Origin of the sequence: Mesorhizobium montanum, assembly GCF_033977145.1 — a bacterium.
Classification (GTDB): domain Bacteria; phylum Pseudomonadota; class Alphaproteobacteria; order Rhizobiales; family Rhizobiaceae; genus Mesorhizobium; species Mesorhizobium montanum.
In genome coordinates this window covers 112051-152956 of the sequence record NZ_JAVIJF010000019.1, presented here as the reverse complement: position 1 = coordinate 152956, position 40906 = coordinate 112051, and the positions used below count along the sequence as shown (strand labels likewise).

At 63.3% G+C, this 40906-nt stretch carries 44 protein-coding genes and 1 pseudogene (1 of these 45 cut by a window edge); 21 read left to right on the top strand and 24 right to left on the bottom strand.

All coding sequences use genetic code 11. The features are described from left to right. Positions 1 to 168: 168 nt before the first annotated feature. Positions 169 to 942: an HpcH/HpaI aldolase family protein gene (locus RFM68_RS24700; RefSeq protein ID WP_320235642.1), complete on the bottom strand. Its 774-nt coding sequence runs from the start codon at positions 940 to 942 to the stop codon at positions 169 to 171. Between the two features lie 156 nt (positions 943 to 1098). Further along, positions 1099 to 1419 (bottom strand): DUF1476 domain-containing protein, encoded by a 321-nt coding sequence (locus RFM68_RS24695; RefSeq protein WP_320235641.1) that lies wholly within the window; start codon positions 1417 to 1419, stop codon positions 1099 to 1101. A gap of 274 nt (positions 1420 to 1693) precedes the next feature. Here RFM68_RS24695 and purC point away from each other — a divergent pair, with 274 nt between their 5' ends. From purC to RFM68_RS24665, 6 genes are all read left to right on the top strand, one after another. Next, positions 1694 to 2488, top strand: a complete 795-nt coding sequence (gene purC / locus RFM68_RS24690) for a phosphoribosylaminoimidazolesuccinocarboxamide synthase (protein WP_320235640.1) — start codon at positions 1694 to 1696, stop codon at positions 2486 to 2488. Positions 2489 to 2552: 64 nt separating this feature from the next. Continuing rightward, positions 2553 to 2792 carry a phosphoribosylformylglycinamidine synthase subunit PurS gene (gene purS, locus RFM68_RS24685; protein WP_320235638.1) on the top strand — a complete coding sequence of 80 codons (240 nt, stop codon included), beginning with the start codon at positions 2553 to 2555 and terminating at the stop codon, positions 2790 to 2792. Between the two features lie 18 nt (positions 2793 to 2810). Then, positions 2811 to 3065: a hypothetical protein gene (locus RFM68_RS24680; protein WP_320235637.1), complete on the top strand. Its 255-nt coding sequence runs from the start codon at positions 2811 to 2813 to the stop codon at positions 3063 to 3065. Continuing rightward, a complete protein-coding gene (purQ, locus tag RFM68_RS24675) occupies positions 3062 to 3730 on the top strand; it encodes a phosphoribosylformylglycinamidine synthase subunit PurQ (protein WP_320235635.1) in 669 nt (222 codons plus the stop codon). The genes RFM68_RS24680 and purQ overlap by 4 nt, the downstream gene beginning before the upstream one ends. Before the next feature lie 39 nt (positions 3731 to 3769). Next, positions 3770 to 4180 (top strand): hypothetical protein, encoded by a 411-nt coding sequence (locus RFM68_RS24670; protein WP_320235634.1) that lies wholly within the window; start codon positions 3770 to 3772, stop codon positions 4178 to 4180. A 7-nt stretch (positions 4181 to 4187) separates the two neighbouring features. Further along, positions 4188 to 4850: a Pr6Pr family membrane protein gene (locus RFM68_RS24665; RefSeq protein WP_320235633.1), complete on the top strand. Its 663-nt coding sequence runs from the start codon at positions 4188 to 4190 to the stop codon at positions 4848 to 4850. 3 nt (positions 4851 to 4853) lie between these two features. On the opposite strand, the gene RFM68_RS24660 is transcribed toward RFM68_RS24665, so the two are convergent. After that, positions 4854 to 5102, bottom strand: coding sequence for a DUF1127 domain-containing protein (locus tag RFM68_RS24660; protein WP_320235648.1), 249 nt, complete (start codon positions 5100 to 5102; stop codon positions 4854 to 4856). Positions 5103 to 5193: 91 nt separating this feature from the next. Between RFM68_RS24660 and RFM68_RS24655 the strand changes: the two genes are divergently transcribed. The 6 genes from RFM68_RS24655 to RFM68_RS24630 all read left to right on the top strand — a co-directional run bounded on the left by RFM68_RS24655 (position 5194) and on the right by RFM68_RS24630 (position 11798). Next, the gene (locus RFM68_RS24655; protein ID WP_320235632.1) at positions 5194 to 6603 is read left to right on the top strand and encodes an aminotransferase-like domain-containing protein; all 1410 of its coding nucleotides are present in this window, start codon (positions 5194 to 5196) and stop codon (positions 6601 to 6603) included. 133 nt (positions 6604 to 6736) lie between these two features. After that, on the top strand, positions 6737 to 8968 hold the full coding sequence (purL, locus tag RFM68_RS24650; RefSeq protein ID WP_320235647.1) for a phosphoribosylformylglycinamidine synthase subunit PurL: 2232 nt from the start codon (positions 6737 to 6739) through the stop codon (positions 8966 to 8968). A 98-nt stretch (positions 8969 to 9066) separates the two neighbouring features. Beyond that, on the top strand, positions 9067 to 9594 hold the full coding sequence (locus RFM68_RS24645; RefSeq protein ID WP_320235629.1) for a hypothetical protein: 528 nt from the start codon (positions 9067 to 9069) through the stop codon (positions 9592 to 9594). Positions 9595 to 9697: 103 nt separating this feature from the next. Further along, on the top strand, positions 9698 to 9931 hold the full coding sequence (locus RFM68_RS24640; protein WP_320235628.1) for a BolA/IbaG family iron-sulfur metabolism protein: 234 nt from the start codon (positions 9698 to 9700) through the stop codon (positions 9929 to 9931). A 145-nt stretch (positions 9932 to 10076) separates the two neighbouring features. After that, entirely contained in the window at positions 10077 to 10412 is a 336-nt protein-coding gene (gene grxD, locus RFM68_RS24635; RefSeq protein ID WP_320235626.1) for a Grx4 family monothiol glutaredoxin, read from the top strand. Between the two features lie 141 nt (positions 10413 to 10553). Beyond that, positions 10554 to 11798: a multidrug effflux MFS transporter gene (locus RFM68_RS24630; protein ID WP_320235625.1), complete on the top strand. Its 1245-nt coding sequence runs from the start codon at positions 10554 to 10556 to the stop codon at positions 11796 to 11798. Positions 11799 to 11820: 22 nt separating this feature from the next. On the opposite strand, the gene RFM68_RS24625 is transcribed toward RFM68_RS24630, so the two are convergent. The 4 genes from RFM68_RS24625 to rpsD all read right to left on the bottom strand — a co-directional run bounded on the left by RFM68_RS24625 (position 11821) and on the right by rpsD (position 14743). After that, complete coding sequence (locus RFM68_RS24625) at positions 11821 to 12234, bottom strand: UCP034077 family protein (RefSeq protein ID WP_320235624.1); 414 nt, start codon at positions 12232 to 12234, stop codon at positions 11821 to 11823. A gap of 61 nt (positions 12235 to 12295) precedes the next feature. After that, positions 12296 to 13123 (bottom strand): inositol monophosphatase family protein, encoded by an 828-nt coding sequence (locus RFM68_RS24620; RefSeq protein WP_320235623.1) that lies wholly within the window; start codon positions 13121 to 13123, stop codon positions 12296 to 12298. Next, a complete protein-coding gene (ttcA, locus tag RFM68_RS24615) occupies positions 13113 to 14018 on the bottom strand; it encodes a tRNA 2-thiocytidine(32) synthetase TtcA (RefSeq protein ID WP_320235622.1) in 906 nt (301 codons plus the stop codon). The genes RFM68_RS24620 and ttcA overlap by 11 nt, the downstream gene beginning before the upstream one ends. Positions 14019 to 14125: 107 nt before the next feature. Further along, a complete protein-coding gene (gene rpsD / locus RFM68_RS24610; protein ID WP_320235621.1) occupies positions 14126 to 14743 on the bottom strand; it encodes a 30S ribosomal protein S4 in 618 nt (205 codons plus the stop codon). A 366-nt stretch (positions 14744 to 15109) separates the two neighbouring features. Here rpsD and RFM68_RS24605 point away from each other — a divergent pair, with 366 nt between their 5' ends. Then, positions 15110 to 15313, top strand: coding sequence for a hypothetical protein (locus tag RFM68_RS24605; protein WP_320235620.1), 204 nt, complete (start codon positions 15110 to 15112; stop codon positions 15311 to 15313). Positions 15314 to 15384: 71 nt separating this feature from the next. Here the strand turns inward: RFM68_RS24605 and RFM68_RS24600 are convergent, their stop codons facing one another. Further along, positions 15385 to 15567 carry a DUF3008 family protein gene (locus RFM68_RS24600; RefSeq protein WP_320235619.1) on the bottom strand — a complete coding sequence of 61 codons (183 nt, stop codon included), beginning with the start codon at positions 15565 to 15567 and terminating at the stop codon, positions 15385 to 15387. A gap of 210 nt (positions 15568 to 15777) precedes the next feature. Here RFM68_RS24600 and RFM68_RS24595 point away from each other — a divergent pair, with 210 nt between their 5' ends. Beyond that, positions 15778 to 17169 (top strand): RNB domain-containing ribonuclease, encoded by a 1392-nt coding sequence (locus tag RFM68_RS24595; RefSeq protein ID WP_320235618.1) that lies wholly within the window; start codon positions 15778 to 15780, stop codon positions 17167 to 17169. Between the two features lie 192 nt (positions 17170 to 17361). Here the strand turns inward: RFM68_RS24595 and murI are convergent, their stop codons facing one another. From murI to RFM68_RS24580, 3 genes are all read right to left on the bottom strand, one after another. Beyond that, complete coding sequence (gene murI / locus RFM68_RS24590; RefSeq protein WP_320235616.1) at positions 17362 to 18162, bottom strand: glutamate racemase; 801 nt, start codon at positions 18160 to 18162, stop codon at positions 17362 to 17364. A 173-nt stretch (positions 18163 to 18335) separates the two neighbouring features. After that, complete coding sequence (locus RFM68_RS24585; RefSeq protein WP_320235615.1) at positions 18336 to 18935, bottom strand: hypothetical protein; 600 nt, start codon at positions 18933 to 18935, stop codon at positions 18336 to 18338. Between the two features lie 80 nt (positions 18936 to 19015). Then, on the bottom strand, positions 19016 to 19864 hold the full coding sequence (locus tag RFM68_RS24580) for an RNA methyltransferase (RefSeq protein ID WP_320235614.1): 849 nt from the start codon (positions 19862 to 19864) through the stop codon (positions 19016 to 19018). A gap of 208 nt (positions 19865 to 20072) precedes the next feature. Here RFM68_RS24580 and RFM68_RS24575 point away from each other — a divergent pair, with 208 nt between their 5' ends. From RFM68_RS24575 to RFM68_RS24565, 3 genes are read left to right on the top strand one after another with little or no spacing between them, the layout of a single operon-like run. Continuing rightward, positions 20073 to 21284, top strand: coding sequence for an NADP-dependent isocitrate dehydrogenase (locus RFM68_RS24575; RefSeq protein ID WP_320235613.1), 1212 nt, complete (start codon positions 20073 to 20075; stop codon positions 21282 to 21284). Between the two features lie 6 nt (positions 21285 to 21290). After that, complete coding sequence (locus RFM68_RS24570) at positions 21291 to 22025, top strand: hypothetical protein (protein ID WP_320235612.1); 735 nt, start codon at positions 21291 to 21293, stop codon at positions 22023 to 22025. A 34-nt stretch (positions 22026 to 22059) separates the two neighbouring features. Then, positions 22060 to 22686 (top strand): glutathione S-transferase family protein, encoded by a 627-nt coding sequence (locus tag RFM68_RS24565; protein ID WP_320235611.1) that lies wholly within the window; start codon positions 22060 to 22062, stop codon positions 22684 to 22686. 189 nt (positions 22687 to 22875) lie between these two features. On the opposite strand, the gene alaS is transcribed toward RFM68_RS24565, so the two are convergent. Next, positions 22876 to 25545, bottom strand: coding sequence for an alanine--tRNA ligase (gene alaS / locus RFM68_RS24560; protein ID WP_320235610.1), 2670 nt, complete (start codon positions 25543 to 25545; stop codon positions 22876 to 22878). Between the two features lie 326 nt (positions 25546 to 25871). Next, positions 25872 to 26969, bottom strand: a complete 1098-nt coding sequence (gene recA / locus RFM68_RS24555) for a recombinase RecA (RefSeq protein ID WP_320235609.1) — start codon at positions 26967 to 26969, stop codon at positions 25872 to 25874. Between the two features lie 380 nt (positions 26970 to 27349). Here recA and RFM68_RS24550 point away from each other — a divergent pair, with 380 nt between their 5' ends. Both RFM68_RS24550 and RFM68_RS24545 read left to right on the top strand, forming a co-directional pair. Next, entirely contained in the window at positions 27350 to 28288 is a 939-nt protein-coding gene (locus RFM68_RS24550) for a carbohydrate kinase family protein (RefSeq protein ID WP_320235608.1), read from the top strand. Between the two features lie 43 nt (positions 28289 to 28331). Then, positions 28332 to 29249 carry a pseudouridine-5'-phosphate glycosidase gene (locus tag RFM68_RS24545; protein ID WP_320235607.1) on the top strand — a complete coding sequence of 306 codons (918 nt, stop codon included), beginning with the start codon at positions 28332 to 28334 and terminating at the stop codon, positions 29247 to 29249. Positions 29250 to 29502: 253 nt separating this feature from the next. Here the strand turns inward: RFM68_RS24545 and RFM68_RS24540 are convergent. After that, positions 29503 to 29825 (bottom strand): annotated as a pseudogene (locus RFM68_RS24540) (TfoX/Sxy family protein). A gap of 89 nt (positions 29826 to 29914) precedes the next feature. Here RFM68_RS24540 and RFM68_RS24535 point away from each other — a divergent pair. Further along, positions 29915 to 30412 carry a GFA family protein gene (locus RFM68_RS24535; RefSeq protein WP_320235606.1) on the top strand — a complete coding sequence of 166 codons (498 nt, stop codon included), beginning with the start codon at positions 29915 to 29917 and terminating at the stop codon, positions 30410 to 30412. Between the two features lie 169 nt (positions 30413 to 30581). Here RFM68_RS24535 and sufA read toward each other — a convergent pair whose 3' ends face one another. The 8 genes from sufA to RFM68_RS24495 form a co-directional block, all read right to left on the bottom strand. Continuing rightward, positions 30582 to 30959 carry a Fe-S cluster assembly scaffold SufA gene (gene sufA, locus RFM68_RS24530; RefSeq protein ID WP_320235605.1) on the bottom strand — a complete coding sequence of 126 codons (378 nt, stop codon included), beginning with the start codon at positions 30957 to 30959 and terminating at the stop codon, positions 30582 to 30584. 107 nt (positions 30960 to 31066) lie between these two features. Then, on the bottom strand, positions 31067 to 31474 hold the full coding sequence (locus tag RFM68_RS24525; RefSeq protein ID WP_320235604.1) for an SUF system Fe-S cluster assembly protein: 408 nt from the start codon (positions 31472 to 31474) through the stop codon (positions 31067 to 31069). A gap of 5 nt (positions 31475 to 31479) precedes the next feature. Continuing rightward, a complete protein-coding gene (locus tag RFM68_RS24520) occupies positions 31480 to 32721 on the bottom strand; it encodes a cysteine desulfurase (protein WP_320235603.1) in 1242 nt (413 codons plus the stop codon). Between the two features lie 101 nt (positions 32722 to 32822). Beyond that, on the bottom strand, positions 32823 to 34094 hold the full coding sequence (sufD, locus tag RFM68_RS24515; protein ID WP_320235602.1) for a Fe-S cluster assembly protein SufD: 1272 nt from the start codon (positions 34092 to 34094) through the stop codon (positions 32823 to 32825). A gap of 25 nt (positions 34095 to 34119) precedes the next feature. Continuing rightward, positions 34120 to 34875, bottom strand: coding sequence for a Fe-S cluster assembly ATPase SufC (gene sufC, locus RFM68_RS24510; RefSeq protein WP_320235601.1), 756 nt, complete (start codon positions 34873 to 34875; stop codon positions 34120 to 34122). Between the two features lie 33 nt (positions 34876 to 34908). Next, entirely contained in the window at positions 34909 to 35148 is a 240-nt protein-coding gene (locus RFM68_RS24505) for a hypothetical protein (protein ID WP_320235600.1), read from the bottom strand. Between the two features lie 39 nt (positions 35149 to 35187). Further along, a complete protein-coding gene (gene sufB, locus RFM68_RS24500) occupies positions 35188 to 36705 on the bottom strand; it encodes a Fe-S cluster assembly protein SufB (RefSeq protein ID WP_320235598.1) in 1518 nt (505 codons plus the stop codon). Positions 36706 to 36888: 183 nt separating this feature from the next. Further along, the gene (locus RFM68_RS24495) at positions 36889 to 38049 is read right to left on the bottom strand and encodes a cysteine desulfurase family protein (protein ID WP_320235597.1); all 1161 of its coding nucleotides are present in this window, start codon (positions 38047 to 38049) and stop codon (positions 36889 to 36891) included. 250 nt (positions 38050 to 38299) lie between these two features. Here RFM68_RS24495 and RFM68_RS24490 point away from each other — a divergent pair, with 250 nt between their 5' ends. Then, positions 38300 to 38974, top strand: coding sequence for an alpha/beta hydrolase (locus RFM68_RS24490; RefSeq protein ID WP_320235596.1), 675 nt, complete (start codon positions 38300 to 38302; stop codon positions 38972 to 38974). A 78-nt stretch (positions 38975 to 39052) separates the two neighbouring features. On the opposite strand, the gene RFM68_RS24485 is transcribed toward RFM68_RS24490, so the two are convergent. Together RFM68_RS24485 and RFM68_RS24480 are read right to left on the bottom strand one after the other, a co-directional pair. Then, complete coding sequence (locus tag RFM68_RS24485; protein ID WP_320235595.1) at positions 39053 to 39910, bottom strand: phosphatase PAP2 family protein; 858 nt, start codon at positions 39908 to 39910, stop codon at positions 39053 to 39055. A gap of 47 nt (positions 39911 to 39957) precedes the next feature. After that, positions 39958 to 40906: the 3' portion of an ArnT family glycosyltransferase gene (locus tag RFM68_RS24480; RefSeq protein ID WP_320235594.1), read on the bottom strand. 695 nt of this gene lie beyond the right edge of the window; 949 of the gene's 1644 nt are visible here — the last part of the coding sequence; its start codon lies off the right edge, out of view — the gene reads right to left on this strand; the stop codon is at positions 39958 to 39960.

The following is a 40906-nucleotide window of genomic DNA, read 5'->3' as shown; positions in this document are numbered from 1 at the left end:
GCCAGCGCTCACATATCCGCGCGCAAAAGGCCGGACATATGAGCGCAAGCGATCCGATCAAATCATCTCCAGCCAAAGCCTTGCAAGCAGGGGGCCGTCCACATATGAGCACCGGAAGCGCAGGAAACCGGCATTTGCAGGCCGGCCTCACCTGAATATCAGCACGCCTCAGCCGCCGATCGAATCGCGCATGCTCTTCAAAAGCGTGTTTGCGCCGAGCAAGATCAGCGTGTGGTCCGAGCCCATGGCGAGCAGCCGGTAGCCCATCGACACGACGCGACCAGCAATTGCCGGCTCGATGACGTAGATCGCGGCATGCTTGCCGGCCTTGCGCGTCCGCTCGGCGATCGAAGCAACCGTCTCCATCATGCTTTCCAGCGTCGAATTGATGGTGGTGCCGTTCGACCAGGCGATCGAGAAATCCGAAGGACCGACGAAGATCCCGTCGATGCCGGGCGTGTCCAAAATGCCGTCCAGAACCTCGAATGCCGCCCGCGTCTCGACCATGGCGAACGCCATTGTGCGCTGGTTCGAATCGCGCAGCCATTCGGCATGGTTCCCCTTGCCGTGGCGCGGAAAGGCGTAGGTCGGGCCCCAGGAGCGCTCGCCCAGCGGCGGATATTTCATCGCGGCGGCGAACTGCCGGGCATCGGCCACGGAATTCACCATCGGCGCGATCACCGCCTCGGCGCCGAAATCGAGCGCACGGCTCGCCATGTCGAAGCGCCCGACTGGGATGCGCACCAGAGCCGGTTTGCTGGCGGCCAGCACCGGCACCAGGCCGCGCAGCACGCTGTCCTCGTGGTGGCCGCCATGCTGCATGTCGAGGGTGACTGCGTCAAAACCCTGCTTGGCGATGATCTCTACGGTCAGCGCGTCCGGCACCCCCGACCAGGCGGTGAACAGCGTTTCGTCGGCGGCCAGGCGGGATTTGAGCGACATCGGAACTTTCCTTGTTAACAATCCGCAGTTTCAGCCCGAAACCGCGGGAAGGCAAAGAAAAACCGCCCGGCTATGCCGGGCGGTCGATTGGTCCAGCTGCGGCATGACGCCGAAAAGTGTGAAGCGGTTTTCGGACGACATCATGTTCATCCAGCCTCAGCTGTTCTTGATCTCCTCGATCGCCTGCGCCATCAGCTCGTCCATGGTGCGGCGGATCTGGTGATCGGACTGATTGACGCCAGCGGCATCGAAATCCTTGCGGATCTTGCGGAAAACATCGTGGTCGCCCGCTTCCTCGATATCGGAGACCACCACTTCCTTGGCATAGACTTCGGCATCGGCGCCGGATTTGCCCAGTTTCTCGGCGGCCCAGAGGCCAAGCGCCTTGTTGCGGCGCGCCGAGGCCTTGAAGCGAAGTTCCTCGTCGAAGACGAATTTGCGCTCAAAGCCCTCTTCGCGGTCTTTCATGCTGCTCATGACGTCCCTCCGGTCAATCCGATTCGCTTGGCGGTGAATATGTGTGATGGGCAAGCACAAATCAAAAGGCCGCGAGCCGGTCAATATGCTTCGTCGCATGCTGCGCTGCGGCATTTGAGTCTCGAAAGCAGTTGATTCGCGGGATTTGGCGATTGAGCAAACAGGGCGATTGCGATAACACCGGCATTGAACACCGCCGTCGCCATACTAATTTAGGCAGACGGACAGGAACTGGTCACTTGCCGCCTGCCCGCAGATCCAGAGAAAAAATCAGATGAAAAATCGCCGCCGTATTTACGAAGGCAAGGCCAAGATCCTCTATGAGGGACCCGAGCCGGGGACGCTGATCCAGTTCTTCAAGGACGACGCCACCGCTTTCAACAAGAAGAAACACGAAGTGGTCGATGGCAAGGGCGTGCTCAACAACCGCATTTCCGAGCACATTTTCAACCATTTGAATCGCATGGGCATCCCGACCCACTTCATCCGCCGGCTCAACATGCGCGAGCAGTTGATCAAGGAAGTCGAGATCATCCCGCTCGAGGTCGTCGTGCGCAATGTCGCCGCCGGCTCCCTGTCCAAGCGCCTCGGCATCGAGGAAGGCACGGTGCTGCCGCGATCGATCATCGAATTCTATTACAAGGCCGACGCGCTCGACGATCCGATGGTGTCGGAAGAGCACATCACCGCCTTCGGCTGGGCAAGCCCGCAGGAAATCGACGATATCATGGCCTTGGCCATCCGCATCAACGACTTCCTCTCCGGCCTGTTCCTCGGCGTCGGCATCCAGCTCGTCGACTTCAAGATCGAGTGCGGCCGCCTGTTCGAGGGCGACATGATGCGCATCGTCGTCGCCGACGAGATTTCACCGGATTCCTGCCGGTTGTGGGACGTCGCCACCCAGGACAAGCTCGACAAAGACCGCTTCCGCCGCGACATGGGCGGCCTGGTCGAAGCCTATCAGGAAGTTGCCCGCCGTCTCGGCATCATAAACGAGAACGAGCCGCCGCGCCCGACCGGCCCGGTCCTCGTCGCCTCCACCGAGTCGCCCAAGGGCTTGAAGCACTGATTACCAGGCGGCCTGCCGGCAACGGCAGGTCAGCCGCCCGCACGACCATCGCTCAGGAGTATCGATGAAAGCCCGTATCACCGTGACCCTCAAGAACGGCGTTCTCGACCCGCAGGGCAAGGCGATCGAGCACGCGCTCTCCGGGCTGGGCTTCGACGGCGTCGGCCAGGTGCGCCAGGGCAAGGTCTTCGACATCGAGCTTACCGGCGCCGACAAGGCCAAGGCCGAGGCCGATCTCAAAGCCATGTGCGACAAGCTTCTGGCGAACACGGTGATTGAGAATTATAGTGTAGCCATAACCTGAGGTTGCACTGGAGGCATTATGGCTGAAGCCACAAGCGATTTGATGTACGAGCTTCTGAAGCGGGTGCACCACGAGCTTGCGGAACTTCGCCAGGACTTTTCCGAGCAGAAGCGAGAGATGAATGTGCTTCGGGGCCATATGGCGGCAACTCAAAGTGATATTCACAACATCTACGGAATTCTCGCCCGTCAAGACGATCGTCTCGAACGCATCGAGCGCCGCCTAGACCTGCGAGAACTCGCCGAGAACCAGAGGCCCTTCGAACCGAAATGAAATCAGCCGTCGTCCTCCTGCCTGGCCTCAACCGCGACCGCGACATGATCGCGGCGCTGACCAAGATTTCCGGCCAGGCGCCGGCGACCGTCTGGCAGACCGACACCGAAATTCCCGATGTCGACCTGATCGCCATCCCCGGCGGCTTCTCCTTCGGCGACTATCTGCGCTGCGGCGCGATCGCGGCGCGCATGCCGGTGATGCGGGCGGTCGCCGAAAAGGCCGCCAAGGGCGTCACCGTCATCGGCGTCTGCAACGGCTTCCAGATCCTGGTCGAAGCGGGGCTGCTTCCCGGCGCGCTGATGCGCAATGCCTCGCTGAAATTCGTCTGCCGGCAGGTGAAGCTCCAGATCGCCAACGCCAACACCATGTTCACCCGCGGCTACCAGCCGGGACAGATCATCCGCTCGCCGGTGGCGCATCACGACGGCAATTATTTCGCCGATGCCGAGACGCTTGCCCGGCTCGAAGGCGAAGGCCAGGTGGTCTTCCGCTATGCGGACGGCACCAACCCCAACGGCTCGATCAACGACATCGCCGGCATCGTCAACGACAAGGGCAATGTGCTGGGGCTGATGCCGCATCCGGAGAACCTGATCGAGGCGGCGCACGGTGGCAATGATGGGCGGGCGCTGTTTGAAAGCGCGCTCGGCATTGCGGCTTGATCCTTTGACATCCAATCGGAACGCGGGGGCGGACTGACCATGAGACCGACGATTGCTCGCCTTGCCCTCCTGGCCGCTGCCGGGCTTGCTTTGGCTTCCTGCCAGTCCAGCCCCAAGACCACGCCGGTGCCGTCAGGCAAAAGCGCCTCGCTTCTTGCCATGGAACAGGTTGCCATCTCGGCTCACAAATGCTGGATCGCCAGCAGGGACCCGGCCTTCAAGTCCTACCAGATAGCCAATGAGCTCAATTCCTACAGCGGCACGCCGCGCTTCCTGCTGGTGCCCGCCAAGCATTATGGCGGCAAGCCTCTGCTGGTCGTGCAGGCGCAAGGCAATTCCAGCCGCGTCGATGTGTTCGGTCCGCTGATGAATGAGCCGCTCGGCGCGCGCATCGGCTCCGATATTGCTCGCTGGCAGGCCGGCAATCCGTCGTGCGCGGCGGCGGCATAAGCCTGCCATGGGCCGGTTCCTGCAGATCGCGGGATTGGTTATCGGGGTGGCCGCGCTTGTCCTGCAATTTTCCATCACGATGCCGGCATCGATGGCGGCGGGACGCACTTTGCTCGGCTCGATCGTGTTCTATTTCAGCTTTTTCACCATCCTGACCAACATCGCCGCGGTGCTGGTGCATGCCGCGCTGGTCTCGCCGGCCGGCTATGCCTGGTTCCCGGCCTTCGCCGGGCAGCGCATGCGGGCTGGCGTCGCGGTCGCCGTCACGCTGGTCTTCATCGTCTACGCGACCGTGCTGGCAAGGCTTTGGCAACCGCAGGGCCTGTTCCTGCTTTGCGATATCCTGCTCCACTACATCACGCCGCTGATCTTCGTGCTTTGGTGGCTCATTGCCGGTGCCGACGGCACGACACGCTGGCGCGATATCTCCTGGTGGATGATCTATCCGATCGCCTATCTCGCCTATGCGCTGATACGGGCGCCATTCGCCGGCGAAGTACCCTACCCGTTCCTCGACGTGGCCAAGAACGGCGCGGCCCAGGTCGCCGTTTCGGCTTTAGCCGTTACCGCACTGTTCATCGGGTTGAGCGTGCTTGCCGTGCTGGTCGATCACGGCATCGGCCGGTTGCGGGGAAAGCCCGCGGCCCGGATTGCACCCGGCCGACGATAGACGTCACTCCCAGAACGCCCTGATGCCTTCGCGATGGGCATCGCAGCGCGAGACGCCGATATCCTTCAGCTGCTCGTCGGTCATCTCTATCAGCGCAAGGCGGCCGCGCCGACGCTCGAGCATGCGGTCGATTTGCCTCGCGAGGGAACGGAGCACAACCACCATGCGACCGGCGAAGCCGCGGTTAGCCAGAGGATCGGTCTGCGCGCGAAACGCCGGGCGAGCGTAGCGAATTGTCTCGATTGTATCCATTGTCGTTCTGCCTTGTCTCGATTGTACCTTTCCAATCGCGGATTCGATATGAATTGACTCATCGCGCGGTGCAATATAGAAAATTGTCACCATGACAAATTGGCTCCCCGATCTTTCCTCCGGCTCCGGCCCGCTGTATCAGCGTCTTGCTGACAGCATTGAGTCAGATATCGACAGAGGGGTCATCGACGCCGGTGCAAAACTGCCGCCGCAGCGCGACCTCGCCTATGACATCGGCACGACCGTCGGCACCATCGGCAGGGCCTATCAGCTGCTGCGCGAACGCGGTCTGGTGAGCGGCGAGGTCGGTCGCGGCACCTATGTGCTCGGCCAGCGCGCCGAGGCCGCGAAACCCGACGTCGAACCTGGCTTGCAAGGCACGCGCCCTATCGACGCGCCGAGCGGCAAGCTGCGCTTCGACAGCACCGCCGCGCCCGATGTCGGCCAGGGTGCCGTGATTGCCGACGTGTTGGCGCGCACGGCGCAGGAGCATCCGCACGACATTTCGAGCTATACGCGGGATTTCCCCGAACGCTGGTATGAAGCCGGAAGCCGCTGGCTGGCGCGCAATGCCTTCCGCCCCTCGCCCGATTCGATCGTGCCGACGCTGGGAACCCATGCCGCGGTCATGGCGGCGATCGCGGCGCTGACCATGCCCGGCGACTACGTGGTCTTTGAGCACCTCACCTATTCGCAGATCGCTCGCAGTGCCGGGCTGATCGGCCGTCGCACGGCGCTGGTTTCGACTGACGAGGATGGCATCGACCCTGATGATTTCGAGCGCGTCTGCGCGCAGAAACATCCAAAGGTGATGTTCCTGATGCCGACCGCGAAGAACCCGACCTTGGTGACATTATCGGCGGAGCGGCGGCAGGCGATCGCGCGGATCGCGCGCGAGTACAATGTCGCGCTGATCGAGGACGACCTTTACGGCGAGCTCACCGACGATCCGACGCCGCTGCTCGCCGAATATGCGCCCGAGCGCACGATCGTCGCCGGCGGCCTGTCGAAGTCGGTCGCGGCAGGCGTGCGCGGCGGCTGGCTCTCCTGCCCGCCGGCCTACCGCCACCGCATCCGTGTCGCCCACAAGATGATGACCGGCGGCCTGCCTTTCCTGCTGGCTGAGGTCGGCACAAGGCTCGTGATGTCGGGCCAGGCGGGCGAGATCCGCAAGCGCTGCATTGCCGAAATCCAGGCGCGCCTCGCCATCGTGCGCGACGTGCTGGCGGGGTTCGACTTCAAGGCGCGTGACAACGTGCCCTTCGTCTGGCTGACCTTGCCGGACCCGTGGCTGTCCGGCACCTTCAAGAACGCCTGCCTGGCGCAAGGCGTGCTCATCGACGACGAGGACGAGTTCAAGGCCGGCCGCTCCGAGCAGGTCTTTCACGGCGTGCGTTTTGGCGTATCGCAACCGCAGCAAAGCAAGGATGTCGCAGGCGGCGTCGCCGTCATCCGCCGCCTGCTCGATGAAGGCCGCGCCGGCTACGACAGTTTTTCCTGAAGCCGGTCTCATTGGCGGCAGCAGAGACAGCTTTGCGGCGTTTTTCGTCTTACGGTGGGGTGTATCGCGCTAAAGCTTACGATAAGAGGGGACTCGAAAAAACTCCCCTTTCCCACGGACAAAAATGCCGCTCATGACCATTTCCAATTCCGTGCCGATCACCCCTGGGCTCGTCGCCGCGCATGGGCTGAAGCCCGACGAATACCAGCGCATCCTCGATCTGATCGGCCGCGAGCCAAGCTTCACCGAGCTCGGCATCTTCTCGGCGATGTGGAACGAGCACTGCTCCTACAAGTCCTCCAAGAAATGGCTGCGCACGCTGCCCACCAGCGGCCCGCAGGTCATCCAGGGTCCAGGCGAGAACGCCGGCGTGGTCGATATCGGCGATGGCGACTGCGTGGTCTTCAAGATGGAGAGCCACAACCACCCCTCCTACATCGAACCCTATCAGGGCGCCGCGACCGGCGTCGGCGGCATCCTGCGCGACGTCTTCACCATGGGTGCCAGGCCGGTTGCGGCGATGAACGCGTTGCGCTTCGGTGCGCCAGACCATCCCAAGACACGGCATCTGGTGAGCGGCGTGGTTTCCGGTGTTGGAGGCTATGGCAACGCCTTCGGCGTACCGACGGTTGGCGGCGAGGTTAATTTCGATGCCCGCTACAACGGCAACATCCTGGTCAACGCCTTTGCCGCGGGCCTTGCCAAGACCGATGCGATCTTCCTGTCTGAAGCCAAGGGCGTCGGTTTGCCAGTTGTGTATCTCGGCGCCAAGACGGGGCGTGACGGCGTCGGCGGCGCCACCATGGCCTCGGCCGAGTTCGATGACAAGATCGAGGAAAAACGCCCCACCGTACAAGTCGGCGACCCCTTTACTGAAAAATGCCTGCTGGAGGCCTGCCTCGAGCTGATGGCGTCGGGTGCCGTCATCGCCATCCAGGACATGGGCGCCGCCGGCCTCACCTGCTCGGCGGTCGAGATGGGCGCCAAGGGCGATCTCGGCATAGAGCTCGACCTCGACAAGGTGCCGGTGCGCGAGGAGCGCATGAGCGCCTATGAGATGATGCTGTCGGAAAGCCAGGAGCGTATGCTGATGGTGCTGCGCCCCGAAAAGGAAGAGGAAGCCGAGGCGATCTTCCGCAAATGGGGGCTCGACTTCGCCATTGTCGGCAAGACCACCGATGACCTGCGTTTCCGCGTGCTGCACCAGGGCGACGAGGTCGCCAACCTGCCGATCAAGGATCTCGGCGACAAGGCGCCGGAATATGACCGCCCGTGGGTCGAGCCCAAGAAGCCTGCACCGCTTGCGGCGAACGATGCGCCGAAGGCCGATGTCGCGGACGCGCTGCTGAAAATGCTCGGCGGACCGGACCTCTCCTCGCGTCGCTGGGTGTGGGAGCAGTATGACACGCTGATCCAGGGCAATTCGCTGCAGCTTCCCGGCGGCGATGCCGGCGTCGTGCGCGTCGAAGGCCACCCGACCAAGGCGCTGGCCTTCTCCTCCGACGTCACGCCGCGCTATTGCGAGGCCGACCCTTATGAGGGTGGCAAGCAGGCCGTCGCCGAATGCTGGCGCAACCTGACCGCCACCGGCGCCTTGCCGCTCGCCGCTACCGACAACCTCAATTTCGGCAATCCGGAGCGACCCGAGATCATGGGCCAGTTGGTTGGCGCCGTTAAGGGCATCGGCGATGCCTGCCGCGCGCTCGGCTTCCCGATCGTCTCCGGTAATGTCTCGCTCTACAACGAAACCAATGGCCGCGGCATTCTGCCGACGCCGACCATCGGCGGCGTCGGGCTGATTGCTGACTGGTCGAAGATGGCCCGGGTCGGCTTTGCCGCCGAGGGCCAGATGATCGTGCTGGTAGGCGCGTCGTCGACCTGGGGCAGTCATCTTGGCCAGTCGGCCTATATGCGCGACATCCACGGCCGCGCCGACGGCCCACCGCCGCCGGTCGACCTCGCGCATGAGAAGCGCGTCGGCGACCATGTGCGCTCGCTGATCGCTTCCGGCATCGTGACCGCCGCCCACGACGTCTCCGATGGCGGCCTCGCCGTGGCGCTCGCCGAAATGGCGATGGCCTCCGGCATCGGCGCCACCATTCCCGGCCTCACCGGCACCGACCCGATCCCGGTCTGGTTCGGCGAGGATCAGGGCCGCTATCTGCTGACGCTGTCGATTGATCCGCAAAGCGGCGAATGGGACAGGATCCGCGAGGAGCAGAACATGCTCGGCATCTTCGCGCCCTGGATCGGCACCACCGGCGGACGTGAATTGAAACTCGGCCAGGCGCGGCCAATCCCGCTCAGCGAGCTGACCGCCGCCCATGAGGGCTGGTTCCCGCGCTTCATGGATCAGGCCAGTTGACGAGGCTAGCGGCATGTCTCCCGAAAGTGTGCAGTGGTTTCGGGAAAAAGACATGCTCAAAATAAAAGACCTAAAGCATGTCGCATAAATCCTTTTTTATGCGACATGCTTTAACCGCCAAGGCGCTGGTTGCAGTCGTCTTCTGGCCGTCCCTGTTCTTCTTCTGGTTTCTCGGGCCGTTCGTCCTGTTCCTGCTGTCGACGACCTCGAGCGAGGTCTGTCCGCGGCTGGAAACCCCCGCCGAGTTCCTGGCGGCCGCCAACGGCACGCTGCCGATGCTCATCGTGCAGACCCTGATCTACGCGGTTCCGGTCGTCTGCCTCGTGCTATGGAACAGGCTTTCTCCGGAGCCGGCGCGGGCAAGGCATGTCGTGACCTGCATCAAGCTCTTCACTGTCGCCGCGGTGATCGGCGCTATTTGGGAATATGGCTCTTCTTTGACCTGTGACGGCTATGGTCAGCCCTTCTTCTCATCGGCCTGGCGGATGACGAGCTATCTTCCCATCCTCAGCCTGCTGATCAATATCCCGCTCTACGTGCTGGTCGTCAGCCTCGGCCGGGCCTATTCAACGCGCCATGACATCACCGAAGACGGCGTGGTTCATGCCAAGCTGGATAATCCTTAGGCTGCCATTGCCGACGGAACGGCTTCAATCCGGGCCGGAAAGGCTTTAGGCTGGCCCGAGTCATACCTATATACAGCGTGCCCGCTTGAAACAGGATTTTGCCATGGCAATGGATGCCCACGACATCGAAAAACTGATCAAGGAAGGCATTCCGGACGCCAAGGTGACGATCCGCGATCTGGCCGGCGACGGCGACCATTACGCGGCCGAGGTCATTGCGGAAAGCTTCCGCGGCAAAAGCCGCGTGCAGCAGCACCAGATGGTCTACAACGCGTTGAAGGGCAATATGGGCGGCGTGCTGCATGCGCTGGCCCTGCAGACCAGCATCCCCGACTGAGCGCTATCGCCACTTAGCCCAAAATCGCCTTATCCCTTGCGCCATTGGGCTGGCGTCGCGGCTAACGTCTTGTTTCAGCCAACCTATGGGTTTATTTGAAGGGCATGCTTCGAGCCTGACTCCCACAGGCATGAAAGGATTGTCCATGACCGGCATCAACGACTACATCGACAATGAAGTGAAGAGCAACGACGTCGTGCTCTTCATGAAGGGCACGCCCGGTTTCCCGCAATGCGGGTTCTCCGGCCAACTGGTGCAGATCCTCGATTACATCGGGGCCGACTACAAAGGCGTGAACGTGCTCGACTCGGCCGAACTGCGCCAGGGCATCAAGGATTATTCCAACTGGCCGACCATTCCGCAGCTCTACGTCAAGGGCGAGTTCGTCGGCGGTTGCGACATCGTGCGCGAGATGTTCCAGGCCGGTGAGCTGCAGGACTTCCTGGTCGAAAAGGGTGTCAGCGTCAAAGGCGCCGCCTGATCGAGCTGCGCCGGCCATCGGCCGGTAGCGCTGATTTCCGGGGCTGCCCCACCTCGGCATTGTGGTTCTCGACAATGAGAACGGAACGGATAGGTGCGCCGGCTTACCGGCGCATGTTCGTTTGAAAGACTGGATTTCGCCGTGGACAAGCAGGCAGCAGCGCAGCAATCGGCAAACAATTTGCTCATTCCGCGCTGGGAATTCATTGCGCTCTGCGCCGCGCTGATGGCGCTCAATTCCCTCGCCATCGACATCATGCTGCCGGCGTTGCAGCAGATCGGCGCGTCGCTCGGTGTCGAAAACGAAAACCACCGGCAATACGTCATCACCGCCTATATTCTCGGCTTCGGCACCGGGCAGCTTTTCTTCGGCCCGATCTCCGATCGTTTCGGCCGTCGCGCGCCGCTGGTCGCAGGCCTGATCATCTATGTCGCGGCGGTTGCCGCCGCCGCTGTCGCACCCACCTTTGCCATCCTGCTCGCCTGCCGTGTCGTGCAGGGCATCGGCGCCGCCGCGACGCGCGTCATCGCCGTCTCGATCGTGCGCGACACGTTCGAGGGTCGCCGCATGGCCGAAGTGATGTCGCTGATCTTCATGGTGTTCATGGCGATCCCGGTCGTCGCGCCCGGCATCGGCCAGTTCATCATGCTGTTCGCCACCTGGCACTGGATCTTCGTCACCATGGCCGTCGGTGCGCTGATCGTGTCGGCATGGTCGCTGCTGCGCCTGCCGGAGACGCTGCATCCGGAGTACCGCCGAGCGCTCACCGTTACCGCGATCGTCGGCGGCTTCCGCATCGTGCTCACCAACCGCGTCGCGGTTTGTTATGCGTTTGCCAGCACCTTCATCTTCGGCGCCATGTTCGGTTTCATCAATTCGGCGCAGCAGATCTATCTCGATGTCTTCCATGTCGGCGAGCTGTTCCCGCTGATCTTCGCCGGCGTCGCCGGCGTGCTCGCCTTCTCGAACTTCCTCAACGCTCGGCTTGTCGGGCGGGTCGGCATGCGCCGCCTGTCGCAAAGCGCGCTGCTGCTGTTCCTCGCCATCAGCTTGATATGGCTCGTCGTCTCGCTGGAGATGCAAATGCCGCTCTGGCTGTTCATCACCTTCTTCGCCGGCGCGATGGTGCCGTTCGGCTGCCTCGGCGCGAATTTCAACGCACTGGCAATGGAACCTCTCGGCGCGCTCGCGGGCACCGCCTCATCCATCCTCGGCTTCATGCAGACCTTTCTTGGCGGCATCCTCGGCACGCTGATCGGCCAAGCCTATAACGGCACGGTAACACCCTTGGCCGCCGGCTTCTGCAGTGTCTCGGTCGCTGCCTTGCTGATGATCCTGGTCGCCGAAGGCGGGCGGCTGTTCCAGCCTCACAACCCGCCCGTCTGAAACACCGGCAACACCCGGGCGCTCAGGATCTGCTTCCCTCTGCTGCCGCAAAGAGCGGGGAAAGTATGCGCCCCGCGATCGCGCCGCCCATGCTGTCGGTGAAAGGCACAGGCAGGGCCTTTTCAAGTGCCTCAAGCACGGAAGCCACGAAGGCTCTGTTCAAACTGTCGTCCGGTCCCAGTTTCGAGAAAGTGGCGCGCGGCTTGCCGATAAGCGTTCCGTCCCGGCGAAGCGAGAACCGCAACGTAAGCGAGAGGTCGCCGGTCCCTGGTGGCGGCTGCCAACAAGCGTAAATGGCATCGAACATCTCCGCTATGGTGTTAACCGGGTCGCGGCTGCCGCAGGCGCGACGCTGCGCCAAAGCCTGCCCGCAACCTGCATTCATGATGACGGCGAACGCAAGGGCGGCGATCGCACAGCGGAAGTTCATGTGCATCCCGGACCTTCGATGAAGTCACCGATCAGGTCGACCTGCCGGGCTTCACAAGTGACCGATCCTACTCCGCCCAGAGTTCGCGGCGCAACTCGTCCCAGCTTTGCTTGTCCGGCGCGACCAGCAGGCCGCCATCGACATGCGACGGCAGATAGGCGCTGCCGTCGATGCGCGCCACATGCCCGCCTGCCTCCTGGTGGATCAGCGCGCCGGCCAGATGATCCCAGGGCATAAGCTTGTTGTAGAGGACGAAATGGGCGTGGCCGCTGGCCAGCAGGCGGTATTCATGCGCCGCGCAGCGATAGGCAAATTGCGACAGAGTCCTGGTCTGGTTGCGGGCAAGCCGCGAGCGCTCAGGCTCCTCGAGAAATTGCCAGGAAACGGAGCCGGTCATCTGCGACATCGGCACCGGCGCCGCAACGCCAACCTTCTCCAGCGCGTCATGCGCGTGGCGGATATGGCTGCCGGCGCCTTTGGCGCCGATCAGCCAGTCCTTGCCGACCGGATCGTGGATGATGCCCGCGACGGTTTCGCCGTTGACGACGACGCCGGCCATGACACCGAACAGCGGCACGCCCGAAGCGAAGTTGAAGGTGCCGTCGACCGGATCGATGACGAAGGCAAGCGCCGCATCGCCCAGACCTGCGAGCAGCGCCGGATTGTCCGAACAGGCCTCCTCGCCGACCACCATCGCGTCGGGATAGCGCTCGCGCAGCCGGGCGGTGATCAGCCTCTCGGCATTGACGTCCGCTTCGGTGACAAGGTCGGCGGCGGACGTCTTCTGGCGGACGTCGCCCTCGCCCAGCCGGCGGAAACGCGGCATGATTTCGGCCCTGGCCGCTTCGGCGAGAAGCTCGGCCAGCCAGTCGATCGAACGGTCGTCAAATTTCATCGAAAATGTCTTGTCCTGGGTTCACGTCGAGCCCCGCGAAGTCGAACAGCTTCCTGTCCAGCAGATGCGAGAGCCGTACATTGGTCATGGCGCGGATCATCGTGTCCTTGCGGCCGGGCATGCGCTTCTCGATGTCGTCGAGCATCGCCTTCATGGCGTTGCGCTGCAGCCCTTCCTGGCTGCCGCACAGATCGCACGGAATGATCGGGAATTTCATCGCATTGGCGAATTTTTCGAGATCGGCCTCGGCGCTATAGGCGAGCGGCCGCAGCACCATGACGTCGCCCTCGTCATTGAGAAGCTTGGGCGGCATGGCGGCGAGACGCCCGCCATGGAACAGGTTCATGAAGAAGGTCTCGAGGATATCCTCGCGGTGATGCCCAAGCACCAGCGCCGAACACCCCTCCTCCCGCGCGATGCGGTAGAGATGGCCGCGCCGCAGCCGCGAGCACAGCGAGCAATAGGTGCTGCCCTCGGGCAGTTTGTCGGTCACCACCGAATAGGTGTCCCGATATTCGATGCGGTGCGCGATGCCGTTGGCGTTGAGATAATCGGGCAGAATGTGTTTCGGGAAATTCGGCTGGCCCTGATCGAGATTGCAGGCGAGCAGCTCGACCGGCAGCAGGCCGCGCCATTTGAGATCGAGCAGCAAGGCAAGCAGCCCATAAGAGTCCTTGCCGCCGGAGAGCGCCACCAGCCAGCGTTCGCCGGGCTTCACCATGGCGAAATCCTCGATGGCCTGGCGGGTGAGTCTCAGCAGCCGCTTGCGGAGCTTGTTGAACTCGACCGAAGACGGCACGTCGCGGAACAGCGGATGGAAGCCGCCTTCGGCATCGTCGTCGATCGGCTCGATGGTTTTGACGCCAAGTGATCTGGTATCTGGCAGCATGTTCATGGTGCTGATGCCCACGGGTCCGTTGGCGCACGGCTTACCGGACATAGCGGACAAAGAAAAGGCCGCCTCGAGAGGCGGCCCTGGATGTCGCAGCTGATTGATATCGATCAGCGCGAGTAGAATTCGACGACCAGATTCGGTTCCATCTGCACGGCGAACGGAACGTCCGACAGGCCGGGAACGCGCCCGAAGGTCGCGGTCATCTTGTTGTGATCGGCTTCGATATAGTCCGGCACGTCGCGCTCGGCGAGACCGACCGATTCCAGAACGATGACGAGCTGCTTCGACTTCTCGCGCACCTCGATCACGTCGCCCGGCTTGCAGCGGTACGAGCCGATGTTGACGCGCTTGCCGTTGACGTTGACGTGGCCGTGGTTGACGAATTGGCGGGCGGCGAAAATGGTCGGCACGAACTTGGCGCGGTAGACGACCGCGTCGAGACGCGACTCGAGCAGGCCGATCAGGTTCTCGGAGGTGTCGCCCTTGCGGCGGTCGGCCTCCTCATAGACCTTGCGGAACTGCTTTTCCGAAACGTCGCCATAGTGACCCTTCAGCTTCTGCTTGGCGCGCAGCTGCAGGCCGAAGTCGGAAAGCTTGCCCTTGCGGCGCTGGCCGTGCTGGCCGGGGCCGTATTCACGCTTGTTGACCGGGGACTTCGGGCGGCCCCAAATATTTTCGCCAAGACGGCGATCGATCTTGTATTTCGCGGATTCGCGCTTGCTCATCGCATTCCCTTTCAAGACAATATACCCGGAACCCCATGGCTCCGGGCGAAGGAAACGCGCCCTCCTCTGGCCTCCGTTTTCGAGACCTGACAGGGCTTTCCACGCAAAGCGACGGAAAACCCACGGGACACGTCAAAAGAAACCACCGGGCGTCGCCACCCGGTGTTGGTGGGCCTGTTAAACACAGATTTAACCGATGTCAAGCTTGAGGCTGGCGGCGCCGAGGGCAACCCGATACCATTCCTGCGTTGCATGCGGTGCCGGCGGGAAGTTGTACGCCGGCGGCATCGGGCGGATTGCGGAATCTTCGTATGCAAACGCCCTGCACGTGAATGAAGGGACTGGAGCAGAGGAGTCCGAATTCCCATGAAGAAATTCTTCCTTACCCTGACCGGGGCCGCTGTATTGGCAGGGTCGATGGCGGTCATGACGCCTGAACCGGCAATGGCCCGGCATTGGCACGGCCACCAACAGGTGTGCCGCGTCGTTGTGAAGAAAAGAGTGGTCTGGCGGCACGGCCACCGTCAGGTCGTCCGCTTTAAGACACGGCATTGCTGGTGGCGCCGCTAGTTCATTTAGCAGCAAAGAATCGACGCAGGCCCGCGGTTCGTACCGCGGGCCTTTTCATCCGATCTCGCTGTCTATGACTTCTTGCCAGGCAGGCCCTTGCGCTTGGTCTCGGCGAATTCCTCAAGCTGCTTCTCGCTCATCGATTCATACATTTCGCGCGAAGCGCCCTTGAGTTCGCTTTTCTTGATCTCGCCGCGCTTCGCGGAAAGCGCCGCGCCGGCAGCCTTTTGCTGAGCTTGCGATGTGGAGGGCATGGCGGTTCTCCTTTGCTGCAGAGCAATTCCAGGAAAAGTGTGAAACGGTTTTCCGTCCGGAATTGCGTTAAAACAAACAGATAGAGGAGAAACGCCGCGCTTCGGCGGCAGTTCCAGCGCGAGCGGCCCAGCCCCTCGGAAGCCCCGCGTCCCAGGCGATTTTCGTTGACGACCTTCCCGTGCCCGGGAGGCCGGTGTAGGACGGGCGGCATGAAATCGCTGACCGATCCCTCACAGGCGCTCTCCACCGGCCTCGCGAAAATCCGCACCGAATTCCACGTGCCGGATGGATTTCCGGCTGGCGTCGTGGCCGCGGCCGAGGCGGCGGCCAGGCGCGTGCCCGACCGGCATGCCGACCGGACCGCGATGCCCTTCGTCACGCTCGATCCGGCGAGCTCGACCGATCTCGACCAGGCGTTCTCGATCGAGGCGAGCGGCGGCGATCTTCTCTTGCATTATGCCATTGCCGACGTGGCCTGGTTCGTCGAGGACGGCGACGCGATAGATCTTGAAGCCTGGAACCGGGGCGAGACGCTTTACTTGCCGGACGGCAAGGCCGGGCTCTACCCGCCGGTGCTCGCCGAGGGTGCGGCAAGCTTGTTGCCCGATGGACCGCGTCCAGCGGTCGTTTTCACGGTTCGGGTTGCCGAGGACGGTGCCGCGAAATTGGAAGGCGTGGAGCGGGCAATCATTCAAAGCCGCGCCAAGCTTGCCTATGACAGCGTGCAGGCCTCCGATGTTCCCGCCGGCTTCGCGGAGCTGGCGCAGCGCATGGCGGCAAACGAAGAGCGTCGTGGCGCATCGCGCGTCGACCCGCCCGAGCAGGAGGTGGAAAGGCTCGCCGACGGCACGTTCCGGCTCTCGTTCAGGCCGCTGCTGCAATCCGAACAGGACAACGCCGCGCTTTCGCTGGCCGCCAACATGGCGATTGCCGACGCCATGCTGGCGCACCGGACCGGGTTGTTCCGGGTGATGTCGGGGCCGGATGCCTCCAAGGTGCAAAGGCTGCGCAACGCCGCACAGGCTCTCGGACTGTCCTGGCCGGTCTCCACCAGCCTGCGTGACTATCAGCGCACGCTTGATCCGGGCAATAAGCAACAGGCGGCGTTGATGCTGGAAATCCGCCGGGCAGGCAACGGCGCGTCCTACCAGCCCTATGTGGAGGGCGTCGTCCCCTGGCATGAGGCGATGGCCGCGACCTATGCCCACGCCACCGCGCCGCTCAGGCGACTGGCCGACCGCTACGTCGTGCGCTGCGCGCTGGCAATCGCCAACGGCCAGCCCGTGCCGCAGGCTGTCACCGATGCGTTCGCCAGACTGCCGAAGGTGATGGGGCGCGCCGATGCCCGTGCTTCGCAGATCAACCACGCGGCCATCGACCTCGCCGAGGCGGTCATGCTCAAGGGGCGCGAGGGTGAGACGTTCAAGGCTGTCGTCACCGACTTCGTCGATCACGGCGTGCGTGTGCAGCTTGCCGACATGGCTGTCGTCGCCAACGTGAGGGCCGCCGGACTCAGGCAGGGCGATAGCCTGAGCCTAAGGCTGGTCTCGGCCGATCCTGATCAACGCAGCATCGTCTTCGAACCTGCCGTGCCAGTTTGAGCGGCGGGTTGTTTCAAGGTGTGTTGAAATTCAGGTCAGGCCGAGCCGAAAATGGTGGCTTCCGAGAACCGGCCTACGCCGGCGGTAGCCTGAATTAGCTGCTGCGCCACTCGAGAGTGCTTCGGCCGGCGAAGGCCGGAAGCGCAGGAAACCGCCATTTGCAGGCCGGCATCACCTGACTCTCAACACACCTTAGCGCGCGGTTAGTCCAAAGCCCTGGATCAGCCGCTTCGTGGCGAAATCAACCTTGCCCGAGGTGAAGACGGCAAGGTCGGGCTCGCTTTCGCCCGATGTCTCTCCGACCGGTTCGAGCAGCGACATGGCGCGCCGCGCGATCGCCTCGGCCGGATCGATCCAGTCCACCGGCCAGGGCGCGGTCTTGCGCATGCGGTTGGCGAGAAACGGGTAATGCGTGCAGGCAAGCACGACGATGTCGGTGCGGTTGCCGTCGCGCTCGATGAAGCAGGGCGCGATTTCGGCGCGCACGGCTTCTTCGTCGACGAAACCCTGGCGCATATAGATCTCGGCGAGCCCCGCCAGCCGGTCGCTGCCGACCAGGCGCACATGGCATTTCTGCGCCCACTTGCTGATCAGGTCGCGCGTGTACTGGCGCTTCACCGTGCCCGGCGTCGCCAGCACCGACACCAGACCCGAGCGGGTGCGTTCGGCGGCCGGCTTGATCGCCGGCACGGTACCGACAAAGAGATGGCCGGGGAATTTGTCGCGCAGTGCGTCGATCACCAGGGTCGAGGCGGTGTTGCAGGCGATCACCGAGATCGCCGGCTGAAGGCGGTCGAGCAATTTGCCGAACAGCGCGAGTATGTGATCCTTGAGTGCCGGCTCCTCCCAGGCACCGTAAGGGAAAGCCGCGTCGTCGGCGATATAGACGAATCGGCGATCGGGCATCAGCACGCGCGCCTCGCGCAGCACGGTCAGCCCGCCAACGCCGGAATCGAACATCAGGATCGGGCGTTGGCTTGATCGATCGCTCATTTTTATCCGGCCATGAGAGGCATCAGGTCCGTCATTGGACCGACGGCGCTTCTATCGCGAATGATAGTGGTCTTGAAGAGGCGAATGCGAGCAGCTTTTGCGCAACCGCTAGAGCATGAAGGACTCAGATTTCGGCTCGATTCGACCTGAAATCATCCGGCTCTAAGGCCCACTCATATCCCGCGCTTGCCGAAGCCGGCGGGGCGCGGCCTGCCGAAAGGCTGCGGCGCGGGCGGAACGCGGGCGGCGGGAGCGGTGGCACGTGGGGCGGCCGGCACGGCGGTGCGTCCGGTGAGGGCCGGCGCCGGCAGCGGGCCGTCGAAGTCGAAGACATCCGTCAATTCATCGATGTTGCTGCCCGCGACAGGCTTCGCCCACAGGATCGTGCACCAGAGGCCGAATACTGAAAGGCCGAGCAGGTTCAGCCCAGCCGGAATGCTCTCGGGGTCGCCGAATTTGACGACCAGCAGCACGCCCGCCTGTAGTAAGGCGTAGACGGCGGAAAGCGCGATGTAACCCCACAGTATCCACCGGCGCCCGTTGGCGTCGCGGGTGCGGCGCGAGGCGATGTTGCCGCGAAACGCCACAAAGATGAGAGAAGCGACGAGGACCGCGCCGGCCATGCCCTGACGCGACGGACCAGGCGCCGAATTGAGCAGCCCTTCGAAACCGATCGTGCCGACAATGCAGATAACGATCACCACGGTTTCGGCGACGGCGAGGCCGAAAGAGTAGAGGAAAAAGCGCAGACGACCAATATTGGACGTGAACATGTGCCACCCCACTATTGCAGCAAGGATGAGGCACAACCGAATAAAATTCGGTTACTTCAAACGTTCGCAGCTTACTGATTTTAACTTTCTTCGTCTTTGGCACGACTGCGCGCGGCGGCCGGCAATCGTCTCGGATCATCCCCGGGCGAGCCATCGCCGCGCGGCATGGCCGGCGAAAACCTGTCGAGCGACGAGATGATGCCGCGCAGCACCTTGAGCTCGGGCTCGGCGAAGCCCGCGCGCGTCAGCACGGCGCGCAGATTGTCGACCATCTTCGGTTTCTTTTCTTCAGGGCGGAAGTAACCGCGCACTTCCAGCGCGTTTTCCAGATAGGCGAACAGGCTGTGCAGCTGCTCCTTGGTTGCCGGCACCAGTTCCGGCCCGGAGAAGTTGGTCTGGGTCTCGTCGGCGAGGCCGGACTTCATCCATTCATAGGATATGAGCAGAACGGCCTGCGCGATGTTGAGCGAGGAAAAGCCGGGATCGACCGGGAAGGTGACGATCTCGTCGGCGAACCCGACCTCGTCATTATAGAGGCCGAAGCGTTCGCGGCCGAACAGGATACCGGCGCGCTCGCCCGCTTCAACACGCGCCCTGAGCGCCCTGCCTGCTTCCACGGGCCCGCGCACCGGCTTGAAGCCGTCGCGCTCGCGCGCGGTCGTGGCGAAGACGAAGTTGAGGTCGGCGACGGCCGAGGCCAGATCGTCGAAGACCTTAGTGGCGTCGATGACATGGTCGGCGCGGCTGGCGGCCGCCCGCGCCTTCTCGCTCGGCCAGCCGTCGCGCGGGTTGACGAGCCTGAGCTCGGATAGGCCGAAATTCGCCATCGCCCGCGCGACCATGCCGATGTTCTCGCCGAGCTGCGGCTCGACCAGGATGATCGCCGGTCCGGCGGAGGCGGTTTTGGTTGTATCTTCGACGGCTGGCATGGCTATGGGTAACCGGGGTTTGCGGCGTTTCGGCGTCCCCTGCCACATCCAGCCCGGAAAATGAAGCATTCACGACAGCGGCACCCGTCCGCCAAGGCACGGATCGCGGTTTGCGCGCTGAAAAAGCCTTTGATATACGCTCCGCATCCCAGGCCGAAACCATGCGGGCAAGGCCGTTCATATCCCCCAGCAACGAGGCATTCTTTCCATGGCGAAGATCAAGGTGGCGAACCCGGTCGTCGAGCTCGACGGCGACGAGATGACCCGCATCATCTGGCAGTTCATCAAGGACAAGCTGATCCACCCCTATCTCGACCTGAAGCTTGAATATTATGACCTCGGCATCGAGCACCGCGACGCCACCAACGACCAGGTGACCATCGACTCGGCCAACGCCATCAAGAAATGGGGCGTCGGCGTGAAATGCGCGACGATCACGCCCGACGAGCAGCGCGTCGAGGAATTCAAGCTGAAGAAGATGTGGAAGTCACCGAACGGCACCATCCGCAACATCCTCGGCGGCACCATCTTCCGCGAGCCGATCATCATGAAGAACGTGCCGCGTCTCGTGCCCGGCTGGACCAAGCCGATCATCGTCGGCCGTCATGCCTTCGGCGACCAGTATCGCGCCACCGACTTCCGCTTCCCCGGCAAGGGCAAGCTGACGATCAAGTTCGTCGGCGAGGACGGCCAGGTGATCGAGCACGACGTCTATGACGCGCCCGGCGCCGGCGTGGCCATGGCCATGTACAATCTCGACGAGTCGATCCGCGAATTCGCCCGCGCCTCGCTGAACTACGGTCTGCTGCGCAACTATCCGGTCTATCTGTCGACCAAGAACACCATCCTCAAGGCCTATGACGGCCGCTTCAAGGACATCTTCCAGGAGGTCTACGAGGCCGAGTTCGAGGCCGAATTCAAGTCGAAGAAGCTGTGGTACGAGCACCGCCTGATCGACGACATGGTGGCCTCCAGCCTGAAATGGTCGGGCGGCTATGTCTGGGCCTGCAAGAATTATGACGGCGACGTGCAGTCCGACACAGTGGCGCAGGGTTTTGGCTCGCTCGGCCTGATGACCTCGGTGCTGATGACGCCGGACGGCAAGACGGTGGAAGCGGAAGCCGCGCATGGCACCGTGACCCGCCACTACCGCCAGCACCAGAAGGGCGAGGAAACCTCGACCAACTCGATCGCCTCGATCTTCGCCTGGACGCGGGGCCTCGCCCACCGCGCCAAGCTCGACGACAATGCCGAGCTGAAGCGCTTCGCCGTGACGCTGGAGAAGGTCTGCATCCAGACCGTCGAGAGCGGTTTCATGACCAAGGATCTCTCGCTGCTGATCGGCCCTGACCAGCCCTGGCTCTCGACCACCGGCTTCCTCGACAAGATCGACGAGAATCTCCAGAAGGCGATGGGGTAATCAACCATGGTCGATGCCGGCGAAAAGGCTCGCCTTTGCGCCGGCAACAATGCGGATTTGTGTCGGGCAGTTTTCAAGGCGAATGGGTTGCGCGACCAGAGGAACGAGTTCTTCTGGTCGAGCGAGGAGCAAGCGCCTTCCTTCTATCCGAATGCCGTCACTCTGCATGCTGGTGCGATGGCGGCTCAGCTGGCGGAAATATCCAGGCTGACATCCGTCTTTGCCGGTAGCTTTGCGGTCAAGGATGGGTTTTGCCGTCTCGACCTCCAACCGCTCGGGTTCCGGCCGCTCTTCGAAGCGGGTTGGATCTGGATGGATCTGGCTCACCCGACTGCCGCAACTCCCGGTTGGGAACGCGTTGAGGATGCTTCAAGCCTGGAAATGTGGGAACTCGCCTGGGCGGATGGCGGAAACCAATCCAACAGCCGGGTCGTTCCCACAGCGATCCTGAACGACGACACGATCGCCATCCTTGGCCGGCGAACGGCCGACGGGTTCAGCGCCGGTTGCATCGCCAACAGGTCGGAGCAGGTGATCGGGCTATCAAATGTGTTCGTCACAGATGGCAGTCCGCCCTATCGGGATGCCGCGCGAGCCGCAGCCAACGCGTTTGCCGGAGGTCGCGCGCTGGTCGGATATGAACGCGATGGCGCGCTGGACGAAGCACTAAACTGTGGCTTTCAGGCCACCGGCATGCTTCGCATCTGGCTACGTGATTTGATGGAAAGCGAGCCGCGCTGACCGCCGCTACGTCCATGGCAAGGAGGGACGCCGGATGGCAAAGCCAATCCTCTACGGCGCCGACTATAGCGTCTATGTCCGCATTGCGCGCATGGCGCTCGAGGAAAAGGGTGTCGGCTATGAACCCGTCCCTCTAGACATCTTCGCCGCCGATGGCATTCCGGCCTGGTATCTGGAGCACCATCCCTTTGGCCGCATCCCGGCCTTCGAGCATGACGGATTTCGGCTGTTCGAGACCAGCGCCATCGCACGCTATGTCGACGAAGCCTTCGATGGTCCGGCCCTGCAGCCGGAGGACGCGCGCGGGCGCGCTCGAATGAGCCAGATCATCGGCATGCTCGACGCCTACGGTTATCGCGCCATGGTGTGGGACGTGGCGGTCGAGCGGCTGGAAAAGGAGCAGCCGGACGAGAAGCTGATCGCCAGCGGTCTCAGCCAAGCGGAGACGGTGCTCAAGGTACTGACCTCGCTGAAGTCGAAAGGACCCTGGCTGCTCGGCGAGCAGCTGACGCTGGCCGACCTGCACGCCGCGCCCATCATCGCCTATTTCGTCAAGGTCGCCGAAGGGCGCGATCTGCTGGCGCGCTTTGCGGATATCCGGGACTGGTATGTGCGCATGGCGGCTCGCCCGAGCTTTGCGGGAACCGAGAAGACCGCCTAATTCGAGTGAGCTTCCTCGGCGCTGGCGCCGCCCCTCATTGCCCTTCCGGGCGTTTCTCCCCGTTTACGGGGAGAAAGAAGCTGCCGCAACGCTGGAGACTGGCGAAAGCCGCTGTGGCAGCGCCCTTCTCCCCAGATGAGGAGCAGCGCCGAGTGTCGAACCGCCTTAGCTAAGCCCGCGATCCGGTCGTCACGCCGCCTCCAGCGCCGCCTTCACCGCCGCGATGGCGTCATTGGCCTTGGAGGCATCGGGGCCGCCGGCCTGCGCCATGTCCGGCCGACCGCCGCCGCCCTGCCCTCCAAGCGCGGCGGACGCGACGCGCACGAGATCGACGGCGCTGAAGCGGCCGGTCAAATCGTCTGTGACGCCGACGACCACGCTTGCCTTGTTGTCCTCAGCCGTGCCGACGAAGACGACCACGCCCGAGCCGAGCGTCTTCTTGCCGGCATCCGCCAGCGGCTTCAGGTCCTTCGGCGCGACACCGTTGACCGCCTTGCCGAGGAAGCCGACGCCTGCAACGGTCTCGTTCGCGGCCGGGGCATCGGCAACGGCCGAGACGCCGCCCAGCGCCAGTTTCTTGCGCGCTTCCGTAAGCTCCTTTTCGAGCTTCTTGCGCTCCTCGAGCAGTGTCTCGACGCGCGCCGGCACATCGGCCGGCGAAATCTTCAGGGTCGCCGCCGCGGCCTTCAGCCGCCTGTCCTGCTCGTCGAGATGCTTGCGTGCCGCCTCGCCGGTCAGCGCCTCGATGCGGCGCACGCCGGCCGCCACCGCGCTGTCCGACAGGATGCGCACCAGGCCGATATCGCCGGTCGACGTCACATGCGTGCCGCCACAGAGCTCGACCGAGTAAGGACGATTGGCCTTGGCGCCATGCAGGCCGGTGCCCATCGACACGACGCGGACCTCATCGCCATATTTTTCCCCGAACAGCGCCATCGCGCCTTCGGCGATGGCATCGTCGACCGACATCAGGCGCGTCGTCACCGGGCCGTTCTGCACGACGATCTCGTTGGCCATGCGCTCGACCTCTTCCAGGTCCTCCAACGAGATCGGCTTGTTGTGCGAGATGTCGAAGCGCAATCGGTCGGGCGCGACCAGCGAGCCCTTCTGCGCGACATGCGTGCCCAAAACCTCGCGGAGCGCCTCGTGGATGAGATGCGTCGCGGAATGGTTGGCGCGCAGCCTGGAGCGGCGGGCATGATCGACCTTGAGCTCGACGGCCGCGCCCGTCTTGACCGTGCCTTTAGCCACCTTGCCGAGATGCACGAACAATCCGTCAGCCTTCTTCTGCGTGTCGGAAACCTCGATCGAGAAGCCGTCGCCGGAAATCACGCCGGTGTCGCCCATCTGGCCGCCGGATTCGCCATAGAACGGCGTCTGGTTGACGACCACGGCGACCGCATCGCCCTGATTTGCGCTGTCGATCGTCTTGCCGTCCTTGACCAAGGCCTGGACGATGCCTTCCGCCTGCTCGGTCTCGTAGCCGAGGAACTCGGTCGCGCCTGCCTTTTCGCGCACCGAGAACCACACCGTCTCGGTCGCAGCGTCGCCCGAGCCCGCCCAATGCGCGCGCGCCTCGGCCTTCTGCCGCTCCATCGCATCGGTGAAGCCGGCGATATCGACCGAGATGCTGCGCTGGCGCAGCGCATCCTGCGTCAGATCGAGCGGGAAGCCATAGGTATCGTAGAGCTTGAACGCCGTCTCGCCATCGAGCATGTCGCCGGCATGCAGCGTCTCCGTGGCGTCCGAAAGCAGGCCGAGCCCGCGCACCAGCGTCTTGCGGAAGCGTGTTTCCTCGAGCTTCAGCGTCTCGGTGATCAGCGCCTCGCCGCGCACGAGCTCGGGATAGGCCTGGGCCATCTCGCGCACCAGCGCCGGCACCAGTTGCCACATCAGCGGCTCCCTGGCGCCGAGCAGCTGCGCATGGCGCATGGCGCGGCGCATGATGCGGCGCAGCACGTAGCCACGGCCCTCATTGGACGGCAGCACGCCGTCAGCCACCAGGAAAGAGGACGAGCGCAGGTGATCCGCGATGACGCGATACGACCCGACGTTCTCCTGGTTCGGCCCCTGCCCGAGCGCGGAGGACGCCGCATCGATCAGATGCCTGAACAGGTCGGTCTCGAAGACGCTTTCAACGCCCTGCAGGATCGAGGCCATCCGCTCCAGGCCCATGCCCGTGTCGATCGAGGGGCGCGGCAGGTCGATGCGCTCTTCCTTGGTCACCTGCTCATACTGCATGAACACCAGGTTCCAGAATTCCAGGAACCGGTCGCCGTCCTCTTCCGGGGTGCCGGGCGGTCCGCCCCAGATATGCTCACCGCGGTCGATGAAGATTTCCGAGCACGGGCCGCAGGGGCCGGTGTCGCCCATCGCCCAGAAATTGTCGGAGGTCGGGATGCGGATGATCCGATCGTCGGAGAAGCCGGCGATCTTCTTCCAATAAGCCGCCGCCTCATCGTCGGTGTGATAGACGGTGACGAGCAACTTGTCCTTCTTGAGGCCAAAACTCTTGATGATCAGGTTCCACGCAAGCTCGATGGCGCGCTCCTTGAAATAGTCGCCGAACGAGAAATTGCCGAGCATCTCGAAGAAGGTGAGATGGCGCGCGGTGTAGCCGACATTGTCGAGGTCGTTGTGCTTGCCGCCGGCGCGCACGCTCTTCTGGGCGGTGGAAGCCCGCGAATAGGGACGCTTCTCCAGGCCGGTGAAGACGTTCTTGAACTGCACCATGCCGGCATTGGTGAACATCAGCGTCGGATCGTTGCGCGGCACCAGCGGGCTGGAGGCAACGATCTCGTGACCCTCCTTGCGGAAATAGTCGAGGAATGTCGACCGGATGTCGTTCACGCCACTCATTGCAAACTGCCTTTTCGCGAGAACCGTCGACAACGCCGGCGGCTGATCGGCTTTTGTGTTTCAGAAGATAGATGGGCCTTTTAGCCGTAGCTCTTGACCCTGTCCAGAAACACGAAGTTGGCCAATTCGACGGTCCGTCGGCAGCTCGGCGCTCTCTGGAAATGCAAAACCGCCGGCGCGAAGGCCGGCGGTTCGGGTACGCAATACTCGAGAACTCGATTACATAAGCATAAGCCGATAAACCAGGATTATGGCCGAACTCCGGCTAAGCCGACCAATTGCCTGGCGCGATTCCGAACAGAAAACCGCGCCGCAACGAACCGACTTTACACAGCGCCGGCTTCGTCCTCAAAGCCGTCGTCGCCGCCTTCGGAGCCGCCATTCTCGAGGAATTTCTCGGCGATCAGTCCAGCATTCTGGCGCAGCGCCAGCTCGACCTCGCGCGCGGTATCGGGATTGTCGCGCAGGAACAGCTTGGCGTTCTCGCGGCCCTGGCCGAGGCGCTGCGAATTATAGGAGAACCAGGCGCCCGACTTCTCGATGACGCCCGCCTTGACGCCGAGATCGATCAGCTCGCCGGTCTTCGACACGCCTTCGCCATACATGATGTCGAACTCGACCACCTTGAAGGGCGGGGCGAGCTTGTTCTTGACCACCTTGACGCGGGTCTGGTTGCCGACGACCTCGTCGCGGTCCTTGACCGAGCCGATGCGGCGGATATCGAGGCGCACCGAGGCGTAGAATTTCAGCGCATTGCCGCCGGTGGTGGTTTCGGGCGAGCCGAACATGACGCCGATCTTCATGCGGATCTGGTTGATGAAGATGACCATGGTGTTGGAGCGCGAGATCGAGGCGGTCAGCTTGCGCAGCGCCTGGCTCATCAGCCGGGCCTGCAGGCCCGGCAGCGAATCGCCCATCTCGCCCTCGATTTCAGCGCGCGGTGTAAGTGCTGCCACCGAATCGACCACCAGCACGTCGATGGCGCCCGAGCGCACCAGCGTGTCGCAGATCTCCAGCGCCTGCTCGCCGGTGTCGGGCTGCGAGATCAAAAGGTTCTCGAGGTCGACGCCGAGCTTGCGGGCATAGACCGGGTCGAGCGCGTGCTCGGCATCGACGAAGGCGCAGATGCCGCCCTTCTTCTGGGCTTCCGCCACGGTGTGCAGCGCCAGCGTCGTCTTGCCCGAGCTTTCCGGCCCGTAAATCTCGATGATGCGGCCGCGCGGCAGGCCGCCGACGCCGAGCGCGATGTCGAGGCCGAGCGATCCCGTCGGCACCGTTTCGATCTCGACCACCTGCTCGTTGGCGCCGAGCCGCATGATCGAGCCCTTGCCGAAAGCGCGCTCGATTTGCGACAGCGCCGCATCCAGAGCCTTTGATTTGTCCACTGCCTTATCCTCTACAAGCCGCAAAGAATTCTGAGCCATGATACATCACCCCTTGGTCGTCAATGAAGGCCGGACAATCCGTGATCCCTGCCCTATTTTGTACCTTTTTTGTTCTCATTTGGCAAGGGGCGATAAATAACTGGGGAACAATCAATATCTGGATTTGTTCCTTCTTTGTTTCACCACGGCTAGCGTGAAGCGGAACCACTAGTCCAGAAAAGATTTCGATGTCGCCTGTCCCGAATCGCGACCCGATTGCGTGGCGGCGCGCGGAAACCTAAAGCATGTCCCCGACATGCGCAGCGGTTCCAGGGCGCGATTAAAACCAAAGAACCTGCAGCATGTCACGCGAACCGCTTTCTTGCGTGACATGCTGTAGTGTGCGCAGCCGCGCGATCAACGAGAGTCACTGACCCCACATGCCGACATCTCCAAATATCCTGGCGCTGGGCGGCGCGCATATCGACCGCCGCGGCCAGGTTTCCGGCACTTATATGCCCGCCGCCTCCAATCCCGGCATGATGCGCGAGGATGTCGGCGGCGTCGTCTTCAACGCGCTGCGCAGCGTGGTGAGGCGTGGCGTGTCGGCCTCGCTGATTTCGGTGCGCGGCGGCGACGCGGCGGCGGACACGGTCGCCTCGGCGATCGACAGCGCCGGAATAACCGACCTTTCGGTGGTGTTCCTCGACCGCACGACGCCCAGCTATACGGCGTTGATCGACGCAGATGGTGAGTTGATCGTCGGGCTGGCCGACATGGCGCTCTACGATCTTGCGTTTCCGAAACAGATCCGCCGCGCCAAGGTGCGCGAGGCGATCGCCGCCGCCGACGCCATCCTGTGCGACGCCAACCTGCCGACGGCGGCGCTGGAACGCTTGCTTGCGCTTGCCGGCGGCCGGCCGGTTTTCGCCATCGCCGTCTCGCCGGCCAAGGTCGTTCGCCTGGCGTCGCTGCTCAACGATCTGTCGCTGCTTTTCATGAACCGCCGCGAAGCCGCCGCGCTGGTCGGCGTCGAGCCATCCGGCGAAACCATTGTCGGCCGGCTCAGGCAGGCAGGCCTGGACGCCGGCGTCGTGACGGCCGGCAGTGCTCCGGTGCTGGGCTTCGACGACACCGGTATCTTCGAAATCGATCCGCCGGCGCCGCGCAAGGTCGCCGACGTGACCGGCGCCGGCGATGCCCTGACCGGCGCAACGGTCGCCGCCTTGCTGCGCGGCCTGCCGTTGCGCGCCGCGTTGCGGGAAGGCGTTGCGGCTGCAATGCTCGCCATCGAGAGCCTCGAGGCCGTGCCGTCCTTCACGACCGGCAACTTCACGCAGGCGCTTGCCCTTGTGCCGGAGCCGCGGGAAGTGGCATAGGGCCACCCACTGCCGGAGCAATCCCTTCGGATCGGAGACAGCCATGACGCCGCAAACCGCCCGCCCCTTCACCGACATCCACCCACCCGTGGCGGAAGCGCTTGCCGCCGGCCGTCCGGTGGTGGCGCTGGAGAGCACCATCATCACCCACGGCATGCCCTACCCCGACAATGGCGCGATGGCGGCCAAGGTCGAGCAGATCATCGCCGACGGCGGCGCCGTGCCGGCGACGATCGCGGTGGTCAACGGCCGCATCAAGATCGGGCTGTCCGACGGCGAGCGCGAATCGCTGGCCATGACCGGCGACGCGATGAAGCTGTCGCGCGCCGATATCGGCTTTGCGGTTGCGCAAGGGCGCACCGGCGGCACCACCGTTGCCGCGACCATGATCGCCGCGCATATGGCAGGCATAAAAGTGTTCGCCACCGGCGGCATCGGCGGCGTCCACAAGGGCGCGGAAAAGAGTTTTGATATCTCGGCCGACCTCGACGAACTGTCACGGACGCCGGTCATTGTCGTCTCGGCCGGGGCCAAGGCTATCCTCGACATCGAAAAGACACTGGAAGTGCTGGAGACGCGCGGTGTGCCGGTGATCGGTCATGGCTGCGAGACGATGCCCGCCTTCTGGTCGCGGCAGTCGCCGTTCCGCGCGCCGCTGACGCTGCACGCGCCTGAGGACATCGCGCATTTCTATCGCACGCGACAGGCGTTGGGCCTTGGCGGCGGCGTTCTTGTCGCCAATCCGGTGCCGCAGAACGACGAGATCCCGGCAGACGAGATGGCTGGCTATATCCAGGCCGCGCAGAAGGCCGCCGAGGCGCAAAATGTCACCGGCAAGGCGGTGACGCCGTTCCTGCTGTCGAAAATCCTGGAACTCACCGGCGGCCGCAGCCTGAAAACCAACATCGCGCTGGTCGAGAACAACGCGCGGCTGGCGGCGGAGATCGCCAAGGCGTTGTAACTGTTATTCGAACGTCCAGCAGCCGGGCCAATCGCGATGGCCGAATTCCTTCATACCCCCTCTGGCCTGCCGGCCATCTCCCCCGCAGGGGGGGAGATCAGATGTCACAGTCGCTTTCGCCAATCTCCAACAGTGCAAGACGGGCGGCATGGCCCGAGCTGCCAATCTCCTCCCTTGCGGGGGAGATGGCCGGCAGGACAGAGGGGGGTGGGCGGGAACTCGGCGCCTCCAAAAAGTCGCCCTCGACCAAACGTCACTTCCCCGCCCGCCTTCCCGCCTCATAGGCGCGCCGCACCCAGACCGCCATTTCATCGGGATCGTCAACGCGCTGTCGGGAATGCTCCAATAGGGCATCGCCACCTCCTTGCCGTGGCGCGAGCCGGTATAGGTCCACTGCCTGCAGCCGGCTGCTTCGAAGTCGGGGATACTCTCCTCGTCCGCCTTGAGCATCAGTTCGCCGCGCACGACGACCGCTACGATGACGCCATCGCAATAGACGCCCTTATCGCCGAACAGTTTGCGGATACTGATCGGGCCAAGGCTATCAAACAGCTCTTCGAGTCGCTCATTGTCCATGCCCCAATCATCTCACCCGTCATCGGCCTTGTCATCGCCGCAACCAAAAGCATGCTGACAGGTTGAGATCCGAAATCGGAGGTTCCGCCATGCCCGTCCTGCTCAAAGGCTCCTGCCGCTGCGGCGCCGTCCGCTTCGAGGTGCAAAGCCACACGCCGGTGCCGTTCATGCTCTGCTATTGCTCGATCTGCCGCAAGCAGCAGGGCGGCGGCGGGTTTGCGATCAATCTCGGCGCCGATTACGAGACAATGAAGATCCTGGGCAAACGCAATCTCGGTGTCTATCGCGCCGAGATTGAGGACGACGAGCATCCGCATTGCGAGGTCTCGACCGGCGAGCGCAATTTTTGCAGGAAATGCGGCTCGGCACTGTGGCTCTACGACCCGACCTGGCCGGACCTCGTCCACCCCTTCGCCTCGGCCATCGACAGCGACCTGCCGAAGCCGCCTGAGAAGGTGCATCTGATGCTCAAATACAAGGCCAACTGGGTCGAGCCGGATATCGAAAAGAACGACAAGGTGTTCGATGTCTATCCGCAGGAATCGATTGCCGACTGGCACAAGCGCACCGGCATGTGGGTAGATTAGCGTTCTCTTCTCCCCTTTCTACGGGGAGAAGATGCCGGTGCACCCTCTGCAGCCGCTGCGGAGGACGGGCAGGCAGATGAGGGGCGGAGCCAGCTTCGGATAGGGCAGCGTTACCCCTCATCCGGCCCTTCGGGCCACCTTCTCCCCGTAAACGGGGCGAAGGAAGAATTCAGGAAGCGCGCGCCTCGGCAAGCGCCTTGAGGTCGGCCGGCTTCAGCTCGACCGATTCGCCGCAGCCGCAGGCCGAGCTCTGGTTCGGGTTTTTGAAAGTGAAGCCGGTGCGCAGCGTCGTCTGCTCGAAATCCATCTCGGTGCCGAACAGGAAGAGCGCCGCCTCCGGCGCGACATAGACATGGGCGCCGTCGCGCTCGATATGGTCGTCCTTGGGATTGGGCTCGGTGACCAGATCGACCGTATATTCCATGCCGGCGCAACCGCCCTTCTTGATGCCGAGGCGGATGCCATGCGCACTCTCGCGGGTGGCAACGATCTCGCGCACCCGGTCGGCGGCCTTCTCGGTCATCGTGATGACGGCAAAGCGTCCCATATCATTCTCCACGTTCGCGCGGGGTCAAGGCGCGCGGAATGAGTCTGCCCTTAAGATGGTGAACTTTCACCTACGGTGCAAGTCAGCCAATCTTTTCAGGCCGATCCCTAATACCAGCCAACCGCCACCTGCGCTTCTTCCGACATGCGGTCGGGCGTCCACGGCGGATCGAACGTCATGTTGACCTCGACGCCGGAAACACCTTCGACGGCGCCGACAGCATTTTCCACCCAGCCGGGCATTTCGCCCGCCACTGGGCAGCCGGGCGCGGTCAGCGTCATGTCGATCTTCACCGAGCGGTCGTCCTCGATGTCGATCTTGTAGACGAGGCCGAGCTCATAGATATCGGCCGGGATTTCCGGGTCGTAGACCGTCTTCAGCGCCGAGACGATGTCGTCGGTCAGCCGCGCCAGCTCGTCGGCGGGGATCGTCGAAGCCGTGACGATGCCGTTGCCTGCCGTTTCCGGGCCTGCCGCTTCTGGAGCAGTGTCTGCGGTCGCGCTCACATCGTCCATAATCATCACCCGAAGAACTTTCGCGCCTTTTCCAGCGCCTCGGCCAAAGCGTCGACTTCGGCCCTTGTATTATACATGCCGAACGACGCCCTGCATGTGGAGGTGACGCCGAAGCGTTTCAACAGCGGCTGGGCGCAATGCGTGCCCGCCCGCACTGCCACGCCCTGCCGGTCGATCACCATCGACACGTCATGCGCATGGATACCTTGCAATTCGAACGAGATGATGGCGCCCTTGCCGGGCGCGTCACCGAAGATGCGCAGCGAGTTGATCGCGCGCAGCCGCTCATGCGCGTAAGTCTTGAGGTCCGCCTCATGGGCTGCGATACGCTCGCGGCCGACCTTTTCCATGTAGTCGAGCGCGGCACCCAGGCCGATCGCCTGCACGATCGGCGGCGTGCCGGCCTCGAAGCGGTGCGGCGGCTCGTTGTAGGTGACGATATCCTGCGTCACCTCCTCGATCATCTCGCCGCCGCCCATGAAAGGCCGCATCTCTTCCAGCCTATCCTTCTTGCCATAGAGCACGCCGATGCCCGACGGGCCATAGACCTTGTGGCCGGTAAAGACGAAGAAATCGCAGTCGAGATCCTGCACGTCGATCGGCATATGCACGGCGCTCTGGCTGCCGTCGACGAGCACGGGAATTCCGCGCGCATGCGCGATGCGCACGATTTCCTTGATCGGCGTCACCGTGCCCAGCGCATTGGACATCTGCGTGATGGCGACGAGTTTGGTGCGGCTGGTCAGCCGCTTGTCGAATTCCTCGATGTGGAAGGCACCGAGATCGTCGACTGGCACCCAGACCAGCTTGGCGCCCTGGCGCTCGCGGATGAAATGCCATGGCACGATGTTGGAGTGGTGCTCCATGATCGACAGCACGATCTCGTCACCCTCGCCGATCCTCGGCATGCCGTAGCCATAAGCGACCGTGTTGATCGCCGAGGTGGTGTTGGAGGTGAAGACGATATTGTCCGTGCTGGGCGCGTTGAGAAACCTCTGCACCGATTTGCGCGCGTTCTCATAGGCATCGGTCGCGGCGTTCGACAGGAAATGCAGGCCGCGGTGAACGTTGGCGTATTCCTGGGAATAGGCGTGCTGGATGGTGTCGAGCACCACTTGCGGCTTCTGCGCCGAGGCGCCATTGTCGAGATAGACCAGCGGCTTGCCATAGACCTGGCGCGACAGGATCGGGAAGTCGCGGCGGATCGCCTCGACGTCATAGGGGGTGGTTTCGATCTTCTGGTCCATCACAAGCTCTTTCGAGGCTCCGCCTCACTCCGTCCAGCACCCCTCATCCGTCTTGGCGCTCCGCGCCAATCCACCTTCTCCCACAAGGGGAGAAAGAGGCGCTACCCGTGCGTCGAGAACCAGCCGTCGAGCCGCCCTTCGAGCGCTTCGACCAGCGCCTCGTCGTCCAATTCCTCGATCACTTCGGCCACGAAAGCCTTCACCAGAAGGCCACGCGCCGCCTTCTCGTCGATGCCGCGCGCCATCAGGTAGAACAGATGGTCGTGGTCGATCTCGGTGACTGTCGCACCATGGCCGCAGACGACGTCGTCGGCGAAGATTTCCAGCTCCGGCTTGGTCGAGAACTCGCCGTCGTCCGACAGAAGCAGCGTGTTGCAGGCCATCTTGGCGTTGGTCTTCTGCGCATATTGATGCACGTTGATGCGGCCCTGGAAGACGCCTCGCGCCTTGCCGGTCACGACGTTGCGGATCACCTCGGTCGACGTCGTGTGCGGTACGGCGTGGTCAAGCACCATGGTGGTGTCGGTATGCGTGTCGCCGGCCAGAAGGTTGATGCCGCGCAGCTTGAAGTCCGCGCCCTCGCCCGTCGTCCTGACGACCACTTCCTGGCGCACCAGCCTGCCGCCGGCGTTCATCACGAACAGCGTCAGCTTCGCATCCTTGCCGATATGCGCCTTGAACTGGGCGAGATGCGTGGCCGTATCCGGCTGCTCCTGCACGATCAGCCAGGTCACCTCCGCGCCGTCGCCAACCACGAGCTGGCTGACCGAGCTGACGAGCGCCTCGTCGCCCTCGCCCGTCTGGCGCTCGACGATCACCGCCTTGGCGCCGGCCCCGACCTTCGCCAGCAGCCGCACATGCGACTGGCCGCCGGCCTGCAGGTTCTGCAATTCCATAGGCTTTTCCAGCTCGGCGCCGTCCGCGATATCGACGAAATAGCCATCGGCGACGAAGGCGGTGTTCAGCGCACCGATCGCGTCGTCGTCGCCATAGGAATCGAGCCCCGGCGCAACGCTGCCGTCGGTCAGCTTCTCCGATAGGCGCTGCACGGTGACGCCTTCGATCTCCGGCACCTTGGCGTTGGAGACGCCGTTCAACACCGGCAGCACGGCCGAGCCTTCAAGAACCGGCGCAAGCGCCTTCGCGACCGCGCCGGCCTCGAAAGCCGGCACCTTGGTCAGCAGCCGGCGCAGGTCGGTATAGTGCCAAGATTCGATGCGGCGCGTCGGCAGGCCGTGCTTGATCGCCTCGATCGCGTCGTCGCGCTTGACCATCACCGCGCCGTCGCCGGGCAGCAGCGACAGCCGCTCGCCGAAGGCATCGATCAGCGCCGTCTCGGCCAATGTCCGCTGGGGCTGTGCATGCATGTTCATGACTTTTGCCTCGACTGCCCCCATCTCACGCGGCTTGCCCGATCACGCCGGCATAGCCATTGGCCTCGAGATCGAGCGCCAGCGACTTGTCGCCCGACTTGATGACCTGACCCTTGTAGAGCACGTGCACGCTATCCGGCACGATGTGTTCGAGCAGCCGCTGGTAGTGAGTGATGACGACAATGGCGCGCTCCGGCGAACGCAGTGCGTTGACGCCGTCCGAGACGATCTTCAGCGCGTCGATGTCGAGACCGGAATCGGTTTCATCGAGCACGCAGAGCTTTGGCTCGAGCAATTTCATCTGCAGGATCTCGGCACGCTTCTTCTCGCCGCCGGAAAAGCCGACATTGAGTGGCCGCTTCAGCATCGCCATGTCCATGTTGAGCGAGGCGGCTGCCTCCTTCACCCGCTTCAGGAACTCCGGGATCTTCAGCGGCTCCTCGCGGCGCGCCTTGCGCTGCTCGTTCATCGCCACCTTCAGGAACTCCATGGTCGCGACGCCCGGTATCTCCATCGGATACTGGAAGGCGAGGAAGATGCCGGCGGTGGCGCGCTCGGCCGGATCCATCTCCAGGATCGACTGTCCGTTGTAGAGGATATCGCCTTCGGTCACCTCATAGTCCTCGCGGCCGGCGAGGATATAGGACAGCGTCGACTTTCCCGAGCCGTTCGGCCCCATGATGGCGGCGACCTCGCCGGCTTTCACCGTCAGATTCAGGCCGCGGATGATCTCGGTGCCGTCGTCGACGATGCGGGCGTGCAGGTTCTTGATCTCAAGCATTTTCGTTCCGTTCCAGAAAATTTCCGTTCAAATTCAATGCCAACGCCAGCGCCAGTCGCCATCCGTCTTGGCCTTGATGAGCGGGATGGTTGCGCCCGTCAGGGCAAGAACAGCCAGGATGACCAGCCAGGCGGCAGCGCCCTTGTGAATAAGGATCAGCGAAAGGGCTACGACGATCGCGATGTAGACGACCATGAAGGCCCAGCCCTTCCAGTTGTCCGGCGTGGCGCCATAGCCGAAGCGCTTCGGCCTGAACCATTTATCTCCGGCCATTGGAAGCTCCTTTCGAAGCGCGCGGCAGCGTCGCCATCATCAGCCCACTGAGCCTTCCAGCGAGATGCCGATCAGCTTCTGCGCCTCGACGGCGAACTCCATCGGCAGCTGCTGGATGACGTCCTTGACGAAGCCGTTGACGATCAGCGCGATCGCCTCTTCCTCGGGGATGCCGCGCTGCATGACGTAGAACTTCTGGTCCTCGGAGATCTTCGACGTCGTCGCTTCATGCTCGAACTGCGCCGTCGAGTTCTTGGCTTCCATGTAGGGCACGGTGTGCGCGCCGCATTGGTCGCCGATCAAAAGCGAGTCGCAGTTGGTGAAGTTGCGCGCGTTGCTCGCCTTGCGATGCGCCGAGACCTGGCCGCGATAGGTGTTCTGCGAAAAGCCGGCGGCGATGCCCTTGGAGATGATGCGGCTCGACGTGTTCTTGCCGAGATGGATCATCTTGGTGCCGCTGTCGACCTGCTGGTAGCCGTTGGACACCGCGATCGAATAGAACTCGCCGCTGGAATCGTCGCCGCGCAGGATGCAGCTCGGGTATTTCCAGGTGATCGCAGAACCGGTCTCGACCTGCGTCCACGATATCTTAGAACGGTCGCCGCGGCAGTCGCCGCGCTTGGTGACGAAATTGTAGATGCCGCCCTTGCCCTGCGCGTCGCCGGGATACCAGTTCTGCACCGTCGAATATTTGATCTCGGCATCGTCGAGCGCGATCAGTTCGACCACCGCCGCATGCAACTGGTTCTCATCGCGCTGCGGCGCCGTGCAGCCTTCGAGATAGGAGACGTAAGCCCCCTCCTCGGCGATGATAAGCGTGCGTTCGAACTGGCCGGTGTTCTTCTCGTTGATGCGAAAATAGGTCGACAGCTCCATCGGGCAGCGCACGCCCTTCGGCACGAAGACGAAGGAACCGTCGGTGAACACCGCCGAATTCAGCGTCGCGTAGAAATTGTCGGAGGTCGGCACGACCGAGCCGAGATACTTCTTGACCAGCTCCGGATGCTCGCGGATCGCTTCCGAGATCGAGCAGAAGATGACGCCCGCCTGCGCCAGTTCCTTCTTGAACGTGGTGACGACCGATACGGAATCGAACACCGCATCGACCGCGACGCGACCCGACTTGTAGACATTGTCGCTGGCTTCCTCGAGTTCGGAAGCGTCCGTCTTCTGCACACCGGCGAGGATTTCCTGCTCCTTGAGCGGAATGCCGAGCTTCTCATAGACCTTGAGCAGTTCGGGGTCGACATCGCTCAGCGACTTCGGGCCCGGCGTGCTCTTCGGCGCGGCGTAGTAGTGGATGTCCTGAAAGTCGATCTTCGGATAATGGACGCGCGCCCAGGTCGGTTCTTCCAGCGTCAGCCAACGGCGATAGGCTCCCAGACGCCATTCCAGCATCCAGTCCGGCTCATCCTTCTTGGCCGAGATGAAGCGAATGATGTCTTCGCTCAGGCCCTTGGGGGCCTTGTCCATCTCGATCTCTGTCTGGAATCCGTATTTATACTGGTCGACGTCGATCTTTCGGACTCGATCGATCGTCTCCTGCACAGCAGGCATAAGCGTTCTCCATCCACGCCGGGGTCAAGGCCCGGCAGTTTTCAAACTATGGCACCACCCGAACCGGGAGCGGCTCGCGGCGGAGTAAGTTCCATATAGTGCGTGTCGGCCGGAAATTCACCCGGCCAGTACAAAACGCACGGCTCTACCAGGCCACATGGCCTGAATTCATCCTTGCCGCCGTCAGGCAGCTTCTTCCTTACCCGCCCGGCGGGCGACGATGCCGGCCAATGCGGCCCGGAAGGCCGCGATATCCTCGGCACCGGTCGCGCGACCGATCGAAACGCGCAAGGCGCCCAGGCTGTCGCCGTGGCCCATCGCCTTCAGCACATGGCTCGGTCCGACTTTTCCCGACGAGCAGGCCGAGCCCGCCGACAGCGCGACGCCGGCAAGATCGAAAGCGATCTGCGCCGTCTCGGCCTTGATGCCGGGAATAGCGAAGAATGTCGTATTGGCAAGCCTTGGAGCGCCTTTTCCGAAGATTTCCGCGTCCGGCGCCAGTTCCGTCACGATGGCCTCGATTTCATCACGACGCCGCGCAATGGCCGCGATATCGTCCAGGCTCGCAAGCGCTGCCCGCGCCGCGGCGCCGAAACCGGCAATGCCGGCGACGTTTTCGGTGCCGGCGCGGTGGCCCTTTTCCTGGCCGCCGCCGTTGATCAGCGGACGCGGCATCATCAGGTCGGACGCGGCGACGATCGCGCCGACGCCCTTCGGGCCGCCGATCTTATGCGAGGACAGGATCAGATAGTCGGTATAAGGCGCTGACATATCGAGCGGAATCCGCCCGGCAGCCTGCACGGCATCGACAACCAGCACCCCACCCGCGGCCTTGACGATTTCGGCGATGCGCCCGACCGGCTGGACAACGCCGGTCTCGTTGTTGGCGGCGTGGATCGCCACCAGTGGCAGGCCGGCGGCCTTGTCATGCGCGGCAAGCGCGGCAGAAAGCATGTCGAGATCGGCAATGCCGTTCCGGTCGACGCCGATCTTCGTAACCTGCGCTGCCGCAAACCGCCCGCCATTCAGGATGCAGGGATGGTCGGCCGCCGAGACATAGAGGTGGCTCATGCGAATAGCGCCGCGCCCCATCTGCCAGTCAGGCGTAAGCAGCATCGAGGCGGCTTCGGTGGCGCCGGAGGTGAAGACGACATGTTCAGGCCTGGCATTGACCAGCCGCGCCACGTCGCGGCGCGCGTCCTCGACCAGCCGGCGCGAAGCGCGCCCTTCCGTGTGGACCGATGACGGATTGGCGGCATCGAGCGCGGCGACCATCGCCGCCCGCGCTTCCGCAATAAGCGGCGCGCTGGCGTTGTAGTCGAGATAGGCGCGGGTTGCGGCCATTTTCGCTCGGTTCGTCCTTTCGCCAACTATCCCGCGAGGATAGCGCGTTATTTCCTTGAAATTGCAAGGCAAGCCGTCCTATTTACCCGGCTTGCGGCGCGGGCGGCCAAACGATTGCGTTTCGGCTACCCAGTTTTGAATAATTCTAAACTAGCTTCTAGGAAGACGCTCGCCCGGCGTCAAGGCCGCAGAAAAGCTGGGGCCAGAAGAGTTCCGGGGCAGCGCCTTCGTATGCCACGTGGAGTATTTTATGCCTGAGGTCATTTTCGCCGGTCCGGCTGGTCGCCTGGAGGGACGTTATCAGCCCTCCAAGGAAAAGAGCGCGCCGATCGCCATCGTGCTGCACCCGCACCCGCAATTCGGCGGCACGATGAACAACAAGATCGTCTACGACCTCTTCTACATGTTCCAGAAGCGCGATTTCACCACGCTCCGCTTCAATTTCCGCGGCATCGGCCGCAGCCAGGGCGAGTTCGACCACGGCACCGGCGAATTGTCGGACGCGGCCGCAGCCCTCGACTGGGTGCAGTCGCTGCATCCGGATTCCAAGAGCTGCTGGGTCGCCGGCTACTCCTTCGGCTCGTGGATCGGCATGCAGCTTCTGATGCGCCGCCCTGAGATCGAGGGCTTCATCTCGGTCGCGCCGCAGCCCAACACCTACGACTTCTCCTTCCTGGCGCCCTGTCCGTCATCCGGCCTGATCATCCACGGCGACGCCGACAAGGTGGCGCCGCCGAAGGATGTGCAGGGGCTGGTCGACAAGCTGCACACGCAAAAGGGCATCACCATCACCCAGAAGACGATTCCCGGCGCCAATCACTTCTTTGCCAACGACGCAGAGCTGCTTATCCAGGAATGCGCCGACTATCTCGACCGCCGGCTGGCCGGTGAGCTCGCCGATCCGCGGCCGAAACGACTGAGATAACGCGCACGGACTATCGCCTTGAGCATTCGCGCCTAAAGGCGCGGGACAATGCTGCGTCGGAATAAAAAACCAGCAACGCTATGAGCGGTCTGGCGTAAGCTCTTCAGAAGGGCTCGCCTGCCTGCCCGCCCTGGCGTTAGGCGGATCGGACCAGCCCAGGCGGAAGGTCCGCTTGCGCATCGGCAGCTTTGACGGCGTATGGCCGAAGATGAAACCGAGACGGGCAAAAACCAGCCCCGAAATGATAGCGAAGGCCAGCCCCAGGCCGAAGCCGGCGACGGTGTCGCTTGGATAATGCGCGCCGACAAACACACGCGTCGAGGCAATGCAGGCCGTGACGATAAAAGCGATGGTCCAGCGCCTGGGAAAAAGCAGCAGCAGCATGCCGAAGACCGCGCCCATCGTCGTGGCATGGCCGGAGGGGAAACCGGCGAAGCGCGCATCCATGGCGAAAGGATGCAGCGACAAGACCCCGAAACTGTCGAAATAGAGCGGCCGCGCGCGGCCGATGCCATATTTCAGAAGGTTCACCGCCAGGCCGGAAAGGCCGACCGTGCAAAGCACGAAGAAGGCCAAACACGTCCAGTTGTAGATGATCATCCGCCCGTGCCTGGGCAGGCTGCGCCAGTCCGTCAGATTGGCGACGACGAGGCAGAGCGCCGCCGGAATGAGGTACCAGCCGCCCAGGCCGAATTGCGTGAAGAAATCGGTGAAGCGCACGAAGCCAGGTGACCATTCGCCGCGCATCTCGCCGGCGCCGGCGTCGAGCCGCAGGAAGATTGCTACGGTAAGCAGCACCCAGGCCAGCAGCCAGACGCTCCACAAAATCCTTGGATAGCGCGCCGGGCGCACGACAAAGCGTCGCTTCACGATCGTCATCGTGTCGCGGAAATTGCCGAGCGAGCGGCGGTAAAGGGCAAGGGGCGCGGCGGACATGGCTTTAGCGCAAGTCTATAGGGGCATTCGATGGCCGAAGCTATCGTTCACGGAGCCACCCGGTACAGGCCGAGCGACAGCTTGTCTCCTGACGAATAGTTGATGCCGTCGATCTCGGTCAGTCGCCTTGCCGACTTGCCCTGGGTGGCCAGCATATCGGTAAGCTTCTGCTCCTCCTTGATTGGCGCAAGGCCAAGTGCGCAAGATGGATCGGCCAGCAGATGCTGCGCCACGCCCTCGACGTCGGTGAGCACGGTCTTGGTGCCGACCAGGAAGACGAGGCTCGGCTCCTGGAACCTCGCCGAGGCAAGCACCGTGGCGTCGCAAGGGCGATTGGCGTCGACCGCGGCCTTGATGGCGGGGCTTAGCCAGATCGGCTTCAGCGAGGGCGCGATGACGCCGAACAGCAGGCTGAAGGAGATGCCCGCGCCGACGGCGATCGCCGCGATGCGCGGAAGCGACACCTGCAACTGGCGTGGAAAGGCGAGATAGCCGGTGATCAGAACGGCGATCGCCGCCGGTATGCTCCACCAGGAGAAGGTCTTGTTGAGATAAAGCGGCGCGCCGACGCAAACCGCGGCAAGGCCGATCGCGACCACGGCAAGGCCGAAGGCGGTCGCCCACCACAGCCATGTCTGCCATCGTCTGAGCGGTGCGTTGGCCTGGTCCGCCGGCAAGGTGAGCAGCCAGCCGATCAGCAGCGCCATGCCGGGATAGGCCGGCATGACATAATGCGGCAGCTTGGTCGGGATCGCCTCGAAGACCAGCCAGAACGGAATGTACCAGGCGAGGCAGAAGCGCAGGCGCGGATCGTCCCGGAAACGGTTGATGGCCTGCAGTCCGGCGCCGACCGCGATCAACCCGAACGGCCACATGAACAGCGAATAGGTCAGCATGTAGAAGCCGGGCGGCAGGCCGTGCGATTCCTCGCCTTGCGCCACCTTGTTCAGCATGTCCTTGCCGACCGCTTCCTGGAAGAAGGCGCCGCCGCTCTTC

What these genes read in the sequence shown, in the direction of transcription:
- RFM68_RS24580 (WP_320235614.1), bottom strand. Translation starts at nt 19,864, where the DNA reads ATGCCAGCCGTCGAAGATACAACCAAAACCGCCTCCGCCGGACCGGCG.
- purL (WP_320235647.1), top strand. Translation starts at nt 6,737, where the DNA reads ATGACCATTTCCAATTCCGTGCCGATCACCCCTGGGCTCGTCGCCGCG.
- RFM68_RS24655 (WP_320235632.1), top strand. Translation starts at nt 5,194, where the DNA reads ATGACAAATTGGCTCCCCGATCTTTCCTCCGGCTCCGGCCCGCTGTAT.
- RFM68_RS24670 (WP_320235634.1), top strand. Translation starts at nt 3,770, where the DNA reads ATGAGACCGACGATTGCTCGCCTTGCCCTCCTGGCCGCTGCCGGGCTT.
- sufD (WP_320235602.1), bottom strand. Translation starts at nt 34,094, where the DNA reads ATGAACATGCATGCACAGCCCCAGCGGACATTGGCCGAGACGGCGCTG.
- RFM68_RS24525 (WP_320235604.1), bottom strand. Translation starts at nt 31,474, where the DNA reads ATGGACGATGTGAGCGCGACCGCAGACACTGCTCCAGAAGCGGCAGGC.
- RFM68_RS24620 (WP_320235623.1), bottom strand. Translation starts at nt 13,123, where the DNA reads ATGAAATTTGACGACCGTTCGATCGACTGGCTGGCCGAGCTTCTCGCC.
- RFM68_RS24505 (WP_320235600.1), bottom strand. Translation starts at nt 35,148, where the DNA reads ATGGCCGGAGATAAATGGTTCAGGCCGAAGCGCTTCGGCTATGGCGCC.
- RFM68_RS24665 (WP_320235633.1), top strand. Translation starts at nt 4,188, where the DNA reads ATGGGCCGGTTCCTGCAGATCGCGGGATTGGTTATCGGGGTGGCCGCG.
- alaS (WP_320235610.1), bottom strand. Translation starts at nt 25,545, where the DNA reads ATGAGTGGCGTGAACGACATCCGGTCGACATTCCTCGACTATTTCCGC.
- murI (WP_320235616.1), bottom strand. Translation starts at nt 18,162, where the DNA reads ATGAGCGATCGATCAAGCCAACGCCCGATCCTGATGTTCGATTCCGGC.
- RFM68_RS24595 (WP_320235618.1), top strand. Translation starts at nt 15,778, where the DNA reads ATGAAATCGCTGACCGATCCCTCACAGGCGCTCTCCACCGGCCTCGCG.
- purC (WP_320235640.1), top strand. Translation starts at nt 1,694, where the DNA reads ATGAAAAATCGCCGCCGTATTTACGAAGGCAAGGCCAAGATCCTCTAT.
- RFM68_RS24605 (WP_320235620.1), top strand. Translation starts at nt 15,110, where the DNA reads ATGAAGAAATTCTTCCTTACCCTGACCGGGGCCGCTGTATTGGCAGGG.
- grxD (WP_320235626.1), top strand. Translation starts at nt 10,077, where the DNA reads ATGACCGGCATCAACGACTACATCGACAATGAAGTGAAGAGCAACGAC.
- RFM68_RS24700 (WP_320235642.1), bottom strand. Translation starts at nt 942, where the DNA reads ATGTCGCTCAAATCCCGCCTGGCCGCCGACGAAACGCTGTTCACCGCC.
- RFM68_RS24640 (WP_320235628.1), top strand. Translation starts at nt 9,698, where the DNA reads ATGGCAATGGATGCCCACGACATCGAAAAACTGATCAAGGAAGGCATT.
- rpsD (WP_320235621.1), bottom strand. Translation starts at nt 14,743, where the DNA reads ATGAGCAAGCGCGAATCCGCGAAATACAAGATCGATCGCCGTCTTGGC.
- sufB (WP_320235598.1), bottom strand. Translation starts at nt 36,705, where the DNA reads ATGCCTGCTGTGCAGGAGACGATCGATCGAGTCCGAAAGATCGACGTC.
- sufA (WP_320235605.1), bottom strand. Translation starts at nt 30,959, where the DNA reads ATGGGACGCTTTGCCGTCATCACGATGACCGAGAAGGCCGCCGACCGG.
- purQ (WP_320235635.1), top strand. Translation starts at nt 3,062, where the DNA reads ATGAAATCAGCCGTCGTCCTCCTGCCTGGCCTCAACCGCGACCGCGAC.
- RFM68_RS24625 (WP_320235624.1), bottom strand. Translation starts at nt 12,234, where the DNA reads ATGCACATGAACTTCCGCTGTGCGATCGCCGCCCTTGCGTTCGCCGTC.
- sufC (WP_320235601.1), bottom strand. Translation starts at nt 34,875, where the DNA reads ATGCTTGAGATCAAGAACCTGCACGCCCGCATCGTCGACGACGGCACC.
- RFM68_RS24695 (WP_320235641.1), bottom strand. Translation starts at nt 1,419, where the DNA reads ATGAGCAGCATGAAAGACCGCGAAGAGGGCTTTGAGCGCAAATTCGTC.
- RFM68_RS24545 (WP_320235607.1), top strand. Translation starts at nt 28,332, where the DNA reads ATGACGCCGCAAACCGCCCGCCCCTTCACCGACATCCACCCACCCGTG.
- recA (WP_320235609.1), bottom strand. Translation starts at nt 26,969, where the DNA reads ATGGCTCAGAATTCTTTGCGGCTTGTAGAGGATAAGGCAGTGGACAAA.
- RFM68_RS24535 (WP_320235606.1), top strand. Translation starts at nt 29,915, where the DNA reads ATGCCCGTCCTGCTCAAAGGCTCCTGCCGCTGCGGCGCCGTCCGCTTC.
- RFM68_RS24585 (WP_320235615.1), bottom strand. Translation starts at nt 18,935, where the DNA reads ATGTTCACGTCCAATATTGGTCGTCTGCGCTTTTTCCTCTACTCTTTC.
- RFM68_RS24495 (WP_320235597.1), bottom strand. Translation starts at nt 38,049, where the DNA reads ATGGCCGCAACCCGCGCCTATCTCGACTACAACGCCAGCGCGCCGCTT.
- RFM68_RS24645 (WP_320235629.1), top strand. Translation starts at nt 9,067, where the DNA reads ATGCGACATGCTTTAACCGCCAAGGCGCTGGTTGCAGTCGTCTTCTGG.
- RFM68_RS24680 (WP_320235637.1), top strand. Translation starts at nt 2,811, where the DNA reads ATGGCTGAAGCCACAAGCGATTTGATGTACGAGCTTCTGAAGCGGGTG.
- RFM68_RS24520 (WP_320235603.1), bottom strand. Translation starts at nt 32,721, where the DNA reads ATGGACCAGAAGATCGAAACCACCCCCTATGACGTCGAGGCGATCCGC.
- RFM68_RS24570 (WP_320235612.1), top strand. Translation starts at nt 21,291, where the DNA reads ATGGTCGATGCCGGCGAAAAGGCTCGCCTTTGCGCCGGCAACAATGCG.
- RFM68_RS24600 (WP_320235619.1), bottom strand. Translation starts at nt 15,567, where the DNA reads ATGCCCTCCACATCGCAAGCTCAGCAAAAGGCTGCCGGCGCGGCGCTT.
- RFM68_RS24660 (WP_320235648.1), bottom strand. Translation starts at nt 5,102, where the DNA reads ATGGATACAATCGAGACAATTCGCTACGCTCGCCCGGCGTTTCGCGCG.
- RFM68_RS24485 (WP_320235595.1), bottom strand. Translation starts at nt 39,910, where the DNA reads ATGTCCGCCGCGCCCCTTGCCCTTTACCGCCGCTCGCTCGGCAATTTC.
- RFM68_RS24490 (WP_320235596.1), top strand. Translation starts at nt 38,300, where the DNA reads ATGCCTGAGGTCATTTTCGCCGGTCCGGCTGGTCGCCTGGAGGGACGT.
- RFM68_RS24565 (WP_320235611.1), top strand. Translation starts at nt 22,060, where the DNA reads ATGGCAAAGCCAATCCTCTACGGCGCCGACTATAGCGTCTATGTCCGC.
- ttcA (WP_320235622.1), bottom strand. Translation starts at nt 14,018, where the DNA reads ATGAACATGCTGCCAGATACCAGATCACTTGGCGTCAAAACCATCGAG.
- RFM68_RS24575 (WP_320235613.1), top strand. Translation starts at nt 20,073, where the DNA reads ATGGCGAAGATCAAGGTGGCGAACCCGGTCGTCGAGCTCGACGGCGAC.
- RFM68_RS24550 (WP_320235608.1), top strand. Translation starts at nt 27,350, where the DNA reads ATGCCGACATCTCCAAATATCCTGGCGCTGGGCGGCGCGCATATCGAC.
- purS (WP_320235638.1), top strand. Translation starts at nt 2,553, where the DNA reads ATGAAAGCCCGTATCACCGTGACCCTCAAGAACGGCGTTCTCGACCCG.